Source organism: Nocardioides potassii, from assembly GCF_021648885.1.
In the GTDB taxonomy this organism is placed as follows: Bacteria; Actinomycetota; Actinomycetes; order Propionibacteriales; family Nocardioidaceae; genus Nocardioides; species Nocardioides potassii.
On record NZ_JAKJHZ010000005.1, the window covers coordinates 277,989 to 333,813 of the forward strand.

61 protein-coding genes (2 of these 61 only partly in view) are annotated in these 55,825 nt (G+C 72.7%); 48 read left to right on the forward strand and 13 right to left on the reverse strand.

From position 1 onward, the window contains the following. Together L2K70_RS05775 and L2K70_RS05780 are read left to right on the forward strand one after the other, a co-directional pair. Positions 1 to 1,561, forward strand: partial view of a sensor histidine kinase gene (locus tag L2K70_RS05775; protein ID WP_236400266.1) — the 3' portion only. It extends 92 nt beyond the left edge of the window; 1,561 of the gene's 1,653 nt are visible here — the last part of the coding sequence; the start codon falls outside the window, past its left edge; its stop codon occupies positions 1,559 to 1,561. Further along, positions 1,558 to 2,244, forward strand: coding sequence for a response regulator (locus L2K70_RS05780; protein ID WP_236400268.1), 687 nt, complete (start codon positions 1,558 to 1,560; stop codon positions 2,242 to 2,244). The genes L2K70_RS05775 and L2K70_RS05780 overlap by 4 nt, the downstream gene beginning before the upstream one ends. A gap of 6 nt (positions 2,245 to 2,250) precedes the next feature. Here L2K70_RS05780 and L2K70_RS05785 read toward each other — a convergent pair whose 3' ends face one another. Beyond that, complete coding sequence (locus L2K70_RS05785; RefSeq protein WP_236400270.1) at positions 2,251 to 2,721, reverse strand: hypothetical protein; 471 nt, start codon at positions 2,719 to 2,721, stop codon at positions 2,251 to 2,253. Then, a complete protein-coding gene (locus tag L2K70_RS05790) occupies positions 2,712 to 3,272 on the reverse strand; it encodes an RNA polymerase sigma factor (RefSeq protein ID WP_236400272.1) in 561 nt (186 codons plus the stop codon). The genes L2K70_RS05785 and L2K70_RS05790 overlap by 10 nt, the downstream gene beginning before the upstream one ends. A 178-nt stretch (positions 3,273 to 3,450) precedes the next feature. Here L2K70_RS05790 and L2K70_RS05795 point away from each other — a divergent pair, with 178 nt between their 5' ends. From L2K70_RS05795 to L2K70_RS05835, 9 genes are all read left to right on the forward strand, one after another. Next, positions 3,451 to 3,903, forward strand: a complete 453-nt coding sequence (locus tag L2K70_RS05795) for an Asp23/Gls24 family envelope stress response protein (protein WP_236400274.1) — start codon at positions 3,451 to 3,453, stop codon at positions 3,901 to 3,903. Continuing rightward, positions 3,893 to 4,258: a hypothetical protein gene (locus L2K70_RS05800; protein WP_236400276.1), complete on the forward strand. Its 366-nt coding sequence runs from the start codon at positions 3,893 to 3,895 to the stop codon at positions 4,256 to 4,258. Before L2K70_RS05795 ends, L2K70_RS05800 begins: the two co-directional genes overlap by 11 nt. Positions 4,259 to 4,267: 9 nt before the next feature. Next, a complete protein-coding gene (locus tag L2K70_RS05805; RefSeq protein ID WP_236400278.1) occupies positions 4,268 to 4,567 on the forward strand; it encodes a hypothetical protein in 300 nt (99 codons plus the stop codon). Continuing rightward, positions 4,564 to 4,740: a DUF2273 domain-containing protein gene (locus L2K70_RS05810; RefSeq protein WP_236400280.1), complete on the forward strand. Its 177-nt coding sequence runs from the start codon at positions 4,564 to 4,566 to the stop codon at positions 4,738 to 4,740. Before L2K70_RS05805 ends, L2K70_RS05810 begins: the two co-directional genes overlap by 4 nt. Beyond that, positions 4,733 to 5,137 (forward strand): Asp23/Gls24 family envelope stress response protein, encoded by a 405-nt coding sequence (locus tag L2K70_RS05815; RefSeq protein WP_236400284.1) that lies wholly within the window; start codon positions 4,733 to 4,735, stop codon positions 5,135 to 5,137. The genes L2K70_RS05810 and L2K70_RS05815 overlap by 8 nt, the downstream gene beginning before the upstream one ends. Next, complete coding sequence (locus L2K70_RS05820; RefSeq protein WP_236400286.1) at positions 5,134 to 5,679, forward strand: hypothetical protein; 546 nt, start codon at positions 5,134 to 5,136, stop codon at positions 5,677 to 5,679. The genes L2K70_RS05815 and L2K70_RS05820 overlap by 4 nt, the downstream gene beginning before the upstream one ends. 1 nt (position 5,680) lies before the next feature. Next, positions 5,681 to 6,283, forward strand: coding sequence for a hypothetical protein (locus tag L2K70_RS05825; RefSeq protein ID WP_236400288.1), 603 nt, complete (start codon positions 5,681 to 5,683; stop codon positions 6,281 to 6,283). Positions 6,284 to 6,344: 61 nt separating this feature from the next. Further along, positions 6,345 to 7,853, forward strand: coding sequence for an AlkA N-terminal domain-containing protein (locus tag L2K70_RS05830; RefSeq protein ID WP_236400290.1), 1,509 nt, complete (start codon positions 6,345 to 6,347; stop codon positions 7,851 to 7,853). A 1-nt stretch (position 7,854) separates the two neighbouring features. Next, positions 7,855 to 8,337, forward strand: coding sequence for a methylated-DNA--[protein]-cysteine S-methyltransferase (locus L2K70_RS05835; RefSeq protein WP_236400292.1), 483 nt, complete (start codon positions 7,855 to 7,857; stop codon positions 8,335 to 8,337). 96 nt (positions 8,338 to 8,433) lie between these two features. Here the strand turns inward: L2K70_RS05835 and L2K70_RS05840 are convergent, their stop codons facing one another. Next, entirely contained in the window at positions 8,434 to 9,018 is a 585-nt protein-coding gene (locus L2K70_RS05840; RefSeq protein WP_236400294.1) for a TIGR03086 family metal-binding protein, read from the reverse strand. A gap of 102 nt (positions 9,019 to 9,120) precedes the next feature. After that, positions 9,121 to 9,843, reverse strand: coding sequence for an IclR family transcriptional regulator (locus L2K70_RS05845; protein ID WP_091196275.1), 723 nt, complete (start codon positions 9,841 to 9,843; stop codon positions 9,121 to 9,123). A gap of 79 nt (positions 9,844 to 9,922) precedes the next feature. Between L2K70_RS05845 and leuC the strand changes: the two genes are divergently transcribed. From leuC to L2K70_RS05860, 3 genes are all read left to right on the forward strand, one after another. Next, a complete protein-coding gene (leuC, locus tag L2K70_RS05850; protein WP_236400296.1) occupies positions 9,923 to 11,335 on the forward strand; it encodes a 3-isopropylmalate dehydratase large subunit in 1,413 nt (470 codons plus the stop codon). 48 nt (positions 11,336 to 11,383) lie between these two features. Beyond that, positions 11,384 to 11,983 (forward strand): 3-isopropylmalate dehydratase small subunit, encoded by a 600-nt coding sequence (gene leuD, locus L2K70_RS05855; protein ID WP_236400298.1) that lies wholly within the window; start codon positions 11,384 to 11,386, stop codon positions 11,981 to 11,983. A 115-nt stretch (positions 11,984 to 12,098) separates the two neighbouring features. Further along, positions 12,099 to 12,815 (forward strand): HU family DNA-binding protein, encoded by a 717-nt coding sequence (locus L2K70_RS05860; RefSeq protein WP_236400300.1) that lies wholly within the window; start codon positions 12,099 to 12,101, stop codon positions 12,813 to 12,815. A 53-nt stretch (positions 12,816 to 12,868) separates the two neighbouring features. Here L2K70_RS05860 and cofC read toward each other — a convergent pair whose 3' ends face one another. After that, entirely contained in the window at positions 12,869 to 13,540 is a 672-nt protein-coding gene (gene cofC, locus L2K70_RS05865) for a 2-phospho-L-lactate guanylyltransferase (protein ID WP_236400302.1), read from the reverse strand. A 122-nt stretch (positions 13,541 to 13,662) separates the two neighbouring features. Here cofC and L2K70_RS05870 point away from each other — a divergent pair, with 122 nt between their 5' ends. Together L2K70_RS05870 and L2K70_RS05875 are read left to right on the forward strand one after the other, a co-directional pair. After that, entirely contained in the window at positions 13,663 to 14,460 is a 798-nt protein-coding gene (locus L2K70_RS05870; RefSeq protein WP_236400304.1) for a lysophospholipid acyltransferase family protein, read from the forward strand. Continuing rightward, positions 14,457 to 15,470 (forward strand): NAD(P)H-dependent glycerol-3-phosphate dehydrogenase, encoded by a 1,014-nt coding sequence (locus L2K70_RS05875; RefSeq protein ID WP_236400306.1) that lies wholly within the window; start codon positions 14,457 to 14,459, stop codon positions 15,468 to 15,470. Before L2K70_RS05870 ends, L2K70_RS05875 begins: the two co-directional genes overlap by 4 nt. Positions 15,471 to 15,632: 162 nt before the next feature. Here L2K70_RS05875 and L2K70_RS05880 read toward each other — a convergent pair whose 3' ends face one another. After that, the gene (locus L2K70_RS05880) at positions 15,633 to 16,715 is read right to left on the reverse strand and encodes a trans-sulfuration enzyme family protein (protein WP_236400308.1); all 1,083 of its coding nucleotides are present in this window, start codon (positions 16,713 to 16,715) and stop codon (positions 15,633 to 15,635) included. 32 nt (positions 16,716 to 16,747) lie between these two features. Between L2K70_RS05880 and L2K70_RS05885 the strand changes: the two genes are divergently transcribed. Beyond that, complete coding sequence (locus tag L2K70_RS05885) at positions 16,748 to 17,878, forward strand: D-alanine--D-alanine ligase family protein (protein WP_236400310.1); 1,131 nt, start codon at positions 16,748 to 16,750, stop codon at positions 17,876 to 17,878. 8 nt (positions 17,879 to 17,886) lie between these two features. On the opposite strand, the gene L2K70_RS05890 is transcribed toward L2K70_RS05885, so the two are convergent. Together L2K70_RS05890 and L2K70_RS05895 are read right to left on the reverse strand one after the other, a co-directional pair. Continuing rightward, positions 17,887 to 18,393 (reverse strand): DUF3515 domain-containing protein, encoded by a 507-nt coding sequence (locus L2K70_RS05890; protein ID WP_236400312.1) that lies wholly within the window; start codon positions 18,391 to 18,393, stop codon positions 17,887 to 17,889. 23 nt (positions 18,394 to 18,416) lie between these two features. Further along, entirely contained in the window at positions 18,417 to 18,653 is a 237-nt protein-coding gene (locus tag L2K70_RS05895) for an Lrp/AsnC family transcriptional regulator (RefSeq protein ID WP_091196254.1), read from the reverse strand. 117 nt (positions 18,654 to 18,770) lie between these two features. Here L2K70_RS05895 and L2K70_RS05900 point away from each other — a divergent pair, with 117 nt between their 5' ends. Further along, on the forward strand, positions 18,771 to 19,757 hold the full coding sequence (locus tag L2K70_RS05900; RefSeq protein WP_236400314.1) for a thiamine-phosphate kinase: 987 nt from the start codon (positions 18,771 to 18,773) through the stop codon (positions 19,755 to 19,757). Between the two features lie 175 nt (positions 19,758 to 19,932). Here L2K70_RS05900 and rpmB read toward each other — a convergent pair whose 3' ends face one another. After that, positions 19,933 to 20,118 carry a 50S ribosomal protein L28 gene (rpmB, locus tag L2K70_RS05905; protein ID WP_056602600.1) on the reverse strand — a complete coding sequence of 62 codons (186 nt, stop codon included), beginning with the start codon at positions 20,116 to 20,118 and terminating at the stop codon, positions 19,933 to 19,935. 176 nt (positions 20,119 to 20,294) lie between these two features. On the opposite strand from rpmB, the gene L2K70_RS05910 reads away from it, so the two are divergent. From L2K70_RS05910 to ftsY, 18 genes are all read left to right on the forward strand, one after another. Then, complete coding sequence (locus L2K70_RS05910; RefSeq protein ID WP_236400316.1) at positions 20,295 to 21,965, forward strand: DAK2 domain-containing protein; 1,671 nt, start codon at positions 20,295 to 20,297, stop codon at positions 21,963 to 21,965. Positions 21,966 to 21,980: 15 nt separating this feature from the next. Next, positions 21,981 to 24,188: an ATP-dependent DNA helicase RecG gene (locus L2K70_RS05915; protein ID WP_236400318.1), complete on the forward strand. Its 2,208-nt coding sequence runs from the start codon at positions 21,981 to 21,983 to the stop codon at positions 24,186 to 24,188. Positions 24,189 to 24,213: 25 nt separating this feature from the next. Further along, positions 24,214 to 24,783, forward strand: coding sequence for a 16S rRNA (guanine(966)-N(2))-methyltransferase RsmD (rsmD, locus tag L2K70_RS05920; RefSeq protein ID WP_236400320.1), 570 nt, complete (start codon positions 24,214 to 24,216; stop codon positions 24,781 to 24,783). A gap of 12 nt (positions 24,784 to 24,795) precedes the next feature. Beyond that, positions 24,796 to 25,281, forward strand: a complete 486-nt coding sequence (coaD, locus tag L2K70_RS05925; protein WP_236400322.1) for a pantetheine-phosphate adenylyltransferase — start codon at positions 24,796 to 24,798, stop codon at positions 25,279 to 25,281. Positions 25,282 to 25,387: 106 nt separating this feature from the next. Next, complete coding sequence (locus L2K70_RS05930; protein WP_236400325.1) at positions 25,388 to 25,954, forward strand: YceD family protein; 567 nt, start codon at positions 25,388 to 25,390, stop codon at positions 25,952 to 25,954. 69 nt (positions 25,955 to 26,023) lie between these two features. Then, positions 26,024 to 26,209 (forward strand): 50S ribosomal protein L32, encoded by a 186-nt coding sequence (rpmF, locus tag L2K70_RS05935; RefSeq protein ID WP_091196235.1) that lies wholly within the window; start codon positions 26,024 to 26,026, stop codon positions 26,207 to 26,209. Beyond that, a complete protein-coding gene (rnc, locus tag L2K70_RS05940) occupies positions 26,164 to 26,976 on the forward strand; it encodes a ribonuclease III (RefSeq protein ID WP_443689235.1) in 813 nt (270 codons plus the stop codon). Before rpmF ends, rnc begins: the two co-directional genes overlap by 46 nt. A gap of 3 nt (positions 26,977 to 26,979) precedes the next feature. Beyond that, complete coding sequence (gene mutM, locus L2K70_RS05945; RefSeq protein WP_236400327.1) at positions 26,980 to 27,861, forward strand: bifunctional DNA-formamidopyrimidine glycosylase/DNA-(apurinic or apyrimidinic site) lyase; 882 nt, start codon at positions 26,980 to 26,982, stop codon at positions 27,859 to 27,861. 131 nt (positions 27,862 to 27,992) lie between these two features. After that, entirely contained in the window at positions 27,993 to 28,196 is a 204-nt protein-coding gene (locus L2K70_RS05950) for a hypothetical protein (protein WP_236400329.1), read from the forward strand. 57 nt (positions 28,197 to 28,253) lie between these two features. Continuing rightward, a complete protein-coding gene (locus L2K70_RS05955; RefSeq protein WP_236400332.1) occupies positions 28,254 to 29,498 on the forward strand; it encodes an MFS transporter in 1,245 nt (414 codons plus the stop codon). Positions 29,499 to 29,529: 31 nt separating this feature from the next. Then, a complete protein-coding gene (locus tag L2K70_RS05960; protein WP_236400334.1) occupies positions 29,530 to 30,900 on the forward strand; it encodes an FAD-binding oxidoreductase in 1,371 nt (456 codons plus the stop codon). A gap of 113 nt (positions 30,901 to 31,013) precedes the next feature. After that, on the forward strand, positions 31,014 to 32,105 hold the full coding sequence (locus L2K70_RS05965; RefSeq protein ID WP_236400336.1) for a pyridoxal-phosphate-dependent aminotransferase family protein: 1,092 nt from the start codon (positions 31,014 to 31,016) through the stop codon (positions 32,103 to 32,105). Next, the gene (locus L2K70_RS05970; protein ID WP_236400338.1) at positions 32,098 to 32,580 is read left to right on the forward strand and encodes a GNAT family N-acetyltransferase; all 483 of its coding nucleotides are present in this window, start codon (positions 32,098 to 32,100) and stop codon (positions 32,578 to 32,580) included. Before L2K70_RS05965 ends, L2K70_RS05970 begins: the two co-directional genes overlap by 8 nt. Before the next feature lie 106 nt (positions 32,581 to 32,686). After that, positions 32,687 to 36,241, forward strand: a complete 3,555-nt coding sequence (smc, locus tag L2K70_RS05975) for a chromosome segregation protein SMC (protein WP_236400340.1) — start codon at positions 32,687 to 32,689, stop codon at positions 36,239 to 36,241. After that, entirely contained in the window at positions 36,238 to 36,702 is a 465-nt protein-coding gene (locus L2K70_RS05980) for an acyl-CoA thioesterase (RefSeq protein ID WP_236400342.1), read from the forward strand. The genes smc and L2K70_RS05980 overlap by 4 nt, the downstream gene beginning before the upstream one ends. 98 nt (positions 36,703 to 36,800) lie before the next feature. Continuing rightward, positions 36,801 to 36,977, forward strand: coding sequence for a hypothetical protein (locus L2K70_RS05985; RefSeq protein WP_236400344.1), 177 nt, complete (start codon positions 36,801 to 36,803; stop codon positions 36,975 to 36,977). A 74-nt stretch (positions 36,978 to 37,051) separates the two neighbouring features. Further along, the gene (locus L2K70_RS05990) at positions 37,052 to 37,978 is read left to right on the forward strand and encodes a class I SAM-dependent methyltransferase (RefSeq protein ID WP_236400346.1); all 927 of its coding nucleotides are present in this window, start codon (positions 37,052 to 37,054) and stop codon (positions 37,976 to 37,978) included. Between the two features lie 12 nt (positions 37,979 to 37,990). Next, a complete protein-coding gene (gene ftsY, locus L2K70_RS05995; protein ID WP_236400347.1) occupies positions 37,991 to 39,130 on the forward strand; it encodes a signal recognition particle-docking protein FtsY in 1,140 nt (379 codons plus the stop codon). Between the two features lie 113 nt (positions 39,131 to 39,243). On the opposite strand, the gene L2K70_RS06000 is transcribed toward ftsY, so the two are convergent. Continuing rightward, positions 39,244 to 42,219, reverse strand: a complete 2,976-nt coding sequence (locus L2K70_RS06000) for a glycosyltransferase family protein (protein WP_236400348.1) — start codon at positions 42,217 to 42,219, stop codon at positions 39,244 to 39,246. Then, positions 42,209 to 43,153, reverse strand: coding sequence for a rhamnan synthesis F family protein (locus L2K70_RS06005; RefSeq protein WP_236400350.1), 945 nt, complete (start codon positions 43,151 to 43,153; stop codon positions 42,209 to 42,211). The genes L2K70_RS06000 and L2K70_RS06005 overlap by 11 nt, the downstream gene beginning before the upstream one ends. A gap of 251 nt (positions 43,154 to 43,404) precedes the next feature. Between L2K70_RS06005 and L2K70_RS06010 the strand changes: the two genes are divergently transcribed. From L2K70_RS06010 to L2K70_RS06035, 6 genes are all read left to right on the forward strand, one after another. After that, the gene (locus L2K70_RS06010; RefSeq protein ID WP_236400352.1) at positions 43,405 to 44,715 is read left to right on the forward strand and encodes an ammonium transporter; all 1,311 of its coding nucleotides are present in this window, start codon (positions 43,405 to 43,407) and stop codon (positions 44,713 to 44,715) included. Then, complete coding sequence (locus tag L2K70_RS06015; RefSeq protein WP_091196194.1) at positions 44,712 to 45,050, forward strand: P-II family nitrogen regulator; 339 nt, start codon at positions 44,712 to 44,714, stop codon at positions 45,048 to 45,050. The genes L2K70_RS06010 and L2K70_RS06015 overlap by 4 nt, the downstream gene beginning before the upstream one ends. Before the next feature lie 84 nt (positions 45,051 to 45,134). Next, entirely contained in the window at positions 45,135 to 47,357 is a 2,223-nt protein-coding gene (locus tag L2K70_RS06020) for a [protein-PII] uridylyltransferase (protein ID WP_236400354.1), read from the forward strand. A gap of 82 nt (positions 47,358 to 47,439) precedes the next feature. Further along, positions 47,440 to 49,005 (forward strand): signal recognition particle protein, encoded by a 1,566-nt coding sequence (gene ffh / locus L2K70_RS06025; RefSeq protein ID WP_236400356.1) that lies wholly within the window; start codon positions 47,440 to 47,442, stop codon positions 49,003 to 49,005. A 76-nt stretch (positions 49,006 to 49,081) separates the two neighbouring features. Further along, a complete protein-coding gene (locus L2K70_RS06030; RefSeq protein ID WP_236400359.1) occupies positions 49,082 to 50,311 on the forward strand; it encodes an aminopeptidase in 1,230 nt (409 codons plus the stop codon). Between the two features lie 23 nt (positions 50,312 to 50,334). Beyond that, on the forward strand, positions 50,335 to 50,697 hold the full coding sequence (locus L2K70_RS06035; protein ID WP_236400361.1) for a hypothetical protein: 363 nt from the start codon (positions 50,335 to 50,337) through the stop codon (positions 50,695 to 50,697). 66 nt (positions 50,698 to 50,763) lie between these two features. Here L2K70_RS06035 and L2K70_RS06040 read toward each other — a convergent pair whose 3' ends face one another. Continuing rightward, positions 50,764 to 51,402: a hypothetical protein gene (locus tag L2K70_RS06040; protein WP_236400363.1), complete on the reverse strand. Its 639-nt coding sequence runs from the start codon at positions 51,400 to 51,402 to the stop codon at positions 50,764 to 50,766. Positions 51,403 to 51,571: 169 nt separating this feature from the next. Between L2K70_RS06040 and L2K70_RS06045 the strand changes: the two genes are divergently transcribed. Continuing rightward, the gene (locus L2K70_RS06045) at positions 51,572 to 52,651 is read left to right on the forward strand and encodes an amidohydrolase family protein (protein ID WP_236400366.1); all 1,080 of its coding nucleotides are present in this window, start codon (positions 51,572 to 51,574) and stop codon (positions 52,649 to 52,651) included. Here L2K70_RS06045 and L2K70_RS06050 read toward each other — a convergent pair. Then, positions 52,635 to 53,528: a VanW family protein gene (locus L2K70_RS06050; protein WP_236400368.1), complete on the reverse strand. Its 894-nt coding sequence runs from the start codon at positions 53,526 to 53,528 to the stop codon at positions 52,635 to 52,637. The genes L2K70_RS06045 and L2K70_RS06050 overlap by 17 nt on opposite strands. An 87-nt stretch (positions 53,529 to 53,615) precedes the next feature. Between L2K70_RS06050 and L2K70_RS06055 the strand changes: the two genes are divergently transcribed. The 5 genes from L2K70_RS06055 to L2K70_RS06075 form a co-directional block, all read left to right on the forward strand. Next, a complete protein-coding gene (locus L2K70_RS06055; RefSeq protein WP_236400371.1) occupies positions 53,616 to 54,260 on the forward strand; it encodes a GNAT family N-acetyltransferase in 645 nt (214 codons plus the stop codon). A 203-nt stretch (positions 54,261 to 54,463) separates the two neighbouring features. Then, positions 54,464 to 55,012: a 30S ribosomal protein S16 gene (gene rpsP, locus L2K70_RS06060; protein WP_236400373.1), complete on the forward strand. Its 549-nt coding sequence runs from the start codon at positions 54,464 to 54,466 to the stop codon at positions 55,010 to 55,012. A gap of 2 nt (positions 55,013 to 55,014) precedes the next feature. Then, positions 55,015 to 55,257, forward strand: a complete 243-nt coding sequence (locus L2K70_RS06065) for an RNA-binding protein (protein ID WP_090973096.1) — start codon at positions 55,015 to 55,017, stop codon at positions 55,255 to 55,257. 90 nt (positions 55,258 to 55,347) lie between these two features. Beyond that, positions 55,348 to 55,710 (forward strand): hypothetical protein, encoded by a 363-nt coding sequence (locus L2K70_RS06070; protein ID WP_236400376.1) that lies wholly within the window; start codon positions 55,348 to 55,350, stop codon positions 55,708 to 55,710. Then, positions 55,710 to 55,825: the beginning of a phosphotransferase gene (locus L2K70_RS06075; protein ID WP_236400378.1), read on the forward strand. 214 nt of this gene lie beyond the right edge of the window; the window shows 116 of its 330 coding nt (coding positions 1–116); its start codon is at positions 55,710 to 55,712; the stop codon falls past the right edge of the window. Before L2K70_RS06070 ends, L2K70_RS06075 begins: the two co-directional genes overlap by 1 nt.

A 55,825-nucleotide genomic window follows, 5' to 3' on the forward strand; every position in this document is an offset into this window, starting at 1 on the left:
CAGCGTGGTGTCGGTGCAGCAGAGCGACGCCGACTTCCGTGACACCCGCGGAGCGGAGATGCGGGCCGCCGCCGAGTCGATGGCCAACATCCCGGCGGTCCGCCAGCCGTTCATCAAGGGAGAGGTGGACGTCCGCCGTGCGTCGCTGACGTCGTACACCCAGCAGGTCCGCACCAACTACCAGGCGAGCGGGGTCTACCTCACCGACCCCGACGGCGTGGTGCTCGTCAGCAGCGACTTCGCTGGCCGCGACCGCGCGATCGACCTGTCCGCGAGCACCGTGCAGCAGCTGCGCCCGTGGAGCGGAGATGTCGACGACTTCGGTACGCCGTCGATCGCGGCGCAGGTGCCGATCATCAACCGCAGGCTCCAGCTCGTCGGCATTGCGATGGTGGCCGAGGAGTACCCGTCCTGGGGGGAGCGGGCACGCAGCGCACTGCCCGACCTGCTGACCTTCGCCGGCCTCGGCCTGGGCCTCGGGACCGCTGGCTCGTTCCTTCTCTCGCGCCTGATCCGGCGACGTACGCGCGGTCTCGAGCCCGCCGCCATCGCCGCCCTCGCCGACCAGCGCGAGGCGGTCCTGCACTCGATCCGCGAGGGGGTCGTCGCCGTCGCGGACGACGGCACCGTGACGATGCTCAGCGACAGCGCGCGCGAGCTCATCGGCCTGGCCGAGGACGTCGAGGGGAGTCGCGTCGAGGCCCTCGACCTCGATCCCGCCGTCCGCGACCTGCTCGCGGACGACGCCGAGATCCGCGACCACGTCGTCGTGCTCGGCGACCGGGTGCTCGTGGTGAACCGCAACCCGGTGATCGAGCGCGGTCGCCGCGTCGCGACGGTGACCACCCTGCGTGACCGCACCGAGCTGCTGTCGTTGCAGAGCGAGCTCAGCGCCCGCGAGTCGATCACCAACACCCTGCGCGCGCAGACCCACGAGTTCCACAACCAGCTCCACACGATCTCCGGGCTGGTGCAGCTGGGGGAGTACGACGAGGTGTCGCGGCTCGTGGGGACGTTGAGCCGGCGCCGCGCCGAGATCTCGGACGCGGTCCTCGCCCACGTCGAGGACCCGGCCGTGGCCGCCCTGCTGATCGCCAAGACCAGCCTGGCCGCCGAGCGGGGCATCGACCTCGTGGTCGCCGGCGGCAGCCGCCTGCCACGGCTCGACCCGGAGACCTCGACCGACGTCGCCACCGTGCTGGGCAACCTCGTCGACAACGCGGTCGACGCCTCACAGTCCGTCGGGGGCGAGACGGTCGACGTGACGCTGGTCGTCGACGGCACGACGGTGCGCCTCACGGTGACCGACACTGGTCCGGGTGTGCCGCCCGAGCAGGTGGGGGAGGTGTTCCGGCGCGGCTGGACCACGAAGGAGTCGACGGTCGGCGGCCGGGGTGTCGGGCTCGCGCTCGTGCAAGTCGTCTGCGAGCGTCGGGGCGGCGCGGTCACGGTCCGCGCCGCCGAGGACACGTCCGGTGCGGTCTTCGAGGCCGAGCTTCCCGGTGCGGTGGTCGGAGACGTGTCGGGGACCGCGACAGCCACGGGAGGCGAGGTGCGATGAACAGTGCGATGGACGACGTGACGGTGGTCGTCGTGGACGACGACTTCATGGTCGCGCGGATCCACACCCAGTTCGTCGAGCGCACGCCCGGTTTCCGGGTGGTCGGGGTCGCGAGCAGCGGGCAGGCCGCCCTCGACGACATCGCCCGGCTGCGGCCGGACCTGGTGCTGCTCGACGTGCACCTCCCCGACATGACGGGCATCGACGTCATCCGCCGGCTGCGCGCCGGCGGCGACGACGTCGGGGTGCTCGTCGTCACCGCGGCACGCGAGGCCGACACCGTGCGGGCCGCGGCGTCCGGTGGTGCGGTGCACTACCTCGTGAAGCCCTTCGACTACGACGACCTCCGCGTGCGGCTCGAGTCGTTCCGCGCCGCGCACCTCGCGCTGTCGGGGTCCACCGCGCCCGGGCAGGAGGACATCGATGCGGTCTTCGGCGGCACTGGTCCCGCCCCCGTGGTTGCGGCGCTGCCCAAGGGTCTGAGCCCGGAGACGGCCGAGGCGGTGCGGGTGGCGCTCACCGCGGCGGGTGAGCTGTCGGCGGGCGAGTGTGCCGAGGCCGTCGGGATCTCGCGGGTCTCCGCGCGGCGCTACCTCGAGCACTTCGTGGCCCGGGGGACGGTCGTCGTACGGCTGCAGTACGGCGGGGCGGGCCGGCCCGAGCGGCGCTACCGCGTGGTCTGACCCCGGTCAGTCGCGTCGGACGTCGCCGACGACGACGTCCGTGACGTGCACGTCGACCGGCGGGCGAGCGCCCGGGCCCAGCACCTCGACCAGGACGCCCTCCACGAGCGAGCGGGCGAGGTCGGCCGCCTGCCGGACGTCGGTGTCGTAGGCGCAGACGAGGTCGACCTCGACGCGCGTCAGCAGGTCGTCGTCGCCGATCGTCAGGTCGATCCGCTCGGCCGCGAGGTCCGGGCCGAACCGCAGGGCGTCGCGCAGCCGGGCGAGCAGGACGCGCGAGGACACGTGGGTCCGCGACCCGTGCTCGTCCTGGTCGAGGGAACCGTCCGCGGAGACGTACGCGATCCGGCGCGCGGGCAGGACGGTCTCGCGGACCTTCCGCTTGATGGAGTCCGAGACGGCCGGCCAGTCCTCCGGCTGCTCGGCGCGGGCAGCGGCGGTCGCCCGTTCGAGGGGGGTGCCGGGACTCATCGCCATCGCGCCATCCTCTCTGCCAGCTGTCGTCGGCCGCGGTGCAGGTGTCCCCGCACGGCACCGACCGTCGTGCCCATCGCCAGGGCTATTTCGTCGTACCCCAGTCCTTCGACCTCACGCAGCAACCAGGCGGATCGCTGGTTCCACGGGAGCTCGTCGAGCGCCTGCTGCAGCGCCTCGAGCAGCTCCGAGTCCAGCACGTCCTGCAGGGGGTTGTCATCTGCGACCTTCACGGCGCGGGACAGCAGCTCGTCGTCGATGGGCGTCGGGCGGCGGTGGCGCATCAGGTCCACGGCCCGTCGGTGCACCAGCCTGAACAGCCATGTCTTGAGTGACGACTCGCCGCGGAACGAGTCCAGGCTCTTCCACGCCGAGATCAGCGCTTCCTGCACGACCTCCCCGGCATCGGCGTCGCTGCCGTTGACCAGCCGCCGGGCGTAGCGCAGCATCCCGGGGCCGTAGCGGTCGACCAGCTCGCCGAACGCCGCCTCGTCGCCCAGCCGCGCGGCGCGCACCAGCGCGCCGTCGGAGGTGCTCGGGAGGTCGTCGGCCACGGGTGAAGTCAATCGGGCACTCCCAAGTGGGGCCTGAGAGCCGCCTGAGCATCTGCCCCGGGTGAGCGGGGTCACACGAACTGGAGCCATCTGGGGCGTGACGATCGCCGAACTCCGCCCGACCAACGTGTGTCCCGGTCCACCGAGGGCCGGCAACACGAACGAGAACGGAGAGACCATGACCGAGAAGCAGACCTCCAGCACGCCCGCCACCACCTCCACCGCTGGTGGTGCCCTGGTGACGGAGCAGGGTCGTACGTCGATCGCGGACACCGTCGTCTCCAAGATCGCCGGAATCGCGGCCCGCGAGATCAGCGGCGTGCACGACCTCGGCGGCGGCACCGCCCGCGCCGTCGGCGCGATCCGCGAGCGCATCCCGGGCTCGCGCACCAACCTGAGCCAGGGTGTCGCGGTCGAGGTGGGGGAGCACCAGGCTGCCGTGGACCTCGACATCGTCGCCGAGTACGGCGTCGCGATCGCCGACCTCGCCGCCGCGATCCGCCGCAACGTGGTGGACGCCGTCGAGCGGATGACCGGCCTCGAGGTGACCGAGGTCAACATCACCGTCCACGACGTCTTCCTGGAGAGCGACGAGCCGGACGAGGAGCCGGCCACCACGCGTGTCCAGTGACGTGACGGGCCCGAGCGAGACCAGCGTGGTCCCGCCGGCCGACGGGACCCGGGAGGTCGAGGAGGTCCACGAGGACCTGGCCGACCGGGTCGCCGAGGCGGTCCTCTCCGTGCCGGGCGTCCACGCCCTGCACGGCGGGGTCCTCGGCGAGGTCGCGACCTACCTGCCCGGTCGACGGGTCGCCGGGATCCGGCTGCTCGAGGGGGTCACGCAGGTCCACCTCGTGCTCGACTGGGACGCCCCCATGTCGGCGACGATCGACGAGGTGCGTGCGCGCGTGTCAGCGCTCGCGCCCGGCGTGGTCCACCTGGCCGTCGAGGACGTCCAGGGGCCGGCAGGTCCCGCGGAGGGCTGAGGCGTGGGCGTGACCGATCGATCGGCACGGCGCGCCGCCCTCCGGGCCACGCACCCCGACCTCGGCGGGAACGCCGACGACTTCATCGCGGTGGTGCGCGCCTTCGACGGTCCGTCCGCCGCCACGACCGCCGTGGCGCCCGCCTGGGGGTCGGGCGCCACGGCCCCGACGACCCGCCCGTCCATCACCACGACCCGCCGCTCGCGAGCCTCCCGCCGTGCCAGACGCACCCGCCGACGGCTCCGCGCGATGACCCCCGGCTGGCTCCCAGCCCACCAGTACGCCCATCTGCTCGAGGAGAGAACATGACCACCTCCACCGTCGGCCTCATCGCCGGCCTGCTGCTCACCATCGCCATCACCACCGGCGGCCTGCTCGGCCTGCTGCTGGCCATCGTGCTCGGCACGGTCGGCTACCTCGTCGGCGGTCACGTCGACGGAGAGGTCGACGTCCGCGCCATGGTGCGTGGTCGCCGTGGCTGAGCTCACCGCCACCGCAGCGCCCACCGTTGCGCCGGCGGCGCCCGCGCCTGACGACGCACCCTCGGGCGCCGAGGGTCGCGGCCAGCTCAGCGTCCGCGCCCAGGCCCTCCAGCACATCGTGGAGTCGGTGGCCCTGGAGGTGCCGCGCGTGCGGCGCACCAGCGGCTCGCTCGCCGGCGTCCGCTCCGGCACGCCGCACGCCTCCGTCCACGTGCGCGGCACCACCGCCCGCGTGTCGCTCGACGTGGCGGTCGCCTGGCCGGCCCCCGTCTCCGACGTGGCGGCCCAGGTCCGCTCGGCCGTGCTCGACCGCGCGTCCGAGCTCAGCGGCGTACGCATCACCGCGGTCGACGTGAACGTCACCGTGTCCGGCATCGACGAGAGGAGAGCGTCGTGAGCACCACCCGCACCGAGCGCGCCCTGTCGCGCCCGCCGATGGGCATGCCCCGCACCGTGCCGGTCGGGATCGTCCTGGCCCTGGCACTCGTCGTGCTGGGCGTGGTCGCGGTCCGTGACCTCGTCGTCCACCAGGGCTGGGCGACCGGGCAGCCGTGGCTGCCCGACCTGCTCGGCAGCCTCGACGGCCTGACGCCCACCACCGGTGTCCTCGTCGCCGCCACGGTCGCGGCAGTCGTCGGACTCGCGCTCCTGCTCGTCGGGCTGCTGCCCGCGCCGCGACGCCACACCCGCGCGCAGGACTCCGACCAGCTCTGGTCCAGCCCGGAAGCTGTCGCCGCCGTTGCGCGTGTCGCAGCCGACCGTGCACCCGGTGTCCTGAGCGCCCGCGCCGGCCGCGTCGGCCGACGCCGGATCGTCCTCGAGATCGCCACCCGTGGCGACGAGGGCGCGGCCCTCGCAGTCTCCCGCGAGGCCGCCACCGCCGCCGGCAGCGCCCTCGGCGCCCGCCGCATCGACGTCCGCACCGCGGAGGAGGAGTGACATGACCACCCGACGTACGCGCGGCACCGACCGCGCCACCACCATCGTCCTCGGCCTGGTGCTGCTGGGCCTGGCCGCTCTCGTCTGGGAGTGGCGCCTCGACCTCACCGGGCTGCTGGACGCCGACCGCGAGGTCGCCGGCGTCGGCTCCGTCGTCGACAGCACCTGGTGGCCGTGGGTCGCCGCCGCCGTGGGACTGGTGCTCGGACTGCTCGGCCTGCTGTGGCTGCTCGCCCACCTGCCCCGCCCGACCCGTGGCAGCACCCGGCTGTCGGGCAGCGACGCGACCGGACGCCTCGAGGCGGACCACGCCTCGCTCGCGAAGGCCCTCGCCGATCGCTGGGCCTCGCTCGCCCCGGTCACCGGTACGCACGGCCGCATGACCCCGGACGCCCCCGACGTGATCATCCTGACGGGTCACGTGGAGCTCGAGGCGGACGCTGCCGACATCCTCGAGGGCACCGCCCAGGTCGAGCGCGAGGTGGCCGAGGCCTTCCCCGACCTCGACGTCCGGGTCCGGTTCCTGCTCGACGGGCCGGCGCGACAGCCGCGCACCCGCCGGTCCACCGAGATCACGGTCGCGGAGTGGGCGCCGGCGGCGTGACCCTCGTCGCGGTGTCCGTTTCCCGCTGGTACGGCTCCGGTGGAGGCGGCAGACTCGGGGCATGACACCGTCCGGCCACCTCGACGCCGAGGCCTGCTACCGGGCGGTGCAGAGCCGGGACCGACGGTTCGACGGCGTGTTCTACACCGCCGTCCGCACCACTGGCATCTACTGCCGGCCGTCGTGCCCGGCCCGCACGCCGGCGTCCGCCAACGTCAGCTTCCACCCGACCGCGGCGAGCGCCCAGTCCGCAGGGTTCCGCGCCTGCAAGCGCTGCCTGCCCGACGCCACCCCGGGCAGCCCGGAGTGGGACGTGGCGGCCGACGTCGCCGGACGCGCGATGCGCCTGATCGCCGACGGGATCGTCGACCGCGAGGGCGTCGGGGGGCTCGCGCGGCGGGTCGGCTACACCCCGCGCCACCTGGGCCGGCTCCTGAGCCAGGAGCTCGGCGCGGCGCCGCTCGCGCTGGCCCGCGCCCGGCGCGCCCAGACCGCGCGGGTGCTCATCGAGACCACCGACCTCCCGCTGACCGACGTCGCCTTCGCCGCCGGCTTCGCCAGCGTCCGCCAGTTCAACGAGACCGTCCGCGAGGTGTACGACGCCTCGCCCACGCAGCTGCGCGGTCGCGGGCGGGCGCGGCCCGCGGCCGGCGGCCGGCCGTCCGGTGCGGTGACGATGCGGCTGGCCGTGCGCACCCCGTTCGCCGGCCGACGGCTCCTCGACTTCCTCGCCTTCCACGTCGTTCCGGGCGTCGAGGTCGCCGCCCCCGGCACCTACGCCCGCACCCTCGACCTCCCGCACGGTCCCGGCACCGTCCGGCTCCACCTCGCCGACCTGCCCGTGGGTGGCGGGACCGGCTTCGTCGTCGCGGAGTTCTGGCTGCATGACCTGCGCGACACCGCGGCGGCGAGCGAGCGCGTGCGCCGCCTCCTCGACGCCGACTGCGACCCGGCCGCCGTCGATGCGCAGCTCGGCGCCGACCCTCTGCTCGGCCCCCTCGTGCTGGCCACCCCGGGCCTGCGGGTGCCCGGCCAGGTCGACGGTGCGGAGACCGCGATCCGCACGGTGATCGGCCAGCAGGTCAGCGTCGCCGGCGCGCGCACCGTCGCCGGACGGATCGCGGCGGCGCACGGCCGCCTCGTCGACTCACCGGTGGCCGGGCTGACCCACCTCTTCCCCGACTCGACCACGCTGTCCGGCCTCGACGCCGAGGACCTGCCGATGCCGCGGGCCCGAGGTCGCGCGCTCGTCGCGCTCGCCGGCGCCCTCGCCGACGGCACGGTCGTCCTGGACCGCGGCCCCGACCGCGACGACGTACGACGTGCCCTGCTCGCCCTGCCCGGGATCGGCCCGTGGACCGCAGACTACGTCGCGATGCGTGCGCTCGGGCACCCGGACGTCTTCCTGCCGACCGACCTCGCGGTCAAGCGCGTCCTCACCGGGCTCGGCGGGTCGCTCGACACCGATCCCGAGCGGTGGCGTCCGTGGCGGTCCTACGCCCTGATGCACCTCTGGAACACCCTGATGCCCGCCACCCCCGAGCCCGCGTGCCCGGTGAAGGAGAACTGACATGTGGACCGTGATGCCCTCGCCCGTCGGCGACCTGCGCATCGTCGAGCGCGACGGGTCGATCGTGGCCATCGAGTTCTCGCCGTTCCGGCAGCCCGCCGACGGACGTCCGCTCGGCGCCCGCTCCGACGACGAGCCGGTGCTCGCCGAGGCAGTGCGACAGCTCACGGCGTACTTCGTCCGCGAGCGCACGTCGTTCGACCTCCCCCTCGCGCCCGTGGGCACCGAGTTCCAGAAGCGGGTCTGGAAGCAGCTCGAGAAGATCGGCTACGGAGACACCGCGTCCTACGGCGAGGTCGCCGGGCGGCTCGGGATGACCAACGCCGCCTCGCGCGCGGTCGGCCTGGCCAACGGCCGCAACCCCATCCCCATCGTCGTGCCGTGCCACCGGGTCATCGGGGCCAACGGCACCCTCACCGGGTACGCCGGCGGCCTGGCGCGCAAGCAGCAGCTGCTCGAGCTCGAGCAGGACGCCCTCTTCTGACCGTTCACCATGGGAGGTCGGTCAGCGAGCACTTCCCTCAGTCAACTGACAGAGGGGAGTGCACGTTCGTCGACATCCCATGGTGGACGGACGGCGTCAGGCCGGCGACCACCGCGGGTCGCGGCCGGACCGCGCGAGGAGCCGCTCGAACGACGATGCGCCGGGGCCGACGTCGACGGCCGGACCGAAGAGGCCGGGCGTGCCAGCCTCGTCGAAGCCACCCACGAACGCCAGACACGCCTCCGCGGTGGCGTCGTCGCAGTCGTAGGACTGCCCGGTCGACCGGGCGAGGTCCCAGCCGTGGAGCACGACCTCGTCGAGCGCGACCAGTCCACCGACCTGTCCGGGCAGGTCGACACCGCCGGCACGGGTCATGCCCTCCCATGCTGCGGGCTCGCGCCACGCGGCGACCAGCCACGGGACGTGCTCGCCCAGTGCCTCGCGCCAGCCGGGCTCGACGTCAGGCCACCCGCTCGCGTCCGGCGTGGTGTCGGTGAACGCGCCGAAGTCCTTCTCGGCCGCGGCGCGGAACGCCTGCGTCAGGCCGACGAGGTGCTGTGCGAGCTGGCCGACCGTACGGCCCTCGCACGGGGTCGGATCGTCGAGCTGGTCGTCGCCCACGCCGGCCGCGACCGCCAGGAGTCGTTCGCCGGCCGGGCCGAGGTCCACGAGATCAGGCATGACCCCACCCTGCCCCAACGCGGCCTCGTGCGCGAGGGTGGCGGCTTGCGACATCGGGTCGGGATCGAGCGATGTCGTACGCCGCCAGGGTGCGGCCGGTGGCTACTCGGCTGCGGCGCGGCGCAGCGACTCGGACAGCCGGTCGGCCGCGGCGAGCACGGCGGGGGCGTGCATCCGGCCGGGCTGGCGCGAGAGGCGCTCGAGAGGGCCGGAGACCGACACGGCGGCGATCACCTTGCCGCCGGGGGAGCGCACCGGTGCGGACACCGACGCCACGCCCTGCTCGCGCTCGCCGACGGACTGCGCCCAGCCACGGCGTCGGATGCCGGAGAGCGCAGTGGCGGAGAACGCGGCGTTCTGCAGGCCGCGGTGCATCCGCTCCGGGTCCTCCCAGGCGAGCAGGATCTGGGCGGCGGAGCCGGCGTTCATGGTCAGCTGCGAGCCGACCGGGATGGTGTCGCGCAGGCCGGACGGGCGCTCGGCTGCCGCGACGCAGACGCGGTGCTCGCCCTGCCGGCGCCACAGCTGCGCGGACTCGCCCGTGATGTCGCGAAGTCGCGCCAGCACCGGTCCGGCAGCCGCGAGCAGGCGGTCCTCACCCGCTGCCGCCGAGAGCTCGGAGAGCCGCGGACCGAGCACGAAGCGGCCCTGCATGTCGCGTGCGACGAGACGGTGGTGCTCGAGGGCCACCGCGAGCCGGTGGGCGGTGGGGCGGGCCAGCCCGGTGCCGGCGACCAGGCCGGCGAGGGTGGCCGGTCCGGCCTCGAGGGCGGCGAGCACGAGGGCGGCCTTGTCGAGCACGCCGACGCCAGATCCGTTGTCCATATACCGATATTGTCATCTCAGAGAGTGGGATGCAAGATGTAGCGTCGACGCACCGCACGGAGATGAAGGAGCTGGCACCATGGGCAAGACCCTGTCCGAGAAGGTCTGGGACGAGCACGTCGTCCGCAGCGCGCCCGGGGAGCCCGACCTCCTCTACATCGACCTCCACCTCCTCCACGAGGTGACGTCGCCGCAGGCATTCGACGGCCTGCGGCTGGCGAACCGTACGGTCCGCCGCCCCGACCTGACCCTCGCCACCGAGGACCACAACGTCCCGACGCTCGACTGGGACAAGCCGATCGCGGATCCCGTGTCCCGCACGCAGGTCGAGACGCTGCGCAAGAACGCCGCCGACTTCGGTGTGCGCCTGCACCCGCTCGGTGACGTCGAGCAGGGCATCGTCCACGTCGTCGGACCGCAGCTGGGCCTGACGCAGCCCGGCATGACGATCGTGTGCGGCGACTCGCACACCTCCACGCACGGCGCCTTCGGTGCGATCGCGTTCGGCATCGGCACCTCCGAGGTCGAGCACGTGCTCGCCACGCAGACCCTCACGCAGTCGCGGCCCAGGACGATGGCGGTCACCGTCAACGGCAGCCTGCCCGAGGGCGTCACCGCCAAGGACCTCGTCCTCACCCTCATCACGCACACCGGCACCGGTGGCGGGCAGGGCTACATCGTCGAGTACCGCGGGCAGGCCATCGAGGAGCTGTCGATGGAGGGCCGGATGACCGTCTGCAACATGTCGATCGAGTGGGGCGCCAAGGCCGGTCTCATCGCGCCCGACCAGACGACCTTCGACTACCTCGCCGACAAGCCCGAGGCACCCAAGGGTGACGACTGGGACGCCGCCGTCGCGCACTGGAAGACCCTGCGCACCGACGACGACGCGGTCTTCGACCAGGAGATCGTCCTCGACGCCTCGACGATGACGCCGTTCGTCACGTGGGGCACCAACCCCGGACAGGGCGCGCCGCTCGGCGCCAACGTGCCGAGCCCCGATGACTTCGACGAGCCCACCGACAAGGTCGCGACCGAGAAGGCCCTGCAGTACATGGGTCTCGAGGCCGGCACGCCCCTGCGCGACGTCAAGGTCGACACCGTCTTCGTCGGCTCCTGCACCAACGGCCGCATCGAGGACCTACGCCTCGCGGCGTCGATCCTCGAGGGCCGCACGGTCGCCGCCGACACCCGCCTGCTCGTCGTGCCCGGCTCGGTGCGCGTACGGCTCCAGGCCGAGGCCGAGGGTCTCGACAAGGTCTTCGTCGCCGCGGGTGCGGAGTGGCGCGGCGCCGGCTGCTCGATGTGCCTCGGCATGAACCCCGACCAGCTCGCCCCCGGAGAGCGCAGCGCGTCGACGTCCAACCGCAACTTCGAGGGCCGGCAGGGCAAGGGCGGTCGTACGCACCTGGTGTCCGTGCCGGTCGCCGCCGCCACCGCGGTGCGCGGCACCCTCTCGTCCCCGGCCGACCTTCCCCCCCTCGGTGGTTGAGGTGCGAGCGCAGCGAGCCTCGAGATCACTTCGGACCAGGAGCAACTGATGGACAAGTTCACCACCCACACCGGCGTCGGCGTCCCGCTGAAGCGCAGCAACGTCGACACCGACCAGATCATCCCGGCCGTCTACCTCAAGCGCGTGACGCGCACCGGTTTCGAGGACGGGCTCTTCGCGGCCTGGCGCAACGATCCCGACTTCGTCCTCAACGACCCGACGTACGCCGAGGGGTCGGTGCTGGTCGCCGGTCCGGACTTCGGCACGGGCAGCTCGCGCGAGCACGCGGTGTGGGCGTTGCAGAACTACGGCTTCAAGGTCGTCATCTCCTCGCGCTTCGCCGACATCTTCCGCGGCAACTCCGGCAAGGCGGGGCTGCTCGCGGCGCAGGTCGACGAGAAGGTCGTGCAGCGCCTGTGGGACTGGCTGGAGGACCACCCGGGCGGCGTGATCACGGTCGACCTCGAGAGCCGGACGATCCGCGCCGGAGCCGGCGAGGACGCGGTCGAGGACTCCTTCGACATCGACGACTACACCCGGTGGCGCCTGCTCGAGGGTCTCGACGACATCGGGATCACCCTCGGCCACGACGACGACATCGCCTCGTTCGAAGCGACCCGACCGGCGTGGAAGCCTGTCACTGCTTGAAAAAACCGACACAAAGAGGGCCGATGGTGATTGTCCTGACCCTTCCATGTGCCTAGCGTGCGAGCAGTAGGTCGAGCACGAGCTCGGCATCCAGGGTTCATTGGAAGGGAAGCTAGTGAACAAGACAGAGCTCATCGACGCGCTGGCCGCGCGTTACGAGGGGAACCGCAAGCAGGCCCAGCACGCGCTGGAGTCGGTGCTCGACACCATCACGCGCGAGGTGGCCAAGGGCGAGAAGGTCGCGATCACCGGCTTCGGCTCGTTCGAGAAGGCCGTGCGCAACGCGCGCTGGGTCCGGAACCCGCAGACGGGTGAGCGGATCAAGTCCAAGAAGAAGGCCGTGCCGAAGTTCTCCGCCGGCAAGGAGCTCAAGGACGTCATCTCGGGCGCGAAGAAGCTGCCGAAGCTCACCGCCGCCACGATGCCGAAGCCGCCCGCGAGCGTCCGTGCCGCCGCTGCCGCGGTGACCGGAGCCACCGCGAAGAAGTCCGCTCCGGCCAAGACGGCGACGGCGACCTCGCCCACCGCGACCAAGAAGTCCGCTCCGGCGAAGAAGACGGCGACGAAGTCGACCTCGACCGCGAAGAAGTCCGCTCCGGCGAAGAAGACGGCCACGACGTCGACCTCGACCGCGAAGAAGTCCGCCCCGGCGAAGAAGACCGCCACGACGTCGACCTCCACCGCCAAGAAGTCCGCGCCCGCCAAGAAGACGGCCACGAAGACCACGGCGGCGAAGACCACGACGGCCAAGAAGGCCCCTGCCACCAAGGCGCCGGCGAAGAAGACGACCGCCAAGACGACCACGGCGAAGAAGACCGCCAAGAAGTCCTGACGCAGTCACGCATCCGAGGCGGGCCACCCCATCCGGGGTGGCCCGCTTCGCGTTCACCGACGGCCGGACGCCCTGGTGGTGTGCGGGCCGACCCCGGCGACCAGCGCGGCGCCGAGGTCGGCGAGGTCGTCGACGTCCGTGCGCACGCTCGTGGCGTCCGAGCCGACCTCGACGGCACCGGCGCGTTCGTGCGCAGCAGCCGACCCGATGCCGAACGACGGGGCGAAGGAACCGGCAGGTGCGGCGTACGCCGTCGTCCCCACGCCGGCGCGGTCGCGCACGAAGACCGCTCGTCCGGCTGACACGTGGCGCGCCGCCTCGACCAGCACGGACGCGAGCTCGTCGGGCCGCAGCCCCGGGAGGTCGGCGCACAACGCCACGGGCACGGCGTCCGGCCAGCGTCGTACGACCTCGGCGGCCGCCTGCACCAGCGTCTCGTTGAGGTCCTCGCTGACACCGTCGGGCATCACCTCGACGCCCGTCCCGCGCAGCCGGGCCGCCAGGCGGAAGTCGTCGGTGACGACGAGGACCGCCTCCACCCCGTCGGTCGCGGCAGCGGCGGCGACGGTGTCGAGCGCGAAGGCCTCGGCCAGCTCGCGGCGTTGCTCGTCGCCCATCCCGACGAGCCGGGACTTGCCGAGGGCGGGCGGCTTGACGGGTACGACGACCACGCAGGTCGGAGCGGACGGGGGGGGAGCGGCGGGCGGGTCGAGTGGTGCTGACATCACGGCCGATCCTCCCACCTGCCGCCAGCGCGGCGGAGGCGGACCACCGCCCACCCGACCGAGTAGCCTTCGCGACGCGGACAGCGTCGGGCTGCCTGCAGCAGATGGGGAGGACGGAGCGCGTGCGCGTCAGGAAGCTGGAGCAGGACCGCGGCTGGGCGATGACCGTCGCCGCGTCCATCCTCAAGCCCACGCTGCTCGCTGCGACGTCGCGGACGTGGATCGACGGCGAGAAGATCCCCGCCACCGGGGGATGCATCGTCGCGATCAACCACATATCCCACGTCGACCCGCTGCTCTCCGCGCACTTCGTCTACGACCACGGACGGCTGCCGCGCTACCTCGCCAAGTCGGGGCTGTTCACCAACAAGGCCCTCGGCGGCTTCCTCCGCTCGGCCGGTCAGATCCCCGTCGAGCGGCTGACCCGCAACGCGGTCGGTGCCTACGACGCCGCCGTCCGCGCGATCGGCGAGGGCGAGTGCATCGTCATCTACCCCGAGGGGACCCTGACCCGCGACCCCGACCTGTGGCCGATGAAGGGCAAGACGGGTGCGGCCCGGATCGCCCTCGCCACGGGCTGTCCCGTGATCCCGGTCGGCCAGTGGGGTGCGCAGGAGGTGCTGCCGCCCTACACGAAGACGCCGCACCTCGTGCCGCGCAAGAACATCGTCATGAAGGCGGGCGACCCGGTCCGCCTCGACGACCTGGCCGCCCTGCCGCCGAGCGCGGAGGCGACCGCCGAGGCCACGGACCGCATCATGGCCGCCATCACCGCGCTCGTCGCCGACCTGCGAGGCTCGACCGCACCCGCGGTGCGGTACGACCCGCGCGCCAGCGGCGTACGGGAGACCGGGAATCCCGCAGGGGACCCGCGCACCCGCAGGAACCCGAGGAACACCGAGAAGGGGCCAGGTCGATGAGTGGGACGAAGAAGAAGGTCGCCGTCTTCAGCGCCGGGTCGTGGGGCACCGCCTTCTCCCTCGTCCTCGCCGACGCGGGCAACGACGTCACGCTGTGGGCACGACGCGACGACGTCGTCGAGGCGATCAACGAGCGCCGCGAGAACACGGACTACCTGCCCGGCATCGAGCTGCCGCCGTCGATCAGCGCGTCCACCGACCCCGAGCAGGTCGCCGCGGACGCCGACGTCGTGGTGCTCACGGTGCCGTCGCAGAGCCTGCGCGAGAACCTCACCGACTGGGCGCCGATCATCCCCGAGAAGGCCACGATGGTCTCGCTGATGAAGGGTGTGGAGCTCGGCACGCTGATGCGGATGAGCGAGGTGATCCAGGAGGTCACCGACGCGTCCGCGGAGCGGATCGCCGTCATCAGCGGGCCCAACCTCGCGCGCGAGATCGCGCGTCGCGAGCCGGCGGCGTCGGTCGTCGCGTGCGTCGACGAGGACCGTGCCAAGGAGCTCCAGGCGATCACCCACGGCCCGTCGTTCCGGCCCTACACGTCGGTCGACGTCCTCGGCTGCGAGATCGGCGGTGCCTACAAGAACGTCGTCGGTCTCGCCGTCGGCATGGCGGTCGGGCTCGGGTTCGGCGACAACACGACCGCATCGGTCATCACCCGCGGCCTCGCCGAGACCGCCCGCCTCGCGACCGCGCAGGGCGCCAACCCGCTTACCCTGATGGGCCTGGCCGGCCTCGGTGACCTCGTCGCCACCTGCTCCTCCCCGCTCTCGCGCAACCGCACCTTCGGCGAGCGGCTCGGCCAGGGCATGACCACCGAGGAGATCTACGCCTCGACCCGCCAGGTCGCCGAGGGCGCGAAGTCCTGCAAGTCGCTGCTCGCCCTCGCCGAGCGCACCGGCATCGACGCCCCCATCGCGGCCGCGGTCGACGCCGTCGTCGACGGCCGGATGACCGCACTCGACATGATGAACTCGTTCATCGCCCGCGAGACGAAGTCGGAGACCGACTGATCGAGGCACGAGGTCGAGTCGGCCTCATCGGTGGTTGAGCAGCGACCGAGGCTGGGGAACGAAGCCTCGACGGAGCGTGTCGAAAACCCGATGGGTGTGCGAGGCAGCCCCAGCCCCTGGTCTCGTGACGGTCGCTGCGCGACCTCCTCGACCAGCGGTTGCTCAGCCGACGCAGCCGTCGAGAGCCGTGCGGAGGTCGTCCCAGAGGTCCTCGACGTCCTCGATCCCGACCGAGAGCCGGACGAGCCCGTCCGGGATGGTCGCAGCCTCGGCCTTCCAGCGGCGACGCCGCTCGAGGGTCGACTCGACGCCGCCGAGCGAGGTCGCGTGGACCCAGAGGCGGGTCTTGCGGCTGAGCAGGTCCGCGGCCATCTCGCCCCGGGCGAGCACGATGCTCACGATGCCGCCGAACCCCGGGTAGCGGACCTCTGACAGGGCCGGGTGCTCGCCGAGTCGTCGTACGAGCTCCTGGGCGTTGGCCTGCGCGCGCTCGACGCGCAGGTGCAGCGTCCGCAGGCCGCGCAGGGTCAGCCACGCCTCGAACGGCCCGGGGACGGCGCCGATGAGGTCGCGACGTCCCTTGAGCACGCCCCAGAGCTCGTCGTCGCGCGTGAGGATCGCGCCCATCTGCACGTCGGAGTGGCCGGCGAGGTACTTGGTCGCGGAGTGCACGACGAGGTCGACTCCGTCCTCGAGCGGGCGCTGCAGCAGGGGAGTGGCGAAGGTGTTGTCGACGACGACGTAGGCGCCGGCCTCGTGCGCCGCCGCGGTGATGGTCGCGATGTCGGCGACCTCGAGGGCCGGGTTGGTGGGCGACTCCAGCCAGACGAGGGACGCGTCGGCGCAGGCCGCGACGACCTCGTCGGTGTCGGTGATGTCGACGAGGTGGGCCGTGAGCCGACCCCGCGCCTCGAGGTCGGCGAGCTGCATGATCGTGCCGGTGTAGGCGTGCTTCGGGACCACGACGGTGCCGTCGGCGCCGACCAGGTCGAGGACCGTCGCGACGGCTGCGAGCCCCGAGGCGAAGGCCAGGCAGCGCCCGCCCTCCAGCGCGCCGAGGGCGTCCTCGAGGGCGGTCCACGTGGGGTTGCCGTAGCGGCCGTACTCGACGTCCCCGCCGGCGACGTAGGTCGCCGCCATGGTGATCGGCGGGTTGAGCGGCGCGTCGGGGACGCGATCCGGTCGGCCGGCGGTGACGGCGAGCGTGCCGAGGCGGTGGGACGAGCCGGGAGAGTCTGCAGCCATGCGCACGAGCGTAGGTGGATAGGGTCGAGCCGATGAACGAGACCACCCCGCACGAGACCCGCAAGCCCCGCGTCGCCGTCGTCTTCGGCGGTCGCTCGTCCGAGCACGGGATCTCCTGCGTCACCGCGGGCAGCGTCCTTGCGGCGATCGACCGGGAGACGTACGACGTGGTGCCGGTCGGCATCGCGACCGACGGCCGTTGGGTGTTGGAGGCGGACGAGCCGGCTCGGCTGGCCATCCGCGGCAACGACCTGCCGGAGGTCGACGCGGCGGGCTCGACGGTCGCGCTGATGGGTGCGGCCACCGGCACGGAGCTGGTCGTCGCCGACGCCACGAGCGTGCCCTCGGTGATCGGCGAGGTCGACGTTGTCTTCCCGCTGCTGCACGGACCGTGGGGCGAGGACGGAACCCTCCAGGGGATGCTCGAGATGGCCGGCGTGCGCTACGTCGGCTCGGGCGTGCTCGCCTCCGCGATCGGCATGGACAAGGCCTACATGAAGGTCGTGCTGCAGGCGGCCGGGCTCCCGGTGACGCCCGGCATCACGGTCACCCGCAGGGAGTGGGAGCAGGACCCGGTCGGCGTACGCACGCGGGTGGAGGAGCTCGGCTTCCCGTCGTTCGCCAAGCCGGCGCGCGCCGGGTCGAGCATGGGCATCAGCAAGGTGCACGACGCCGGAGAGGTCGACGAGGCGCTCGAGGAGGCCTTCCGCCACGACCCGAAGGTGCTCGTCGAGCAGTCGATGGAGGGCGCGCGCGAGGTCGAGTGCGGGGTGCTCGGCACCGTCGAGGGTCCGCCCGAGACGTCGAGGCCCGGCGAGGTCCGCACCGGCGGCGACCACGAGTTCTACGACTTCGAGGCCAAGTACCTCGCCGACCAGCACACCGAGATCGACATCCCCGCGGACCTCGACGCCGAGACCGAGCAGTCGCTGCGGGCGATGGCGGTCCGCGCGTTCGAGGCGCTGTCGTGCGAGGGCCTGGCGCGGGTGGACTTCTTCGTCCTGTCCGACGGCGCCCTCGTGATCAACGAGCTCAACACGATGCCGGGCTTCACCCCGACGTCGATGTACCCGCAGATGTGGGCGGCCTCCGGGCTCGCCTACCCCGAGCTGGTCGACCGGCTCGTGCAGCTGGCGCTGCGTCGCGACACCGGCCTGCGCTGAGCCACCGCTCAGAGGCAGGGGCGTCCCTCGGCCAGGTGCTTCCTGATCGCCGGCGCCAGCTCGGCGAGGGCGCGGTCGATGCCGTCGGTGCGGTGGTCGGAGGGCACGAGCAGCTCGACGTACGGCGTGCGGCTGAGCGCGACCGCGTGCGCATCCTCGGACAGGTCATCGAGCTCGTCCTCGGCCACCCACCACCCGACGCCCTTGATGTCGCTGCACTCCGCGGTCGGCTCGTAGTCCGGCGGCTGGGGGACGCCGCAGGTGAGGACGTATGCCGGGTCGCCCCAGGCCGCGCCCGGCCCCCCGTCCGGCTCGACCTCCGCGCGCGGCTCGCCGGCCAGCGTGTCGGGCAGGTCGTCGACCAGTGCCTCGCACGCGGCCCGGTCGGCGTCGGAGAGGTCGTGGTCCTCGATCGAGATCGTGCCCGGGGTGCAGGCCGTCAACGCGGCCACGAGTGCTGCGGACGCGACGACGCCCCGGCCCCTGCGGGGGCCGAGGCGTCGGCGTACGTGCACGTGGGTCAGGGAGTCGCGACGACTCAGATGTGGACGACCGGGCAGGTGAGCGTGCGGGTGATGCCGTCGAGGTTCTGGACCTTCGACACGACGAGCTTGCCCAGCTCGTCGACGTTCTTCGCCTCCGCGCGGACGATCACGTCGTAGGGACCGGTGACGTCCTCAGCAAGGGTGACGCCGCTGACCTGGGCGATGGCCTTGGCCACCTCGGCGGCCTTGCCGACGTCGGTCTGGATCAGGATGTAGGCCTGGACGACCATCGTGGACTCCTCGGTCTCGTTCATCGGGTGTGACCGGCCCAACCTACCGCGCCGCGCGGGCGAGCCGACAGGGGCGGGGTGACTGTCCTCACGCTCCCCGTCTGGTGGGATGGGCGCATGGCGACCGACCCCACCGCGACCCCCGGCGACACCCCCGGAACGACGCTCGGCGACGCCGGGGAGTTCGGCCTGATCTCGCAGCTGGTCACCCTCTTCGACGCCTCCTCGGACGGCGACGAGCACGTCCTGGTCGGCCCGGGCGACGACGCGGCCGTGCTGCGGATCAGGCACGGGCACGTCGTCGTCTCGACCGACCTGATGGTCGAGGGCCGCCACTTCCGCCGCGACTGGGCGAGCGCCTCCGACGTCGGGCATCGGGCTGCCGCGCAGAACCTCTCCGACATCAACGCCATGGGCGGCACCGCCCGTCACCTGACGATCGGCCTGGCCGCGCCGGCCGACCTGCCGGTGGAGTGGGCCCTCGACTTCGCCCGCGGCTTCGCCGAGGAGTGCGCGCTCGTCGGCGCGACGGTGGTCGGCGGCGACACCACGCGCGCCGACGAGATCGTCATCGCCGTGACCGTCCTGGGCCAGTGCACGCAGTCGCCGGTGCTGCGCTCGGGCGCCGGGGCCGGCGACGTCCTCGCGCTGACCGGCCGCCAGGGCTGGGCGGCCGGGGGACTGGCGGTGCTCGGTCGCGGGTTCCGCTCACCCCGGGCGCTGGTCGACGCCTATCGTCGCCCGGAGCCGCCGTACGCCGCCGGGCGCGAGGCGGCCGAGGCCGGCGCCACCTCCCTCATCGACGTCTCCGACGGCCTCCTGGCCGAGGCCCGCCACCTCGCGGAGGCCAGCGGGGTCGCGATCGACGTACGCCGTGGCGCGTTCGAGGTGCCCGAGCCGCTCACGGCCGTCGGGGCCGCGCTCGGCGCGGACCCGATCCAGTTCATCCTCGGTGGGGGTGACGACCACTCCCTCCTGGGCACCTTCCCCGACGTCGCGTCCGTGCCCGCCGGGTGGCAGGTCATCGGTGAGGTCCGTGAGGGCTCGGGCGTCACCGTCGACGGCCTGGAGTACGACGGCCCGACCGGCTGGACCCACTTCTGAGCCGCCCCTGCTGCCCCTCCCGTCACACAGCTGGGGCGGACTCTTGCGCGAACTGGCCGTTGCAACGCCCCATCTTCGAGGGACTCACCGCTGAAGCGGTGACTCCTGCAAGGCCACAGACGACGAAGCCCCCGCCACATCGGTGGCGGGGGCATCGGCGAGAAAGAACGTCAGGTCAGCGGGAGACCTTGCCGGCCTTGAGACAGCCGGTGCAGACGTTGAGGCGCTTGGGCGTGCCGTTCACGGTCGCCCGGACGCGCTGGATGTTGGGGTTGAAGCGACGCTTCGTGATCTTGCGCGACCAGGGACGGTTGTTTCCGAAGCCCGGCTTCTTGGCGCAGATGTCGCAGACGGCAGCCACCGTGCACTCCGATCCGTTCGAGGTTGATAGAGGTTCGAGAGCCCGCACACCACCAGATGGCAGCAACAGGCAACCGCAGAAGAGTAGCCGAGGACCGGCGCGGGGATGAAATCGCAGGACCGTCGCACCGAACCACTACCCTGTGGCGCGCGACACAGCACACCACAGGCACGAGCATGGGGGAGCACACCGACTCGATGGAGCCAGTCACCCACGGGATCACCCTGGACGCGGTCGCCCGGTTCGTCGACATCGCGACCGATGCCCTGTCCGAGGCGCGCGAGGAGATCGACGCCCTCAACGTCTACCCCGTTCCCGACGGCGACACCGGCACCAACATGTTCCTCACCGTCTCGGCCGCTCGTGACGAGCTGCGCGCCGCCCGGGTCGCCGACCCCGACCTCGGGCTCGAGGAGGGGATGGCGCTGCTGGCGCGCGCGGCCCTGATGGGCGCGCGCGGCAACTCCGGCGTGATCCTCAGCCAGATGCTCCGGGCCTACGTCACCCACCTCGCCGGCGCCGACGGCGGCATGCCTCGCGCCCGGACGATCGCCGCCGCGATGTCGGCGGCCACCGACGCCAGCTATGCCGCGGTCGGTACGCCGGTCGAGGGCACGATCCTCACCGTCGCCCGGGCCGCGTCGGACGCGGCGCTCGCCACGGCGAAGGGCGGGGACGCCCGGGCCCGCGACGTGTTCACCGCCGCGGCCTCCGCTGCCCGGGCCGCGCTGGCGCGCACGCCGGAGCAGCTCGACGTCCTCGCCCAGGCGGGGGTCGTCGACGCCGGCGGCCGCGGCCTCACGGTCGTCCTCGACGCGGTCGAGACCACGGCGACCGGCCGCCGCCCCATGCCGTACGCCGCCCCCATCGGCACCCACCACATCCGGGTGCCCACCCCGGGCGAGGACCTCACCGAGGACGGACCCGGCTACGAGGTGATGTACCTGCTCGACCTCAGCCCCGAGCACGAGGACGACGCCATCGCCGTCCTCCGCGAGTCCCTCGCCGCGATCGGGGACAGCCTGGTGGTGGTCGGCGGCGACGGCCTGTGGAACGTCCACGTCCACGTCGACGACGTCGGTGCCGCGATCGAGGCCGGCATCGCCGCGGGCCGCCCGCACCGCATCCGGGTGACCCACTTCGCCGACCAGGTCGCCGAGCACCGCCACCGCCAGTCGGCCCGCACCGGCCGCAAGGTGGTCGCCGTCGCAGCCGGGCCGGGCCTCACCGAGCTGTTCGAGTCCGCCGGTGCCGTCGTCGTGCCCGGTGGTCCCGGCCAGCGGCCGTCCACCGGCCAGCTCCTCGAGGCGATCACGCAGTGCGGCGCTGCCGAGGTCGTCGTGCTGCCCAACGACGGGGACACCGTGCGGGCCGCCGAGATCGCGGCGCGGACGGCCGAGGCCGAGCACCAGGTCTCCGTCGAGGTGATCCCCACCCACGCCCAGGTCCAGGGGCTCGCCGCGATCTCCGTGCACGAGCCCGGCCGCACGTTCGACGCCGACGTGCGGGAGATGACCGCGACCGCGCGCCACGCGCGACACGGCGCGGTGACGGTGGCGGCGCGCCGCGCGATCACCATGGCCGGGCCCTGCGAGCCGGGCGACGCCCTGGGGGTCATCGCCGGTGACTTCGCAGTCGTCGGGACGGATCTCGACGCGGTCGCCACCGATGTCGTCGAGCGGCTGCTCGCGGGCGGCGGTGAGCTGGTGACGATCGTGTCCGGCGAGGACGGCGTCGAGCTCGCCGCGCGCCTCGCGTCCCACGTCGAGGACCGGCACCCGACCGTCGACGTCGCCGTCCACGACGGCGGCCAGCCCCGCTACCCGCTGCTCGTCAGCGTCGAGTGAGCGAGGACGTCGTCCATGGCCAGCATCACGCCGGACAGCCCGATCGGGGCGGTCTTCGGCTCCCACCACAAGAAGCGCAAGCTCGCCGAGGAGGGCCTCGGCCTGCGCACGGTCGGCGAGCTGCTCCGCCACTTCCCTCGCCGCTACATCGCCGCGTCCGAGCTGTCCGAGGTGCCGACGCCCGTCGTCGGCGAGCAGCTGACGATCGTGGGCGAGGTGAGGTCCTGCGAGAGCGCGTCCTTCTTCAGCGGCAACCGCCGCCAGTTCCGTACGACGGTGCGGCTGAGGACCGACGGTCCCGACTTCTCCGTCACGCTGTTCAGCCCCTACCAGAGCCTGGCCGACAAGCACGAGGCCGAGTTCCGCCCCGGGCACCGGGCGGTCTTCACCGGCAAGGCCAAGCAGTTCCGCGGCAGCTGGCAGCTCGACCAGCCCCACGGGTTCGCCCTCGACGGCGCCGAGGCCGCGACGATGAGCAAGCTGATGCCCGTCTACCCGCTGACGGCCAAGCTCTACTCGTGGGACCTGCAGAAGGTCATCACCACCGCGCTCGACCTGGTGACCGGGGTCCCCGACGTGTTCACCCCCGAGCTCCGCAAGGAGCTCGAGCTGCTCGACATCATGCAGGCCCTGCGCTGGATCCACGCTCCCGACGAGTGGAGCCAGCTCGGCGCGGCGCAGAAGCGGTTCCGGTTCGAGGAGGCGCTCGTCCTCCAGCTGGTGCTCGCCCGACGACGCGCGGTGCACCGGGCGCAAGGAGCACAGGGCAGGCCCGGCCGGCCGGACGGGATCCTCGCGGCGTTCGACGCGCGGCTGCCGTTCGAGCTCACGGCCGGCCAGCGCGAGATCGGTGAGCTGATCGCCGGGGAGCTCGCCCGCGACCACCCGATGAACCGGCTGCTCCAGGGCGAGGTGGGCTCCGGCAAGACCCTCGTCGCCCTGCGAGCGATGCTGCAGGTCGTCGACAGCGGGGGACAGGCCGCGCTGCTCGCGCCCACCGAGGTGCTCGCCCAGCAGCACCACCGCTCGATCAGCGCGATGCTGGGCGACCTCGCCCAGGGCGGCATGCTCGGCGGCGCAGCCGACGCGACCGGCGTCGTGCTCCTGACGGGCTCGATGGGCAAGGCCGCGCGCCAGGAGGCGATGCTGAAGATCGTCACGGGCGAGGCCGGCATCGTGATCGGCACCCATGCACTGCTCGAGGACAAGGTCCAGCTCGCCGACCTGGGGCTCGTCGTCGTCGACGAGCAGCACCGCTTCGGTGTCGAGCAGCGCGCGGCCCTCACCGACAAGGCCGGCAGCCCGCCCCACGTCCTCGTGATGACGGCGACCCCGATCCCGCGCACCGTCGCGATGACGGTCTTCGGGGACCTCGAGACCTCCGTGCTGGCCGAGCTCCCTGCCGGGCGCGCCCCCATCCAGACCAACGTCGTCCCGCTCGCCGACCAGCCCGCGTGGATCGACCGGGCCTGGCAGCGGGTGCGCGAGGAGGTCGAGAAGGGGCACCAGGTCTACGTCGTGTGCCCGCGCATCTCCGGTGACGCGGGCGAGGACGGCGAGAGCGACCAGCTCGACCTCGACGACGAGGGCAACGAGGTCCCGCCCAAGCGCGCGCTCGCCGCGGTCGAGGACGTCCACGCCGAGCTCGCGGCCGGTCCGCTCTATGGCCTGCGGACCGCCGTCCTGCACGGACGGCTCGCGCCCGACGCCAAGGACGCGACCATGCGCTCTTTCGCGGCGGGCGAGATCGACGTGCTCGTCGCGACCACCGTCATCGAGGTCGGCGTGGACGTGCACAACGCCACGATGATGGTGCTGCTCGACGCGGACCGCTTCGGCGTCTCGCAGCTCCACCAGCTGCGCGGCCGCGTCGGCCGGGGCGGGCTCCCCGGCCTGTGCCTGCTGGTGTCCTGGGCCGAGGTGGGTTCCCCGGCCCGCGACCGCCTCGACGCCGTGGCCGCGACCACCGACGGCTTCGAGCTCAGCAAGGTCGACCTCGAGCAGCGGCGCGAGGGCGACGTGCTCGGCGCCAGCCAGTCGGGCATGCGGTCGAGCCTGGTCTCGCTGCGCGTGCTGCGTGACGAGAAGACGATCATCCGTGCCCGGGAGGCCGCCGAGGCGCTACTCTCCGGTGACCCCGCGCTCGCACAGTCACCTGGTCTCGCCGCAGTCGTCGAGCAGGTGGAGGCCTCGGCGGCGTCGGCCTACATGGACAAGGGCTGAATGGAGAAGGGCTGAGCACGCGGACATGACTCGCATCATCGGGGGATCTGCGGGCGGCCGACGTCTGGAGACGCCGCGCGGCCAGTCGACGCGACCCACGAGCGACCGCGTCCGCGAGGCCCTCTTCTCCGCCATCGAGGCGCGGACCGGATCGCTCGACGGCCTGCGGTTCCTCGACCTCTACGCCGGATCCGGAGCCGTCGGTCTCGAGGCCCGCTCGCGCGGTGCAGGCGTCGTCACGCTCGTCGAGCAGGATCGGCGTACGGCCTCGCTCATCACCCGCAACGCCGCAGCGCTCGGCTTCTCCCGGGCCCGGGTGGTCGCCGCGTCGGTGGCGACGTTCCTGCAGACCCCGCCGACGGCCCCCTACGACCTGGTGTTCTCCGACCCGCCCTACCCGACGCCCGACGAGGACGTGGACGCCGACCTCGTCGCGCTGGTCGCCCACGGCTGGCTCGTGCCCGGCGCCCTCGTGGTCGTCGAGCGGGCCACGAAGCGCACGACGGTGACCTGGCCCGACGGCATCGTGGAGGACCGGTCGAAGCGCTACGGCGAGACCACGCTTTGGTACGGTCACGCCACCCCCGCCCCCTGAAGGGAGCCCCGCGTGCGTCGCGCTGTCTGCCCCGGTTCCTTCGACCCGGTGACCAACGGTCACCTCGACGTCTTCGCACGGGCGGCGCGCCTCTTCGACGAGGTCGTCGTGGCAGTCGGCGTGAACATGTCGAAGAGCCGGCTGTTCACCCCCGACGAGCGCATCGCCATGCTCGAGGAGGCCACCGCGGGCATCGACAACCTGCGGGTCGCCGGCTTCGACGGCCTGATCGTCGACTTCTGCCATGAGGTCGGTGCGGTCGCGATCGTCAAGGGCCTGCGCGGCGCCGGCGACTACGAGTACGAGCTGCCGATGGCGCAGATGAACCGGCACCTCACCGAGGTCGAGACGGTCTTCCTCCCCGGAGCAGCAGGCAGCTCGTTCGTGTCCTCCAGCCTGGTCAAGGAGGTCGCGACGCTCGGCGGCGACGTACGAGGTCTCGTCCCCGACGCCGTGCTCGACCAGCTCCTGGAGCGGCTGGCCGAGCGACGGGACTGATCGTCCGGTCCCCGGCGGCCGTGCACGTCTCCACCCGTTTTGCCCCGTCACACGGCGCCGGATACGATTCTCCGGTTGTGTCTGTGTCCAGAAACGGGAGTTCGTCGTGACCAGCCTGGACCCGAGGGCGCCGCTCGTGCTTGACACCCGCGAGCTCGGCCGCCGCCCGGGGTCCCAGCGTCAGGTCGAGCTCACGGTTCCGGCTCCGGCACAGCTTGGTATCGAAGTCCTCAGTGTCCCCGAGGGTGCGCCGGTCGAGCTCGACCTGCGCCTCGAGGCGGTCATGGAGGGCGTGCTGCTCACGGGAACGGCCACGGCCGGGCTCGTGGGGGAGTGCGTGCGGTGCCTGCAGCCCATCGAGGACGAGGTCCACGTGGACCTGCAGGAGCTCTACGTCTACCCCGACCAGCACGACAAGGCCGCCGAGCACGACGACAGCGACCTCGACGACGAGACCAGCCTGCTCGAGGACGACCTGCTCGACCTCGAACCCCTGCTGCGGGACGCGGTGGTGCTCGCACTGCCGTTCCAGCCGCTGTGCACGGACGACTGCCCGGGGTTGTGCACCGAGTGTGGTGCACGGCTCGCGGACGACCCGGACCACGCACACGAGGCGCCGATCGACCCGCGCTGGGCAGGGCTCCAAGTGCTCACGCAGGACCAGCAGGACTGAGACACCCCAGACTGATCACTCGCCCGGCACCCCGGGCGATGCACGCCAACTGATTCACAGGAGACCACCATGGCTGTTCCGAAGCGGAAGATGTCGCGCAGCAACACGCGTCACCGCCGTTCGCAGTGGAAGGCCGTCGCGCCGTCCCTCGCGACCTGCGCCAACCCCGCCTGCGGCGCCAAGCACCTCCCGCACCGTGCGTGCGGCCAGTGCGGCCAGTACGGCGCCAAGGCCGACCGTCGCCAGGTCCTCTGAGCGACGCCCGTCCGCTGAGCACTGACGAGCTCCGCGCAGCGCTCGGTGATCCGGTCCTGGATCCCGAGCTGCTGCAGCGTGCCCTGACGCACCGGTCCTACGCCTACGAGAACGGGCAGATCCCGACCAACGAGCGCCTCGAGTTCCTCGGCGACTCGGTGCTCGGGATCGTGGTGACCGAGACGCTCTACCTCGCCCACCCGGACTTCTCCGAGGGGCGCCTGGCCAAGCTCCGGGCCGCGGTGGTCAACGCCCGCGCGCTGGCCGACGTGGCCCGCGAGATCGGGCTGGGCCAGCACATCAAGCTCGGCCGCGGTGAGGAGACCACCGGCGGCCGCGACAAGGCCTCGATCCTCTCCGACACCGTCGAGGCCGTCATCGGCGCGATCCACCTGTCCGGCGGGATGGACGAGGCCGCCAAGGTCATCCACCGGTTGTTCGACCCGGTGATGGAGGCCGCCGCGTCCATGGGCGCCGGCCTCGACTGGAAGACCTCCCTCCAGGAGCTCTCCGCCAACCTCGGGCTCGGCGTCCCGGAGTACCTCATCGAGGACGACGGCCCCGACCACATGAAGACCTTCGTCGCGCGCGTGCGCGTCGGTGACCTCGTCCTAGGCAACGGCAGCGGCCGCTCCAAGAAGGAGGCCGAGCAGGGCGCGGCCGAGACGGCCTACAGCGAGATCCGGGCGTCGCACCCGGTCCCTGACGCCTCCGCCGACGCGCCCTCCGTCTCGGCCTCCGACGCAGCCTCCGCCTCCTCCGACTGAGCCGTGCCCGAGCTCCCCGAGGTCGAGGTCGTCCGCGCCGGCCTCGAGCGCCACGTCGTCGGCAGCACCATCACGTCGGTCGACGTGCTGCACCCGCGGCCCGTGCGCCGTGACCACCGCGGGCCGTCCGGCTTCGCCGCCGCCCTGGTCGGTCGGCGCATCGAGGCCGTCCGCCGTCGCGGGAAGTACTTCTGGCTCGCGCTCGCCCCTCTCGACCACCAGCAGAGCGGTGATGCGCTGCTCGGCCACCTCGGGATGAGCGGGCAGATGCTGCTCCACGAGCCCGACGCCCCCGACGAGCGGCACGTGCGGGTGCGCTTCGCGCTCACCACGCCCGCCGGCAGTGCGCTGGAGATGCGCTTCGTCGACCAGCGCATGTTCGGCGGCCTCGCCGTGTCCGAGGGCGGAGCCGTGCTCCCCCCGGAGATCGTCCACATCGCCCGCGACCCGATCGACCCGGAGTTCGACGACGCCGAGTTCGTGCGCCGCGCCCGACGTCGTACGTCCGCGGTCAAACGGCTGCTGCTCGACCAAGGCCTGATCTCCGGCGTCGGCAACATCTACGCCGACGAGGCGCTGTGGCGCTCGCGCCTGCACGGCGAGCGACCGGGGGACCGGCTCACCGGCCCGGTGCTGCGCGAGCTGCTCGGCCACGTCCGCGCGGTGATGGGGGAGGCCCTCGCCCAGGGCGGCACGTCGTTCGACGCGCTCTACGTCAACGTCAACGGCGAGTCCGGCTACTTCGACCGCTCGCTCGACGCCTACGGCCAGGAGGGTCGACCGTGCCGGCGCTGCGGAACCCCGATCCGCCGCGTCGCGTTCATGAACCGGTCGTCCTTCTTCTGTCCTCGCTGCCAGCGCCCGCCGCGGTCGCGCCGCACCTGAGGCGGCCCGGATGCGGCCCACGACGGGGCCGTCGGAGGTTTGACCCAGCGGCGGGGCGGTGGGACTCTTGGAGACGGCCGGTTCGCCGGTCGAAGGTCACCGGTAGGTCCAGTCATCCCGAGAGGCTCCCCATGGCCAAGGCGCTGTTGGGTCATGTGAACAGCGACGTGCGCACCACCGCCGTCCTCACCGCCGAGAACCGCAGGTTGCGGCGTCGCGTCGAGGACCTCGAGGCGCTGGTCCTGCGCCTGCAGGCCGACAACGACCGGCTGGCGGCCGCCGAGCGCGACGCGCGCGACGCCGCGCTGGTCTCCGAGGACCTGCAGCCCGCCTGACGTCCGGCTGATATCCACCTGCGTCACGGTCGTACGTCGACGTAGGCTCCGGTGCTCGTGAGCCGACTCGTCGAGACCGTCTTCCCCAAGCGCCTCGGCACCGGTTTCCGCTGGCTCGTCGGGTCGTCGTGGGTGACCAACCTCGGCGACGGCATGATGATCGGCGCCGGGCCCCTCCTCGTCGCCTCGCAGACTCGGAACCCGGTGCTGGTCTCGGCCTCGATGCTGGCGCTGACCACACCGTGGCTGCTGTTCGGGCTCGTCGCCGGCGCCATGGCCGACCGGCTCGACCGGCGCCGGGTGATCATGGCCGCCAACGCCGTACGGGGTGCGGTCCTGGCCGGCGTGTGCATCGTCATCGCGACCGGTCATGTCAACATCGCCCTGGTGCTCGTGGCGATGGTCTGCCTCGGCACGGCCGAGACCTTCGTCGACGCGACCTCCGGCACGTTGACCCCGATGCTCGTCGAGAAGGCGGACCTCGGCATCGCCAACTCGCGCCTGATGTTCGGGATGATCACCGGCAACCAGCTCGTCGGGCCGGCGCTCGGCGCGTTGCTGTTCGCGGTGGGGATGGTCTGGCCGTTCACCGTCACGGTGCTGTGCATCGCGGTCGGGATCGCGCTCGTCTCGCGGATCGGCACCCGGCCCGGGGCGGTCCGTGAGCAGGTCGACACCCACGTCCGCCAGGACATCGTCGACGGCGTGCGGTGGCTGATGGGCAACCCGCCGGTCCGCACGCTCGCCCTCGTCATCGTCGTCTTCAACATCACCTGGGCTGCGCCCTGGTCGGTGCTGGTGCTGTGGGCGCTCGAGCGCGTGGGCATCGACGAGGCAGGCTTCGGCCTGCTCACCACCGCGGCCGCGCTCGGCGGGCTGCTCGGCACCTTCGGCTACGGCTGGCTGGAGCGGAAGGTCCCGCTGGCGACCCTGATGCGCGCGGCCCTGCTCGCCGAGGTGCTCTTCCACCTCGCCATGGCGCTGACCACGTCGCCCTGGACGGCCTACCCGCTGATGTTCTTCTTCGGCGCGTACGCGTTCGTGTGGGGCACGCTGTCGATGGCCGTGCGCCAGCGCGCCGTCCCGCGCGAGCTCCAGGGCCGCGTCGGCTCGGTCTACATGATCTGCGTCCAGGGCGGCGTGCTGCTGGGCTCGCTCCTCGGCGGCGTGATCGCCCACGGTTGGGGGCTCACCGCGCCCTGGTGGTTCGCCTTCGTCGGCGCCGGCGTGACCCTCGCGCTCGTGTGGCGCTCGCTCGGTCACATCGCCCACGCGGACGAGGCGGCCACCGCGACCGCCTGACCTCCTCGTCGCGGGATGGTTCGATGGGCGGATGGATGCCGTCGCCGCCCTCCCCGAGCTCGTTGCAGCCCTGCCGGACGGGGTCGTCGCGACCGACCCGGCCACGCTGGAGAACCACCGCCACGACTGGTCGCGCGATACCGGGGCGGGCACGCCCGTCGCGGTGGTGCGTGCCGAGGACGCCGGGCAGGTGCAGGCCGCGGTGCGGTGGGCGGCGTCGTACGGCGTCCCGGTGGTGCCGCGCGGCGCCGGGTCGGGCCTCTCTGGCGGGGCGAGCGCCGTCGACGGTGGCATCGTGCTCAGCCTCGAGCGGATGCGCGCCATCGACATCGACGCCGACTGCCAGGTGGCGGTCGTCGAGCCCGGCGCCTTCAACGCCGAGGTCAAGGCCGCCGCCAAGGAGCACGGCCTCTGGTACCCGCCGGACCCGTCCTCGTTCGAGATCTGCTCGATCGGCGGGAACGTCGCGACCAACGCGGGCGGGCTGTGCTGCGTGAAGTACGGCGTCACCACGGACTACGTGCTCGGGCTGGACGTCGTGCTCGCCGACGGCACGCTGGTGACGCTCGGCGGCAAACGGATCAAGGACGTCGCCGGGTTCTCGCTGGTCAAGCTGTTCGTGGGGTCCGAGGGGACGCTCGGCGTGGTCACCCGCGCAATCCTGCGGCTGGTGCCGCAGCCGCTGCCGGCGGCGACGCTGGTGGCGTCGTTCGCGTCCGTGGTGGCGGCGGCCGAGGCCGTTGTCGCCGTACGCCGCACGCTGCGCCCGTCGATGATGGAGCTGATGGACCGCGCCACGATCAACGCGGTCGAGAACTACGCGCCGCGTGGCCTCGACCGCACCGCGGGCGCCCTGCTGGTCGTGCAGTCCGACGCCCCCGGCGACGCGCGGACCACGGAGATCGGAGTCGTCCACGCGGCGTGCGAGGCGGCGGGCGCCACCGAGGTCGTCGTGACCGACGACCCCGAGGAGGGCGAGATGTTCGTCGCTGCCAGGCGTGCGTCGTTCCCAGCCGTCGAGGCGCGCGGCGCGCTGCTGCTCGAGGACGTCGGCGCGGCCGTGCCGCTCCTCCCGGACCTGCTGGCCGCGGTCGAGGAGATCGCCCGGAGGCACGACGTCGAGATCCCGACCGTCGCCCACGCCGGCGACGGCAACACCCACCCGATCATCGTCTACCCGCCCGGCGACGCGGACGCCGAGCGCCGGGCCCGGGCGGCGTTCGACGACATCCTGCAGGCGACGATCAGGCTCGGCGGGACGATCACCGGCGAGCACGGCGTCGGCCGGACCAAGAAGGCGGCCCTGCCCGACCAGCTCGGCGACGACGTGATGGCGCTGACCCGGCGGATCAAGGACGCCCTCGACCCCGCGGGCATCCTCAACCCGGGCGCCGTCCTCTGACCTGCCGCCGTCCTGCCGCTTACCTGCCGCCGGGACGTCATACGGACGGGACGAGCGGTGGTCCCCTCCGTATGACGTCCGCGACCGATCGCACGTTGGCTACGGTCGGAGGCATGATCCGCGAGCGCCACCTCTTCGGTCCCGGTCCCTCCAACCCCTACCCGGAGGCGACCCGTGCACTGGCCCAGCCGCTGCTGGGCCACCTCGACCCGGAGTTCCTCCGGATCATGGACGAGACCTGCGAGATGCTCCGCACGGTCTGGGGCACCGACAACGCCCGGACGCTGCCGCTGAGCGCGACCGGGTCGGCCGGGATGGAGGCCGCCTTCGTCAACACGGTCCACCCGGGCGACGTCGTCGTGGTCGCGGTCAACGGACTCTTCGGCCAGCGGATGACCGACGTGGCCGCGCGCTGCGGCGCCGAGGTCGTCGCGGTGGAGCACGAGTGGGGCCAGCCGGTCGACGTGGACCGCGTCCTGTCCGCCCACGACTCACCGGCGATCATCGCCGCGGTCCACGCCGAGACCTCCACCGGCGTGCGCTCCGACATCGCCGCGCTGGGGGCCGGCAAGGGTGACGCCCTGCTCATCGCGGACGCCGTCACCTCGATCGGCGGCATCGAGCTGCGCGCCGACGACTGGGGCGTCGACGTGGGCTATGCCGGCACGCAGAAGTGCCTCGGCGTCGCGCCCGGGCTCGCACCGTTCACGATCGGGGACCGCGCCTTCGAGCGCCGGGTCCAGAAGCCGCGGTCGTGGTACCTCGACCTCGGCATGCTCGGCGGATACGTCGGCGAAGCGGCCGGGAAGGGTCAGCGGACCTACCACCACACCGCGCCCACGGCGATGGTCGCGAGCCTGCACGCCGGGCTCACCCGCATCCTCGAGGAGGGCCTCGAGTCCGTCTGGGCGCGCCACCAGGCCGCGGGCGACGCGCTCCAGGCCGGCCTGCAGGAGATGGGGCTCGAGCTCTTCGCCGCCGAGGGCAGCCGGCTCCCCGAGCTCACCACGGTGAAGGTGCCCGAGGGCGTGGACTCGGCCGCGGTGCGGCGCGAGCTGCTCGAGCGGCACGGCATCGAGATCGGCGCCGGCGCCGGGGCGTACGCCTCCTCGGTCTGGCGCATCGGCCTGATGGGTCGCAACGCCCGACCCGACGCCGTGCTGCTGGTGCTGGCGGCGCTGAAGGAGGTGCTCGGCCGTGGCTGAGCGCCGGCCCGCCGTGACCCTCCGCCCGATGTCGCAGGAGGAGTACGACGCGTGGCGCGAGCGCTCGGAGCGGGAGTACGCCGCCGACATCGCGGTGTCACGCGACCTGGACGCCGAGTCCGCGGCCGCCGCGTCCGCCGGTGAGTTCGCCCAGCTGCTGCCCGACGGGCTGGCCAGCCGCGACATGCACCTGTTCACCGCCGAGGCGAACGGCGAGCCGGTCGGCATCGGCTGGTTCGAGCTGCGCCAGCGCGCGTCCGGGACCTCGGCCTGGATCTTCGACATCCGCCTCGACGAGGACCGGCGCGGCCAGGGCCTGGGCCGGGCGCTGCTCGACGCCCTCCACGAGTCCGCCCGCGGTCTCGGAGCCAGCACGATGACGCTCAACGTCTTCGGCGACAACCCGACCGCGATCCGGCTCTACGAGACCTCCGGCTACGTCGTCACCGCGCAGCAGATGCGGCTCGACCTCTGATCCTCGAGGCCGCCTCCCCGGCGTGGGGACCCGCCACGGGTAGGGTGAGCGGCGCTGAGCTTCCCCAGTCTTCAGTGTCCATGTCCTGATCGTCGAGGAGCCCGCGGTGTACCTGAAGAGCCTGACCCTCAAGGGGTTCAAGTCCTTCGCGTCCTCCACGACGATGCAGCTCGAGCCGGGCATCACGTGCATCGTCGGGCCCAACGGCTCGGGCAAGTCCAACGTCGTCGACGCGCTCGCCTGGGTGATGGGCGAGCAGGGCGCCAAGAGCCTGCGCGGCGGCAAGATGGAGGACGTCATCTTCGCCGGCACGTCCGGGCGCCCGCCGCTCGGTCGCGCCGAGGTGCAGCTGACCATCGACAACTCCGACGGCGCGCTGCCGATCGACTACGCCGAGGTCACGATCAGCCGCACGATGTTCCGCAACGGAGGCTCGGAGTACGCCATCAACTCCCAAGCCTGCCGGTTGCTCGACGTGCAGGAGCTCCTCAGCGACTCCGGCATCGGCCGCGAGATGCACGTGATCGTCGGGCAGGGCCAGCTCGACTCGATCCTGCACGCGACCCCGGAGGACCGCCGCGGCTTCATCGAGGAGGCCGCGGGCGTCCTCAAGCACCGCAAGCGCAAGGAGAAGGCGCTCCGCAAGCTCGACGCCACCGACGGCAACCTCACGCGTCTCGCCGACCTCCTCACCGAGATCCGCCGCCAGCTCAAGCCCCTCGGACGGCAGGCCGAGGTGGCCCGCCAGGCGCAGACGGTGCAGGCCGACGTGCGCGACGCCCGCGCCCGGCTGCTCGCCGACGACCTCGTCACCGCCCGCACCGCGCTCGACCAGGAGATGGCCGACGAGACCATCCTGGTGCAGCGCCGCGAGGAGGTGGAGGCGGCGATCGCGACCGCCCGCGAGCAGGAGGCCCGTCTCGAGGCCGCCCTGCGCGAGGACCTGCCGCGGCTCGCCGCGGCGCAGGAGACCTGGTTCGCGCTGTCCGGCCTGAAGGAGCGGCTGCGCGGCACCGCCTCCTTGGCCGACGAGCGGATCCGCAACGCCGCTGGTGCTGCGGACGGCGACTCCGTCGACTCCGGCCGCGACCCCGACGAGCTCGAGGCGCAGGCCGGGCGGGTGCGCGAGCAGGAGGCCGAGATCGCGGCCCAGGTCGAGCAGCAGCGCACCGCCCTCGACGAGGCCGTCGTGGCCAAGCGTGCCGCCGAGGAGGCCGCGGCCGAGGAGGACAAGCGGATCGCCGGTCTCCTCCGCGCCGCTGCCGACCGACGCGAGGGGCTGGCCAGGCTCAGCGGACAGGTCAATGCCCTGACCTCCCGTGCGGAGGCTGCCGACGCGGAGATCCAGCGCCTCACCGACGCCCGGGAGGACGCCGCGACCCGCGCCGAGCGCGCGCAGCGCGACTTCACCGCGCTCGAGACCAAGGTCGCCGGCCTGGACGCAGGCGAGGAGGGACTCGACTCCGAGCACGAGGAGGCGGTCGACGCCCTCGACGAGATCGAGGAGCAGCTCGCCAGGGCGCGCGACGAGGCGCAGCAGGCCGACCGCGACCGGGCCGGGCTCGTCGCTCGCCGTGACGCCCTCGAGATCGGCCTCAACCGCAAGGACGGCGCCAGTGCCCTGCTCGCCGCGACCGACACCGTCGGCGGGCTGCTCGGCTCCGTCGCCGCACTGCTCGACGTCGAGCACGGCTACGAGGCCGCCGTCGCGGCAGCCCTCGGCTCCGCCGCCGACGCCGTCGTGGTCGCCGACGCAGCAGCGGCGGTCGAGGCGATCACGCACCTCAAGGACGACGACCTGGGCCGCGCCGGCCTGCTGCTCGGCCGAGCCCCCGCGGCGGAGCGCGACTGGCCGCGGCTGCCCGACGGCGTCGTGTACGCCGTCGACGTGGTGTCCGCGCCCGACGACGTACGGCCCGCCCTAGCGCGGCTGCTCGACCGGGTCGCCGTCGTCGACGACCTCCCCGCCGCCCGACGCCTCGTCTCCGACCAGCCCGACCTCGTCGCGGTGACCCGTGACGGCGACCTCCTCGGCTCCCACTTCGCAGCCGGCGGCTCCAGCAGCCAGCCGAGCCTGATCGAGATCCAGGCGGCCGTGGACGACGCCTCCACCAAGCTGGCCGAGGCGACCGCCACCGCCGAGCGGCTCGGCTTCGAGATCTCCCGGCTCGAGGCCGCCCGTCACGACGCCCTCAAGCGTGTCGACGTCGCGCTCGCCAAGCTCCACGAGTCCGACGCCACGCTCGCCGCCGTCGCCGAGGAGCTCGGCCAGTACGGCTCGCAGGCCCGCGCCGCCAAGGGTGAGGCCGAGCGGCTCGAGCGCGCCATCGCCACCGCACGGGAGGCGCGCGAGGCGGACCTCGCCGGGCTCGCCGAGCTGCAGGCCCGGCTCGCCGCCGCCGAGGACGTCACCGACGAGGAGCCCGACACCTCCGAGCGGGAGAAGCTCGCCGAGCAGGCCCGGGAGGCACGCCAGCACGAGATGGACGCCCGGCTCGCGCTCCGCACCGCCGAGGAGCGCGCCCGCGCGCTGCACGGCCGAGCCGACTCCCTCCTCCGCGCCGCCAAGGCCGAGCGGGAGTCCCGAGCCCGTGCCGCCGAGCGCCGGGAGCGCCTGATCCGCGAGGGCAGGGCTGCGCAGGCCGTGTCGGTCGCCGTGCGCGTCGTGCTCCACGAGCTCGAGCGCTCGGTGATGCGCGCCGCCGACGAGCGCGCGGCCGTCGAGGAGTCGCGGCAGGGGAGCGAGCAGCAGCTGATGGCGGTGCGCGCGTCGCTGCGCGACCTCGGCCGCGAGCACGACGAGCTGGTCAACTCGGTCCACCGCGACGAGATGGCCCGCACCCAGCAGCGGATGCGCATCGAGCAGCTCGAGGAGCGTGCGCTCGAGGAGCTCGGACTCGACCCCGCCGGCCTGGTGGCCGACTACGGCCCCGAGACGCTGGTGCCGTTCTCCGGACAGGTCCCCGACGGGGAGGAGCCACCGGAACCGACGCCCTACGTCCGCGAGGAGCAGGTCAAGCGGCTCCGCTCCGCCGAGCGCGCACTGTCGATGCTGGGCCGGGTCAACCCGCTCGCGCTGGAGGAGTTCTCGGCGATGGAGGAGCGCCACAAGTTCCTCACCGAGCAGCTCGAGGACCTCCGCCGCACCCGCAAGGACCTGCTCGACATCGTCCGCGAGGTCGACGCCCGCGTCGAGCAGGTCTTCACCGAGGCCTACGCCGACGTCGAGAAGGCCTTCGACCACACCTTCGCGCGGCTGTTCCCCGGCGGCGAGGGACGGCTGGTGCTCACCAACCCCGACGACATGCTGTCCACCGGCGTCGAGGTCGAGGCTCGCCCGCCCGGCAAGAAGGTCAAGCGCCTCTCGCTGCTGTCCGGTGGCGAGCGGTCGCTCGTGGCCGTGGCCTTCCTCGTCGCGCTCTTCAAGGCCCGCCCGTCGCCCTTCTACATCCTCGACGAGGTCGAGGCCGCGCTCGACGACACCAACCTCGGCCGGCTGCTCCAGATCTACGAGGAGCTGAGGGAGAACTCCCAGCTCCTCGTCATCACCCACCAGAAGCGCACGATGGAGGTCGGCGACGCGCTCTACGGCGTCACCATGCGCGGCGACGGCGTGTCCGCGGTGATCAGCCAGCGCCTCCGTGACGCCGAGTCGGCATGAGCGATCGTCCCAGGCCTACCCGGTCGTCGTACGTCGCGTGGCGCACCGCCACCACGCGGTGGCGCGACGACGACGCCTACGGTCACCTCAACAACGCGACCTACTACGAGCTCTTCGACACCGCCGTCAACGCCTACCTCTACGAGGCGACCGGGGTCGACGTGCGTGCGCTGCCGCAGATCGGGGTCGTCGCCGAGACGGGGTGCCGCTACTTCCGCGAGATCGGCTTCCCCGAGCCGATCGAGATGGGGCTCGTCGTCGACAAGGTCGGGACGAGCTCGGTGGTCTACCGGATCGGGCTCTTCCAGGGTCCCTCGGAGGAGGCGGCGGCCGAGGGGCGGTTCGTGCACGTCTACGTCGACAACACCCACGGCGCGGGCTCGCGACCGGTCACCCCGATCCCCGACGTGGTCCGCGCGGCCGTCGTACGACTGGTGCCGCAGGACCCGCGCGACGCGTGAGGGACACCTCACCCGACACGGTGGGGCGAGGATGCGAGATCGCGACCGGGGCTGTGCGACGGTGGAGTGGTCAGCAAGGCAACCCCGACAGGAGTCCCATGCTCGCGATCGTCCTGATGATGACCCTCGGCGTGCTCGTCGCCGGCGCCGTGGCGGTCTACGTCGCCTACCCGCACCGCGGCGAGGAGCTCCCCGTGGTGCCGCAGCTCGGCGACGCCATGCGCAAGGGCGTCGACGCCCTGCCGACCCTCGAGGACTCCGAGTCGCGCGTCTGACCTGGGCCCGTCGCGCGGGCGCCCGCACGGCGTGGCACTCCCACGAACGGCCGTGACGCACTAGCGTGCCGAGCGTGACCGAGTCACGCCACGCAGTTCCGCACGAGGTCTCGAGGGCCTACTGCGCAGCCTGCGGCACCATGGTGTCGCGGGAGTTCCGTCGCGGTCCTGACGGCCGCCCGCACGCGAGGTGCCCACGGTGCGGCGGTCTCGAGCGGCACCGGTTCCTGTCGCTGCTGCTGGGCGTGCTCGCCCCCGAGCTGCGCGACCTCGACACCGTCGTGGAGATCGCCCCGTCGCCGCAGTCCACCAGGCTGGTCGACCGGCTCGGTGCCCGCAGGCGCATCGGCCTCGACCTCGGCTGCGACGGGCGTGAGGTCGACGCCCTCGCCTGCCTGACGCGGCTCCCGTTGCGCGACGCGTCGGTCGACCTGCTGGTCTGCTACCACGTCCTCGAGCACGTGCCCGACGACGCGGCCGCGATGCACGAGATCGCCCGCGTGCTCAGCCCGCGCGGCATCGCGCTGCTGCAGGTGCCGATCAAGGTGGGCGTGCCGACCGAGGAGGACCCGTCGGCCACTGCGGAGGAGCGGGTGCGCAGGTTCGGCCAGGCGGACCACGTGCGGTGGTACGGCGACGACTTCGACGCCCGCCTCGCGTCGGCCGGGCTGTCGTCCGTGCGGGTGACGCCACCGGCCCTCGTCGGCGAGGCGGCCGTGGAGTGGTTCCACCTGATGCCGCACGAGATGGTCTGGGTCGCGCGGCCGGGCAAGGACGTGGCGGCGCCGATGCTGGCCGGAGGGCCGGCGTCAGGCCTGACCGCAGCGTTCGACGCGCTGCTGTCGGACCTGGCGCTCACCCACGCGAAGGTCGACCGGGCCCGCGCCCGGACCGCCAGGCTGACCGCCCAGCGCGACGCCCTGCGGGCCCGGCTGGCGGAGGTCCGGCCGCGCCGCGGCGTCGAGGTGGTCACCCGCCTTCGTCGCGTCGCGCACCTGTGATGGGATTGCCGCATGGGTGAATGGCTCTATCTGATCATCGGCATCGCCGTCGTCGGCGTCCTCACGCTCGCGGGGCTGCTGACCTCCGGTCGACGTCGCAGGGGTGACCTGCCCGCCACGGGCGGCACGGACGTCATCGCTCCTCCCCGAACGGACACGCCGGCCGGGACCGACACCGCCGTGGAGGCGCCGCCGGAGCCGGCCGTCGAGCCGGCGCCGACCGTCGAGAAGCCGGAGGGCACCGCGTCCCGGCTCGTCCGGCTGCGCCAGCGGCTCTCCCGCTCGCAGGGCGGCCTGGGCCAGGGCCTGCTCGCGCTGCTGAGCCGCGACCGGCTCGACGAGGACACGTGGGAGGCGATCGAGGACACCCTCCTCACCGCCGACGTCGGCGTCGCGCCGACCCAGGCGCTCGTCGAGCGGCTCCGCACCCGTCTGCGGGTCGAGGGCGGCCAGAAGCCCGACGCCCGGGCCGTCCTGCGGGAGGAGCTGATCGAGCTCGTCGGCACCGACATGGACCGCCGCGTGCAGGTCACCGGCGCCGACGGCAAGCCCGGCGTCGTGCTCGTGGTCGGCGTCAACGGCGCCGGCAAGACGACGACCGTCGGCAAGATCGCCCGCATTCTCGTCGCCCAGGACCTCACGGTCACCCTCGGCGCGGCCGACACCTTCCGCGCGGCGGCCGTCGACCAGCTGGCCACGTGGGGCGAGCGCGTCGGCGTCGAGGTCGTCCGCGGCCCGGAGGGCGGTGACCCGGCCAGCGTGGCCTTCGAGGCGGTCAAGCACGGCGTCGACGACGACATCGACACGGTGCTCGTCGACACGGCCGGCCGCCTGCAGAACAAGGCCGGGCTGATGGACGAGCTCGGCAAGGTGAAGCGCGTCATCGAGAAGCAGGCCCCGGTCACCGAGGTGCTGCTCGTGCTCGACGCCACCACCGGCCAGAACGGCCTCATCCAGGCTCGCGTCTTCAGCGAGATCGTCGACGTCACCGGCATCGTGCTCACCAAGCTCGATGGGTCCGCCAAGGGCGGCATCGTCGTGCAGGTGCAGCGCGAGCTCGGCGTACCGGTCAAGCTCGTCGGACTCGGTGAGGGCCCCGACGACATGGCGCCGTTCGACGCCGCGGCCTTCGTCGACGCCCTCCTCGGCTGACGCGCTCCCGCCCGAGCAGTGATCCCCGGCTGACCGGGCACTTCGTGCCCGTCCTCAGCGCTGACCGGGCACTTCGTGCCGGTGGGACGGGAAGGAAGTGCCCGCTCACCTGATCAGGAGCGGGCGAGGATACGGCGTACGGCGTCGTCGACGAGCGTCTCGGCGCGCTTGTCGAAGCTGTGCTCGGCCATCACGCGCTCGGCGATCACCCGTCGGGCGGCGTCGTCCGGGAAGGCGTCGTACGGCGGCTGCACCAGGCGGGCGAGCTCGTGCTCGTTGTCGAAGGGCAGCACCAGGCCGCCGAAGATCTCCAGCCCCTCGATCCGGTCGCTGAGGATCCGCGCGCCGCACGCGGCGGCGTCGAAGAGGCGGTTGGAGGCGAAGCTGTCGCGGCGCATGTCGAGGTGGTGGTCGTTGAGGACGATGCCGGCGGAGGCGTAGAGCACGCCGACCTCGCGGTTGTCGACGCCGCCGGAGGCGATCTGCTCGCGCTCGACGAACTCGGTCCAGTCGTTGCCGTGGAGGGTGAGGTCGGCGCCGATGGCGAGCGCGCTGCGGACGGCGTAGCGGTAGACGCCGCGGGAGTTGCCGACGAACAGCAGTGCGGGCCCCGTGTCGGGCTCGGCCCGGTCGGGGTGGAACCACCGGGTGTCGGTGCACTGCAGCAGCGGCTCGATCGTCGTGCCCCACTCGCGGCTCATCCGCTCCGCCCAGCTCGTGCTGGCGGCGTAGACGTGGTCGAAGGCCGCGACCTCCTCCGGCGTGATCATGTCGGGGTGGCTGATGATCCACTCGACGTTGAGGAGCCCGGGCCGCGGCGCGACGCGGTCGAGCCCGCGCAGCACCAGCAGCACGTCGTCGTGGTCGCGCGAGTCGCGGCCGCGGGCGTCGCGCCGGTCGATGGCGACGTGCTGGCCGCGGCCCTCGAGCGCGTCGGCGAGCGATCGCGCGAAGTAGGTGTCGCCCCACCGGTCACCGCGCTGGGCCGCGGGGGCCGCGATGTCGATCGCCCACCGGAGCCGGGGCGGTGACTCGTGGATCCCCTGGATCGGGCGGACGACCAGCTCGGGCACCAGCGCCGACGCCGACGCGGGGTCCTCCGGGTCGGCGACGACCCGGCGGTTGCGCTCGTCGGTGACCTCGAGGCCTGCCCGCCGCAGCAGCTCGGGGGCTCGATCCGGTCCGGGCGCGCCGGGGCTCCGGGCCAGCGACGACATCGCGCCGATCAGCTCGTCGGGGAGGGCGTACGGCGTCCGCGAGGTGATCACGGCGTCCGGCACGACGACGGAGCCGCCCAGGCCGGCCTGCTGCGCCCTGAGGCCGAGGTCGGTCTCGGCGAGGACCGACACGAAGCGGGCGTCGAGGCCGCGCAGCGCGACGGCGTCCTCGGTGCGCAGCGCGACCAGGGGAGCGGCCGGCGCGGCGACCCCGCTCTGGCCGATGCGGACGGCGTCGCTCGTCGGCAGGCCCGCCAGGAAGAGCTCGGGGTGCCGGTTGACCGCCGCGAACCGGGCGCCCGCGCTCAGCACCACGCCCTCGAGGTCGACGATGAGCGGCTGGGCGAGCGCGACGCCCGGCTCACGGACGACCTCGGCGAGGCGGGCAGCGATCGGTTGCCGGGGTGGCATCGCCTCGGGCCGGACCAGCAGCACGGTGCTGCCGGCGGCCCGGGAGATGCCCACGTTGGTCGCCGCCGACATCGAGACCGGCGTCGGCACCGAGACGAACCTCGCTCCCGAGATGATCGCGGCGATGGAGGCCGCGAGCACGTGGTGCGCCCGGCGGAGCCGTACGCCGACGAGGATCAGCTCGACACCCTCGCGCGGGACCGAGCCGAGCCACTCGACCGTGCGCCGCGGCTCGGGGCCGACCGGCATGACGGCGGTGACGAGGTCCTCGGACCACTCGCGCCCGGCGGCGTCCCAGTCGACGAGCTGCCGCTCGAGGACGACCGAGTCCCAGTCGTCGCCGAGGTCGGGCGTGCCGGGGTCTGGTCGCCTGAGGACCGGTACGTCGACGGGGAGCGGGTCGTGGTGGCGCGAGATCCGCAGCAGCAGGTCGCGCTCGACCGATCCGCCGAGGGTCTCGTCGAAGCCGCCCACGTCCTTGATCGCGGCCCGGCGCAGGAGCGCGGTCGCGAGGTCGACCGGCCGGCCTGCCAGCAGCTCTGCCCGGTCGCGGCCCACGGCGCCGGCGCCGGCGAGCACCGCCGAGGAGCCCGAGCGGTGCGCGTGCGCGACGAGCGAGGCGAGCATGTCGGGGAGCCACTGCCGGCCGAGGGGGAGGAAGGCGACGTGCTCGGCGGTGCCGTGCTCGAGCGCCACGTTGAGCGCGTGCGCGTGCGAGCACCGCGACTCCCGGACCACCGTGATGCGCTCGTCGAACGCCGCCGAGCCCTGCAGCACCGCGGCGGTGTCGTCGAGGGACCCGCGGTCGACGGCCACCAGGTGCCAGTCGGTGAAGGACTGCGCCTGCAGGGAGGCGACCGTCTCGCGCACCAGGGGGCCGTCGTCCTGCGTGGCCATCACGACGGTGACGGCGGGGGAGGTGCTCAGCGAGGTGGGAAGCGCGGGCGCCGGTCCGACCAGCGACGGGCGCTCGTGCACGACCTCGCGGCGCCAGGCGGCGGCCGCCTCGATCGCGGCCGTGCGGTAGGTACCCCACGAGACCTTGCGGGGCAGGATCCGCGTCGGCAGGGCGGTGCCCGCCGACGACACCGACAGCCAGTAGGACAGCGCGCCGTAGGGGTGGTGGCGGGCCTCGGGGTGCGAGGCGAAGATGATCCGCGGGTCGACCAACGGGTGCGGGGCGATGCGGTTGCGCCGCCTGCGCTCGGAGACGTACCAGAGGACGGGGTGCTGCCCGAGGCGCTGCCACGACCGGCGCCGACCGATCCACTGCGCCTCGAAGAGCGGGTGCGGGGACACGTCGCCCGCGAGCACGGCAGCGCGGGCGGCCTCCTCGGGGGAGGCGAAGGTCGTGCCGAGCTGGGCTCCGACGTAGTCGGCGTCGACGAGCCCGGACTCGACCAGGACGGTCTCGGCGTCGTCGAGCCGCACCTGGCTCGGCCGGCGACGCTCACCGCGCATCGGAGTACCTCACGCGGGGGAAGAGGGGCTCGAGGGCGAGGGGAGTGGGCAGGAGGCGCTCGGTGTCGCGCAGCGGGTAGTACTGCGCGGTCTCGTCGAGGAACTCCCGCACGCCGGCGAAGCGCTGCGGGAACCGGCGCTCGCACAGCTCCAGGAGGCGCTTGGCGTCGAGGTTGTAGGGGTCGTAGCGCAGGGTGTCGATCTTGACGTAGGGCAGCCGGGCGTCGTCGAGGACGCGGTCGGCCAGGCTCCGGGCGGGGTTCCACGGCTCGTTGGCGCGCTCGCGCCACTCGCGCACCTCCGCGCGCGTGCGCGGGAAGTGGGAGCGGTGCGCGGCCCACCAGCGCATCCGCTCGCGGGCGATCCGCTGGTCCTCGGGCGTCTCGACGAAGTAGGTGTCGGAGGTGAAGCCGGCCTCGTAGAGCCGCCGGGAGAGGCCGACCTCGTAGCGCCGGATGACCTGACGTCGCTTGGAGATCGGCTCCATCTCCTCCCAGAAGCTCGTGAAGGCGCGCGAGGCGACCACCCACGGGCGGAAGGCGACGAAGAACGACTGGATGTGCGGCGCGACACGCTCGGCGCCCGTCAGCCCCCAGAAGTCGCAGGGCCGGGTGGCCATCTCCTCGAACACCGGGTCGTAGGAGTCGAGCGCGAAGACGTAGGTGTCGTTGCAGACCACCACCTCGTCGTACGCCGTCAGGTCGCCGGCGGCGTCGAGGCCGACCTTGTAGCTGAAGAAGTCGTAGCCGTAGTTGGCCCGCTCGACGAGGACCGAGCGCTCCGAGAGCCACGCGCGCGCCGAGTCCTGCAGCGTGGCGGTCGTGCAGACCAGCAGCGTGTCGACCGATGCGGCCAGCGCCTCGACCTGTCCGCGCACGTGCGGACGCAGCTCCCCGGCCACGTCGAAGTGCGCCATCACGGCCAGTCTGGACACGGCCGAACACTAACAAGCGGCGACCCCGCCCCACGCCTGACCGCACCGGTCGTCGACCGGCGGGCACAGGCCCAGTTCACACACCCGTAACACGAGGCGTCGATCCGTTGCCTGCCCGCAACATCCGTCGCGCGCCGGTGAAACCTCCCGGCCGCAGGCTTCGGGCATCGAGCGGGCCCCTGCACGCCACCGTCGTCGTGCGGCGGTCCGCACCCCCACCTTGTCAACCAAGCTCGAACCCTGGAGGTTCTGTGGACGGCTACTACGCCTTCATGCTGGTGGCGACTGCCTTCGTCCTGATGATGACGGTGCCCGCCCTGGCCCTGTTCTACGGCGGCATGTCCCGGTCGAAGTCCGTGCTCAACATGATGATGATGTCCTACGTCGCGGCAGCGATCGTCGGCATCCTCTACGTCGCCGTCGGCTGGTCGATGGGCTTCGGCGGCGACGGCACGCTGTTCGCCAACCCCTTCGAGCTGCTGTGGCTCGACGGTGTGTCGACCGGCGACTACATCTTCGTGATGTTCCAGATGACCTTCGCGATCATCACCGCCGCCCTCATCAGCGGTGCGGTCGCGGACCGGATGAAGTTCTCTGCGTGGGTGCTCTTCGTCCCCCTCTGGGCCGTCATCGTCTACTTCCCGATGGCCCACATGGTCTTCAGCTGCACCGACGACTCGCTGATCTGCGGGCGCATCGGCGCGCAGGACTACGCCGGTGGCACCGCGGTGCACATCAACGCCGGTGTCGCGGCGCTCGTCCTGGTCCTGCTCCTCGGCAAGCGCATCGGCTGGCCGCGTGAGCAGATGCGCCCGCACAACCTGACGCTCACCATGCTCGGCGCCGGCCTCCTCTGGATGGGCTGGTACGGCTTCAACGTCGGCTCGATCGTCTTCGGCGACGACCCGGAGACGCAGTTCCCGCTCGAGACCGGTCGCACCTTCGCCACCACCACCCTGGCCACGATGGCGGCCATCCTCGGCTGGCTGATCGTCGAGCGCCTGGTGCACAAGAAGGCCACCTCCCTCGGCGCCGCGTCCGGCATCGTCGCGGGCCTGGTCGCCATCACCCCGGCCACCGGCGCGGTGAACCTGTCGGGTGCCGTCGCGATCGGCGCCATCGCCGGTGCGGTCTGCGCCTGGGCCGTCGGCCTGAAGTACAAGCTCGGGTACGACGACTCGCTCGACGTGGTCGGCGTGCACCTGGTCGGTGGCATCATCGGCACCGTGCTCATCGGAGTGTTCTCCACCTCGAGCGGCGCCGGCGGCGTCGACGGCCTCCTCTACGGCGGCGGGCTCGGCTCGCTCGGCGACCAGGCGCTCGGCGTGGTCGTCGCGGTCCTCTACTCCGGCATCCTGACCGCCGTCATCGGCCTGGCCATCAAGTTCACCATCGGCCTGCGCCTCGACGAGGAGGACGAGGTCACCGGCATCGACCTCGCCGCCCACGGCGAGACGGCGTACGACCTGCACACCAGCAGCGGAGGGGGAGGCGGCAGCGTCCTGGCTGCCTCGACCGCCCCCGTCTCCGCCCCTGCCACGACTGAAGGAGCCAGCGCATGAAGCTCGTGACCGCGGTCATCAAGCCGCACAAGTGGGAAGACGTCCGCGAGGCGCTCGAGACCTTCGGTGTCGCCGGGATGACGGTCTCCGAGGTCAGCGGCTACGGCCGCCAGAAGGGCCACACCGAGGTCTACCGCGGTGCGGAGTACGACATCGCGCTGGTGCCGAAGATCCGCATCGAGATCGTGGTCGACGACGCCGACTCCGACGACGTCGTCGGGATCATCGTCAAGACCGCCCAGACCGGTCGCATCGGCGACGGCAAGGTCTGGGTCAGCCCGGTCGACACCGTCGTACGGGTCCGGACCGGCGAGCAGGACGCCTCCGCCCTGTGACGACCACGCGACGCCCCGGCGCTGAGGCGTCGGGGCGTCGCGCTACCCCTCCGGCCCCGGCCGGACTCTCGGAGGAGGACTGAGGTGACCGCGCACGAACGCACCGCGCGCACCGCCGCGGCTGACGAGCTCTGCCGCGAGGCGTACGCCGCCTCCGCCGGGCCCGCCACCGGGGTGGCCCTGGTCGCGGTGGGCGGCTACGGGCGCGGCGAGCTCGCGCCCCACTCCGACCTCGACGTGGTGCTCGTCCACGAGGACGCCGTCGACCTCGGCGAGCTCGGCAGCTCGCTGTGGTACCCGCTGTGGGACTCCGGTCGCCGGCTCGACCACTCGGTCCGCTCGATGGGCGAGGTGGTCGATGCCGCGGCGGACCTGCGGGTCGCGCTCGGGCTGCTCGACGTGCGCCACCTCGCGGGCGACCCGGGGCTCACCCTCCGCCTGCGCACCACGATGCTCGCCGACTGGCGGCGGCAGGCGCGCACGCGCCTGCCGGAGCTCAAGGCGATGACCCGGAAGCGCCACGACGTCACCGGGGAGCTCGCCCACGCCTCGGTCCCCGACGTCAAGGAGGCCGAGGGCGGCCTGCGCGACGCGGGAGTGCTCAAGGCGATCGAGGCCAGCTGGCTGGTCGACGCCTCGACCCCGGCGCTCGAGGCGGCGCGGCTGATGCTGCTCGACGTCCGCGACGAGGTGCAGCAGATCGCGGGACGGCCGAGCGACCGGATCGCGCCTGAGATGTGGGGGCCGCTGGCCGAGCGCCTCGACCTCCCCGACGCCGAGGCGGCGCAGCGGCACGTGCGCTCGCTGGGGCGTCGGATCGCCCACCTCTCGCGCCTGGCGTGGCGACGTACCGATGCGGTGACCACGCTGGCGCGTGGCGAGAAGGGACGCCGTACGCCGGCGCTCGAGCGCATCGCGCCCGGGATCGCCCTGTCCCGCGGCGAGGTCGTCCTCGACGCCGGCACCAAGCCCGCCGAGGACCCGACCCTGCTCCTGCGGGCCGCCGCCGAGGCGGCGTCGCGCGACGCGGTGCTCGCCCCCACCACCGCCGCCCGGCTCGTCCGCGAGGGTGCGCCGCTCCCGGTGCCGTGGCCGGCCGCCGCCCGCGACGCGCTCGTGCGGCTGCTGGCGAGCGGCCCCGGACTGCTCCCGGTGTGGGAGACGCTGGACGAGATCGACGGCATCGAGACCTTCCTGCCCGAGTGGGAGCAGATCCGGCTCCTGCCGCACGCGTCGGCGATCCACCGCTTCACCGTCGACCGGCACGTCGTCGAGACGTGTGCGGAGGCGGGTGCCCTCATCCGGACGGTCCGTCGCCCCGACCTGCTGCTCGTCGCCGCGCTCCTGCACGACATCGGCAAGGGCTCGCTGCACGACCACTCCGTCGCGGGCGAGCCCGTCGCCCGCAAGATCGTCGCCCGTATGGGCTTCACCGACCTCGACGCAGAAGTGGTCGCCTCGCTGGTCCGCTGGCACCTGCTGCTCGCGGACCTCGCCACCACCCGCGACCCCGACGACCCGGCCACGACGACCGAGCTGCTCAGCCACGTGCCGGACGCGGCCAGCCTCGACCTGCTGCGCGCCCTGACGGAGGCCGACGCCCGCGCCACCTCGGCGCAGGCCTGGACGACCTGGCGGGCCTCGCTCGTCGACCGGCTCGTGCTCCGGGCCGACACCGCCCTCGGGGCCGAGGCCAGTCCAGTCCCGCCGGTGGAGACGATCCCCGTGCCCGACGTCGTACGACGTGACCCGGACGCGGTGTCCGTCACGGTCGAGCCGCACGGCATCGGCGCGACCGTCACGGTCGTGGCGGCCGACCGGGTCGGGCTGCTCGCCGACGTCGCCGGAGGACTCGCGGCGCTGCGGGTGCCGGTGCACGCCGCACGCGCGTGGGCGCAGGTCGACGCCGAGGGGGAGTGGGGGGTCAGCTCGTGGGAGGTGCCCGACGCCTACCTCGACGCCACCAAGGTGCGTGACCGGATCCGCAGGGTGGTCGAGGGCAGCCAGCAGCTGCCCGACCTGCCCGAGCGCCCCGAGGGCGAGCTGCCACCGATCGTCGAGGTCCGCCCCGACGCCTCGCGCGCCTCGCTCGTGCTGGAGATCCGCACCTCGGACCGCCCCGGCGTCGTGCACCGGGTGCTCACCACCCTCGCCCGGCTCGGCCTCACCGTCGCCTCCGCCCACGTGTCGACGCTCGGGCCGCAGGCGGTCGACGTCTTCTACGTCCAGGAGGACGGCGGGGTCCGGCCGACGGAGGAGCGCGCCGCCGCGGCCGCCCACGCCGTACGGACCGCCCTCGGCGGCTGAGTGGCACGACGCCCCGACGGCTAGGCTTGCGCGTCGTACCACCCCTGACTTCCGCCATCGATGCGAGGGACTGACCCACACCGTGTTCGCCACACTCTCCGACCGCCTTGCCGACACCTTCAAGAACCTGCGGGGCAAGGGCCGGCTCTCCGAGGCCGACATCGACGCCACCGCGCGCGAGATCCGGATCGCGCTGCTCGAGGCCGACGTCGCGCTGCCCGTCGTCAAGGAGTTCGTCGGTGCGGTGAAGGAGCGGGCACGCTCGGAGGAGGTCAGCGGCGCGCTCAACCCCGCGCAGCAGATCATCAAGATCGTCCACGAGGAGCTCGTCACGATCCTCGGCGGCGAGACCCGCCGCCTGCGCTACGCCAAGTCCGGCCCGACGGTCATCATGCTCGCCGGCCTCCAGGGTGCCGGCAAGACGACCCTGGCCGCCAAGCTCGCGCTCTGGCTCAAGGACCAGGACAAGACGCCGATGCTCGTCGCGGCGGACCTCCAGCGGCCCAACGCGGTCCAGCAGCTCCAGGTCAACGGCGACCGCGTCGGCGTGCCCGTCTTCGCGCCCGAGCCCGGCAACGGGACCGGCAACCCGGTCGAGGTCGCGCGCGCGTCGATCGAGGAGGCAAAGCGTCGTCTGCACGACGTCGTCATCATCGACACCGCCGGCCGGCTCGGCGTGGACCAGACCCTGATGCAGCAGGCCGCGGACATCCGCGACGCCGTGCAGCCCGACGAGGTCCTCTTCGTCGTCGACGCGATGATCGGCCAGGACGCGGTCACGACCGCGCAGGCCTTCCTCGACGGCGTCGGCTACGACGGGGTGGTGCTCACCAAGCTCGACGGCGACGCCCGCGGTGGTGCCGCGCTGTCGATCCGCTCGATCACCGGCAAGCCGGTCATGTTCGCCTCCAGCGGCGAGAAGATGACCGACTTCGACCTCTTCCACCCCGACCGGATGGCCTCGCGCATCCTCGACATGGGCGACATGCTCACCCTGATCGAGCAGGCCGAGAAGGCCTTCGACTCCGAGCAGGCGCTGAAGGCGGCCGAGAAGCTCGGCACCAAGGGCGGCTTCACGCTGGAGGACTTCCTCCAGCAGATGATGCAGATCCGCAAGCTCGGCTCGATGACCAAGATCATGGGGATGCTCCCGGGCATGGGTCAGTTCCGTGACCAGCTCGAGAACTTCGACGAGCGCGAGATCGACCGCATCCAGGCGATCATCCAGTCGATGACGCCGGCCGAGCGCGAGAACCCCAAGATCATCGACGGTTCGCGACGAGCCCGCATCGCCAAGGGCTCGGGGCGCCAGGTCTCCGACGTCAACCAGCTCGTCGACCGCTTCTTCGAGGCGCGCAAGATGATGGAGTCGATGGCCCGCGGCGGCGGGATGCCGGGCATGCCCGGGATGCCCGGCCTGCCCGGCGGTGGCAAGCGCGCGGGGGCCAAGCAGCAGGCGAAGAAGGGCAAGAGCAAGCGGGTCTCCGGCAACCCCGCCAAGGCCGCCCAGCAGGCCGCGGCGCAGAAGGCGGCAGCGGCCGAGAGGGCCGCCAACCCGTTCGGCAACCCCGAGGGCGCGGACATCGACTACGAGAAGGCCGCCGAGCAGCTCAACCTCCCGAAGGACTTCTCCAAGTTCCTCAAGTGAGACCGGCGGTATCAATCTCCCCGTCAGGGCCTCCTTGCTGGTTGAGTGTGCAACCACGTCGATGGAGGGGACCCGGGTGAGCGAGCCGTTCGACCTGCTGCTGGAGAAGTACGCCGCCCTCGTGGTGCGGGTGGGCGTCAACGTCCAGCCCGGCCAGGAGGTCGTGATCAGCGCGCTGCCCGAGCAGGCCGACGCCGCCCGGGCCCTGGCGGCGGAGGCCTACCGCGTGGGCGCGTCGCGGGTCGTCGTGAACTACGACGACCCGTTCCTCCAGAAGGCCGCGGTCGAGCACGCCCCCGAGGAGGTGCTCGGCAGCTCTCCCGATCACCTCCTCGCGCAGGCGCGCGGCTGGAACGAGAGCCGCCCGGCGCTCATCAGCCTGTCCGGCAACCCCCACCCGACGCTGATGGAGGGCCTCGACCCGGCCCGGCTCGCGAAGTCGGTGCCGATCGACATGATCAAGGAGGTCGCGCCGCTCGTCACGACCAACAAGGTCGCCTGGACGGTCGTGGGCGCGCCGACCAAGGGGTGGGCCGACAGCGTCGGCGTCGCCGACCTCGCCCAGCTGTGGGACGCGGTGGCCACCTCGATGCGCCTCGACGAGGCCGACCCCATCGCGGCGTGGCGCTCCCACGTGGAGAAGCTCAAGGCGCGGGCGGCGACACTCAACGCCCACGGCTTCGACAAGATCCGCTACCGCGGGCCCGGCACCGACCTCACCCTCGGCCTGTCCGAGCGCTCGCGCTGGGTCGGCGGCTCGGTGGAGAACGACGCCGGCGTCGAGTTCGTCCCCAACATGCCCACCGAGGAGGTCTTCGTCTCCCCGGACTGGCGGCGTGCGGAGGGCTTCGTGCGCACGTCCGCACCGTTCTTCCTCGCCACGATGGGTGCGCTCGTCGAGGGCCTCGAGATCGAGATCAGCGACGGTACGATCACCGGAGCCAGGGCCGATCGCGGGGAGGAGGCGGTGCAGGCGCAGTTCGACCTGATCCCGCGCTCGCGCCACCTCGGCGAGGTCGCGATCGTCGACGCCGACTCGGCCGTCGCGCGCACCGACCTCGTCTACAAGGACATGCTCTTCGACGAGAACGTCGGCTCCCACGTCGCGTGGGGCATGGGCTACACGGTCGGGATGGACGGCTCGCTCGAGCTCAGCCCCGAGCAGCGGATCGGTGAGGGCCTGAACCAGTCCGACACCCACGTCGACATCGTCATCGGCAGCCCCGAGGTGCAGATCGACGGCATCCACGCCGACGGCTCGGTGGTCGCGGTGACCCGCGGCAACGAGTTCGTGCTGACCGACTAGTGGCCGGCTGACACACTCGACGGGTGCCCTCAGTCCTGGTCGTCGACGGCGCCAACGTCGTCGGCTCCGTGCCCGACGGGTGGTGGAAGGACCGCGCCGGCGCGGCCCGGCGGCTCCACGAGCGGCTGCTCGTCGCCGACACGTCGTACGACGAGATCGTGCTGGTGCTCGAGGGGCAGGCGAAGAGCGGCGTACGGGCCGGGCGGGACGCGCACGTGACGACGGTCCACGCCTCCCGGGACGGCGACGCGGCCATCCGTGTCGAGGCGCGACGTGCGGTGGCGTCGGGCGCGGTGGTCACGGTCGTGACGGCCGACCGGATGCTGGCGGCCAACGTCTCGCCGGCCCAGGTGCTCAGCCCGTCCTGGCTGCTCGACCGGATCTGACGCGACAGTGGAGCCGCAGGCCGGTAGGTCCGGCCCCCGGCTCCACTGTCGACCGTGGGGACTCGGTCAGACGCCCAGGTTGAGCAGTCCGAGGATCTGGTTGAGCAGGTTGCTCAGCTGACCCAGCAGGCCGGCGAGGGGTCCGCCGTCGAGCAGCCCGGCCACCGCGCAGAGCAGGTTGCCGAGGAGCTGACCGGCGCCGGCGACCGCCACGATGTCGAGCACCACGCGCTGGAGGTGGATCTCCAGGCCGAGGACGTTGAGGTCCAGCGGGCCGAGCACGAGGTTGAGGATGTCGCAGGCAGCCGCCCGGTTGGCGACCCGTGCGTCCATGACGGACTGGCCGTTGATCTTCTTGACCGGCATCTTCTTGATCCCGGAGAACTTCGTGGTCGTGCCGTCGGGGTGGGTGATCTTGCCCTGCAGGAAGCCCTTGGCCCACAGCATCCCGTCACGCTGGACGAAGCGGGTGGGCGTGAACGACCCGGTCACCTTGCCGCCGTCGGACGCCTTGCCGACGACGGTGCTGGTGATCTTGCCGGCGTCGGACGTGCCGACCACCGAGCGGGCGGACGTGCGGTCCGGGGTCGCCGCGGAGGCGGCGCCGATGCCGACCGAGGCGAGTCCGAGGGCCATCACGAGGGCGAGGACGCCGGTGGAGAGCGCCGTGGAGAGACGAGTGCTACGAGATGTGCTTGTCTTCATGCTGTCTTCCTCCCAAGACGATGCCCGTCGCCACGCGGCGGTAGCCGCGTCGTCGGTGCCGGACCCTCCCACGGTCGGGGCGGTCCGCCCCGGGCATCGACGTCGACGGTAAGAAGGCCCCTCCGAGGCGTCCTACACCCCCACGGATGGACGCCCTAGGGTCGGAGCCATGCGAGCGCAACGATTTCGCGGACCGGTCCTCCCTGAGGGTGAGAGTCGTGACCTGTACGTCGTCGACGGTCGGATCACCTACGAGCAGCAGGCCGGCGCGGACACGGTCGCGGAGGGCTGGATCGTCCCCGGGCTGGTCGACGCGCACTGCCACCTCGGCCTCGACGACGACGGTGCCGTCGACGAGGCGACCACCGAGCAGCAGGCGATCGACGACCGCGACGGCGGAGCGCTGCTGATCCGCGACGCCGGGTCCGCCGCGGACACCCGGTGGATCCACGACCGCGACGACCTCCCGCGGCTCGTCCGCTGCGGACGCCACATCGCCGCCACCAAGCGCTACATCCGCGGCTACGCCCACGAGGTGGAGCCCGCCGAGCTGGCGTCGTACGCCGCCCGGGAGGCCCGCGACGGCGACGGCTGGATCAAGCTGGTGGGGGACTGGATCTCCCGCGAGGAGGGCGACCTCGCGCCGTCCTTCCCGGCGGAGGCGTTCGCCGACGCGATCGCGGCGGCGCACGCCGAGGGGGCCAAGGTCACCGCGCACTGCTTCGGCCACGGCGTGCTGCCCGGCCTCATCGAGGCCGGGATCGACTGCATCGAGCACGGCACCGGCCTCACCGAGGACCTCATCGACGCGATGGTCGCCCACGGCACGCGCCTGGTGCCGACCGTCATGCAGCTCGACAAGTTCCCCGAGCACGCGGCCGCCGGCCGCGAGCGGTTCCCGGACTACTCCGCCACGATGACCGACCTCTACGCCCGGATGCCCGCCACGATCATGGCGGCGTACGACGCCGGGGTGCCGATCTACGCCGGCTCCGACGGCGGCGGCATCAGCCGGCACGGCAACATCGCCGGTGAGATCGAGGCGCTGGTGCGGATCGGGATGCCGGCGTTCGACGCGCTCGGCGCCGCGAGCTGGCGGGCGCGGGAGTGGCTCGGCGCGGACGGCCTCGAAGAGGGGGCGTCGGCGGACTTCGTCGTCTACGACCGCAACCCGGTCGACGACCTGTCGGTGCTGCGCACCCCGAGCGCGATCGTGCTGCGAGGAGCGCTGGTCAGTCGAGGTCGATGACCTCGACGTCCGGACCGGGCTCGTAGACGACGAGCGCGCAGTTGGACTTGAGCAGCTCCTCGCCGACGTGCTCGCCCGTACGACGATCGATCACCCGGCGCCAGATCTCGTTGCGCCGGAAGACGCGGCCCTCGCTCCGCAGGAACTGCTCGTCGCGGGCCTCCACCTTCCAGGAGTGCTCCGGACGCACGTCCGTGCGCAGCTGGCCGTGCAGGTAGCGGTCACCCACCCATGTGCGCAGCTGGAAGGGGTGCTCGGTGTCGTTGCGCACGACGAGGTCGACGTAGTTGTAGACGATCGAGCAGCCCACCCCCCACGGCAGCACCCGGCCCCGGTCGGGGAACGGGTCGAACGAGTGCTCCGAGCGCTCGACCACGGTGAGCGGCGAGTGCAGGACCATCCAGTGCACGAGGTTGGCCAGCTGGCAGATGCCGCCGCCCACACCCGACTCGGCCGAGCCGTTGGACAGCCTCATCCCGTCGACGTACCCCTTGCGCCGGGTGCAGTTGCCCACCACCCGGTTGAAGGACAACGTCTCGCCGGGCGCGACGACGATCCCGTCCAGCCGTGACGCTGCCAGCCGCAGGTTGGTGACCTTGTTGTGCTGCAGGTGCATCTGGCCGGGGTCGAGCTCGCGGAGCAGCAGCGAGCCGTGCTGCACCAGCCTCACCGGGAGGTCGTCCTCGTCGCGACGTCGCGCCCACGCCACCTGCCCGGTCCAGCCGTCGCGCACCCACCGCGTACGACGTCGGGCGCGGTGCACCAGCATCGCGGCCGGCAGCAGCGACGGGTGCCGCTGGGTCAGGCGCGGGGGAGCGGTGAGACGGGCCGGGAGCGTCAGCGGTGCGGGCTCGTCGACCGGGTGCACGGTGGTCACGCAGGGGAGACGTGCGGGGCGCGGGGTTCGTTGCCTCCGCGCGACACCGGTTTGGCCTGGGTAGACCACTGCGCCGAGGATGGCGCGATGAGCACGCTCGTCGACCTGTACCCGCCCTTCGGCCTGCACGTCGTCGCGGGACCGCTGGAGCTGCGCGGCCTGACCGACGAGCTGCTCCGCGAGGTGTGCGACCTCGCGGAGGCGGGGATCCACGACCCCGACACCATGCCGTTCTACTTCCCGTGGTCACTGGCGCCGGTCGGCGAGCTCGGCCGCAACACCGCGGCGTACCACTGGAGCAAGCGCTCGACCTTCACGCCCGACGACTTCTGCCTCGACCTCGCCGTGCTGCTCGACGGTCAGGTCATCGGCTGCCAGGGCGTCGCGGCGAAGAACTTCCCGGTGACCCGGACCGGGGAGACCGGGTCGTGGCTCGGGCGGGACTTCCAGGGCCGCGGGCTCGGCACGGCGATGCGGCAGGCGTTCTGCGAGCTGCTCTTCGACCACCTCGGCTTCGAGGAGATCACCTCCGCGGCGTTCCTCGACAACCCCGCCTCGCTCGGCGTCTCGCGGAAGGTCGGCTACCGGCCCACGGCCGTGCAGCGGATCCAGCGCCAGGGCGAGCTCGCGCTCAACCAGGGGCTCGTCCTGACGCCCGAGAGCTTCGTGCGCGGCGGCCACGCGGTCGAGGTCACCGGCGCGGACGCCGTTCGCGCATTCATCGGGCTCTGACGACGCCCACGCACCGAGTGCGGAGGACCGGGTGGCGGCTGATTGGTGGCCCACCGCATCCGTCTGGCAGAATTCGTCCCCGTGTCCTGCGCGTCCGGACCCTCTCATCCGAGCGACGCAGCGCCCATCGAGTGACCGGACCCGGTGACCCCACCTGGCGACGGTCCCTCACCCACGACAATTCCTGAGGAGACACCACAGACGTGGCCGTCAAGATTCGTTTGAAGCGCCTGGGCAAGATCCGGGTGCCGCAGTACCGCATCGTCGTCGTCGACTCGCGCAAGAAGCGCGACGGCAAGGTGCTCGAGGAGATCGGCAAGTACCACCCCAAGGAGGAGCCCTCGCTGATCGAGGTCACCTCCGAGCGGGCGCAGTACTGGCTCGGTGTCGGCGCGCAGCCGTCCGAGGCCGTCGAGGCCATCCTCAAGGTCACCGGTGACTGGCAGACCTTCAAGGGTCTCCCCGGCACCGAGGGCACCCTGAAGGTCAAGGAGCCCAAGCGCTCCAAGCTCGACATCTTCAACGAGGCCCTCAAGGAGGCCGCCGCCGAGCCCAAGGGCGCCGCGACGACCGCCAGGAAGAAGGCCGAGAAGAAGACCGAGGAGCCCGCCGCCGAGGCTGACGCCCCGGCCGAGGTCCCAGCGTCGGAGACCCCCGAGGGCGCCGCCGAGGCCAACGCCGACCTGGAGAACGTCTCGGCCGAGGACGCCGGGAAGAACACCTCCGGCGTCGACGCGGACAAGCAGGCCTGATCGTGCTGGCCGAGGCTCTCGAGCACCTGGTGCGGGGCATCGTCGACCACCCCGACGACGTCACCGTCCGCGACAAGCAGCTGCGTCGCGGCTCGATCCTCGAGGTCCGGGTGCACCCCGACGACCTCGGCAAGGTGATCGGCCGCAACGGTCGCACCGCGACCGCCTTCCGCACCGTCGTCTCGGCCCTCGCCGGCCGCGGCGGCGCGCGGGTGGACTTCGTGGACACCGACCGGCGCCGCTGACACGGCACATCGTCACTGACCCGGCACATCGTCACTGACCCGGCACACGCTGTGTGCCGGGTCAGCGTCGTTTCGGGCTACCGTGCTCGCGTGGACGACGTGTTCGCGCAGGTGGTCGACGAGGCGCGGCGCCGGCAGCGGGGCGCGGACGTCGACCTGGCGCCGGCCGTCGACCACCTGACGACGACGTTGCCCGCAGTGGTCGCCGACTGGGACCTGACGATCGACGGCTGGTTCGGGCACAGCATCCTGCCGACGCTGTCGGTGCGCCTGTCCGACGGCACGCCCGGCGTCCTGAAGATGCGGCTGCCGGGCGAGCTCGACCGCGAGGCGCGGGTGATGGCGGCAGGGCCCGCGGCGTACGCCACCGTCCTGGCGTACGACGGCCAGCGCGGTGTGCTCGTCACCGAGCGCGCCTCGGCCAGCGCCTGCTCACCGCGCACCCGGACCTGATGTCGCAGGTGGTGGCCGTCGCGCCGCTGCTGACGCAGGCATGGCAGGTCCCGCGTGCGGTCGGTGGGCCCGCCGAGCACAAGGCCGATGGCCTCCTGCGGATCCTCGGCGACCT

Bases quoted from the DNA above. Each gene is read 5' to 3' on its own strand.
- L2K70_RS05780 (WP_236400268.1), top strand. From the start codon at position 1,558: ATGAACAGTGCGATGGACGACGTGACGGTGGTCGTCGTGGACGACGAC.
- L2K70_RS05785 (WP_236400270.1), bottom strand. From the start codon at position 2,721: ATGGCGATGAGTCCCGGCACCCCCCTCGAACGGGCGACCGCCGCTGCC.
- L2K70_RS05795 (WP_236400274.1), top strand. From the start codon at position 3,451: ATGACCGAGAAGCAGACCTCCAGCACGCCCGCCACCACCTCCACCGCT.
- L2K70_RS05810 (WP_236400280.1), top strand. From the start codon at position 4,564: ATGACCACCTCCACCGTCGGCCTCATCGCCGGCCTGCTGCTCACCATC.
- L2K70_RS05825 (WP_236400288.1), top strand. From the start codon at position 5,681: ATGACCACCCGACGTACGCGCGGCACCGACCGCGCCACCACCATCGTC.
- L2K70_RS05830 (WP_236400290.1), top strand. From the start codon at position 6,345: ATGACACCGTCCGGCCACCTCGACGCCGAGGCCTGCTACCGGGCGGTG.
- L2K70_RS05835 (WP_236400292.1), top strand. From the start codon at position 7,855: ATGTGGACCGTGATGCCCTCGCCCGTCGGCGACCTGCGCATCGTCGAG.
- L2K70_RS05840 (WP_236400294.1), bottom strand. From the start codon at position 9,018: ATGCCTGATCTCGTGGACCTCGGCCCGGCCGGCGAACGACTCCTGGCG.
- L2K70_RS05845 (WP_091196275.1), bottom strand. From the start codon at position 9,843: ATGGACAACGGATCTGGCGTCGGCGTGCTCGACAAGGCCGCCCTCGTG.
- leuC (WP_236400296.1), top strand. From the start codon at position 9,923: ATGGGCAAGACCCTGTCCGAGAAGGTCTGGGACGAGCACGTCGTCCGC.
- leuD (WP_236400298.1), top strand. From the start codon at position 11,384: ATGGACAAGTTCACCACCCACACCGGCGTCGGCGTCCCGCTGAAGCGC.
- cofC (WP_236400302.1), bottom strand. From the start codon at position 13,540: ATGTCAGCACCACTCGACCCGCCCGCCGCTCCCCCCCCGTCCGCTCCG.
- L2K70_RS05875 (WP_236400306.1), top strand. From the start codon at position 14,457: ATGAGTGGGACGAAGAAGAAGGTCGCCGTCTTCAGCGCCGGGTCGTGG.
- L2K70_RS05880 (WP_236400308.1), bottom strand. From the start codon at position 16,715: ATGGCTGCAGACTCTCCCGGCTCGTCCCACCGCCTCGGCACGCTCGCC.
- L2K70_RS05885 (WP_236400310.1), top strand. From the start codon at position 16,748: ATGAACGAGACCACCCCGCACGAGACCCGCAAGCCCCGCGTCGCCGTC.
- L2K70_RS05895 (WP_091196254.1), bottom strand. From the start codon at position 18,653: ATGGTCGTCCAGGCCTACATCCTGATCCAGACCGACGTCGGCAAGGCC.
- L2K70_RS05900 (WP_236400314.1), top strand. From the start codon at position 18,771: ATGGCGACCGACCCCACCGCGACCCCCGGCGACACCCCCGGAACGACG.
- L2K70_RS05910 (WP_236400316.1), top strand. From the start codon at position 20,295: ATGGGGGAGCACACCGACTCGATGGAGCCAGTCACCCACGGGATCACC.
- L2K70_RS05915 (WP_236400318.1), top strand. From the start codon at position 21,981: ATGGCCAGCATCACGCCGGACAGCCCGATCGGGGCGGTCTTCGGCTCC.
- rsmD (WP_236400320.1), top strand. From the start codon at position 24,214: ATGACTCGCATCATCGGGGGATCTGCGGGCGGCCGACGTCTGGAGACG.
- rpmF (WP_091196235.1), top strand. From the start codon at position 26,024: ATGGCTGTTCCGAAGCGGAAGATGTCGCGCAGCAACACGCGTCACCGC.
- L2K70_RS05950 (WP_236400329.1), top strand. From the start codon at position 27,993: ATGGCCAAGGCGCTGTTGGGTCATGTGAACAGCGACGTGCGCACCACC.
- L2K70_RS05960 (WP_236400334.1), top strand. From the start codon at position 29,530: ATGGATGCCGTCGCCGCCCTCCCCGAGCTCGTTGCAGCCCTGCCGGAC.
- L2K70_RS05965 (WP_236400336.1), top strand. From the start codon at position 31,014: ATGATCCGCGAGCGCCACCTCTTCGGTCCCGGTCCCTCCAACCCCTAC.
- L2K70_RS05980 (WP_236400342.1), top strand. From the start codon at position 36,238: ATGAGCGATCGTCCCAGGCCTACCCGGTCGTCGTACGTCGCGTGGCGC.
- L2K70_RS05985 (WP_236400344.1), top strand. From the start codon at position 36,801: ATGCTCGCGATCGTCCTGATGATGACCCTCGGCGTGCTCGTCGCCGGC.
- ftsY (WP_236400347.1), top strand. From the start codon at position 37,991: ATGGGTGAATGGCTCTATCTGATCATCGGCATCGCCGTCGTCGGCGTC.
- L2K70_RS06000 (WP_236400348.1), bottom strand. From the start codon at position 42,219: ATGCGCGGTGAGCGTCGCCGGCCGAGCCAGGTGCGGCTCGACGACGCC.
- L2K70_RS06015 (WP_091196194.1), top strand. From the start codon at position 44,712: ATGAAGCTCGTGACCGCGGTCATCAAGCCGCACAAGTGGGAAGACGTC.
- L2K70_RS06040 (WP_236400363.1), bottom strand. From the start codon at position 51,402: ATGAAGACAAGCACATCTCGTAGCACTCGTCTCTCCACGGCGCTCTCC.
- L2K70_RS06045 (WP_236400366.1), top strand. From the start codon at position 51,572: ATGCGAGCGCAACGATTTCGCGGACCGGTCCTCCCTGAGGGTGAGAGT.
- L2K70_RS06055 (WP_236400371.1), top strand. From the start codon at position 53,616: ATGAGCACGCTCGTCGACCTGTACCCGCCCTTCGGCCTGCACGTCGTC.